This is a genomic window from Nocardioides renjunii (assembly GCF_034661175.1).
In the GTDB taxonomy this organism is placed as follows: domain Bacteria; phylum Actinomycetota; class Actinomycetes; order Propionibacteriales; family Nocardioidaceae; genus Nocardioides; species Nocardioides renjunii.
Map to the genome: position 1 here is coordinate 4111175 of NZ_CP141058.1, position 56821 is coordinate 4167995.

The 56821-nt window shown below is 73.0% G+C and carries 54 protein-coding genes (2 of these 54 cut by a window edge); 24 read left to right on the plus strand and 30 right to left on the minus strand.

The window, feature by feature from the left end:
- The 7 genes from SHK17_RS19710 to SHK17_RS19740 all read left to right on the plus strand — a co-directional run.
- On the plus strand, positions 1–306 hold the final stretch of the coding sequence (locus SHK17_RS19710; RefSeq protein ID WP_322920452.1) for a xanthine dehydrogenase family protein molybdopterin-binding subunit. The gene continues 1728 nt to the left of window position 1, outside the view; the window shows 306 of its 2034 coding nt (coding positions 1729–2034); the start codon falls outside the window, past its left edge; its stop codon occupies positions 304–306.
- Positions 307–320: 14 nt separating this feature from the next.
- A complete protein-coding gene (locus tag SHK17_RS19715; protein WP_172267607.1) occupies positions 321–965 on the plus strand; it encodes a carboxymuconolactone decarboxylase family protein in 645 nt (214 codons plus the stop codon).
- Complete coding sequence (locus SHK17_RS19720) at positions 962–1885, plus strand: alpha/beta hydrolase family protein (RefSeq protein ID WP_322920453.1); 924 nt, start codon at positions 962–964, stop codon at positions 1883–1885. Before SHK17_RS19715 ends, SHK17_RS19720 begins: the two co-directional genes overlap by 4 nt.
- Before the next feature lie 29 nt (positions 1886–1914).
- Positions 1915–2811 (plus strand): NAD(P)-dependent oxidoreductase, encoded by an 897-nt coding sequence (locus SHK17_RS19725; protein ID WP_322920454.1) that lies wholly within the window; start codon positions 1915–1917, stop codon positions 2809–2811.
- Positions 2808–3239 (plus strand): cupin domain-containing protein, encoded by a 432-nt coding sequence (locus tag SHK17_RS19730; protein ID WP_322920455.1) that lies wholly within the window; start codon positions 2808–2810, stop codon positions 3237–3239. The genes SHK17_RS19725 and SHK17_RS19730 overlap by 4 nt, the downstream gene beginning before the upstream one ends.
- The gene (locus SHK17_RS19735) at positions 3236–3961 is read left to right on the plus strand and encodes a fumarylacetoacetate hydrolase family protein (RefSeq protein ID WP_322920456.1); all 726 of its coding nucleotides are present in this window, start codon (positions 3236–3238) and stop codon (positions 3959–3961) included. The genes SHK17_RS19730 and SHK17_RS19735 overlap by 4 nt, the downstream gene beginning before the upstream one ends.
- A 75-nt stretch (positions 3962–4036) precedes the next feature.
- On the plus strand, positions 4037–5470 hold the full coding sequence (locus SHK17_RS19740; protein ID WP_322920457.1) for a hypothetical protein: 1434 nt from the start codon (positions 4037–4039) through the stop codon (positions 5468–5470).
- Here the strand turns inward: SHK17_RS19740 and SHK17_RS19745 are convergent.
- A complete protein-coding gene (locus tag SHK17_RS19745; RefSeq protein ID WP_322920458.1) occupies positions 5467–5985 on the minus strand; it encodes a GNAT family N-acetyltransferase in 519 nt (172 codons plus the stop codon). The genes SHK17_RS19740 and SHK17_RS19745 overlap by 4 nt on opposite strands.
- Positions 5986–6116: 131 nt before the next feature.
- Between SHK17_RS19745 and SHK17_RS19750 the strand changes: the two genes are divergently transcribed.
- Complete coding sequence (locus SHK17_RS19750) at positions 6117–6611, plus strand: hypothetical protein (protein ID WP_322920459.1); 495 nt, start codon at positions 6117–6119, stop codon at positions 6609–6611.
- Positions 6612–6617: 6 nt separating this feature from the next.
- On the opposite strand, the gene SHK17_RS19755 is transcribed toward SHK17_RS19750, so the two are convergent.
- The 8 genes from SHK17_RS19755 to SHK17_RS19790 all read right to left on the minus strand — a co-directional run bounded on the left by SHK17_RS19755 (position 6618) and on the right by SHK17_RS19790 (position 16145).
- Positions 6618–8327, minus strand: coding sequence for a DEAD/DEAH box helicase (locus tag SHK17_RS19755; protein WP_322920460.1), 1710 nt, complete (start codon positions 8325–8327; stop codon positions 6618–6620).
- Positions 8328–8354: 27 nt separating this feature from the next.
- Positions 8355–9815, minus strand: a complete 1461-nt coding sequence (locus SHK17_RS19760) for an NAD-dependent succinate-semialdehyde dehydrogenase (RefSeq protein ID WP_322423467.1) — start codon at positions 9813–9815, stop codon at positions 8355–8357.
- 47 nt (positions 9816–9862) lie between these two features.
- The gene (locus SHK17_RS19765; protein WP_172267631.1) at positions 9863–11110 is read right to left on the minus strand and encodes a M24 family metallopeptidase; all 1248 of its coding nucleotides are present in this window, start codon (positions 11108–11110) and stop codon (positions 9863–9865) included.
- Positions 11111–11112: 2 nt separating this feature from the next.
- Positions 11113–12075, minus strand: coding sequence for an NAD(P)-dependent oxidoreductase (locus SHK17_RS19770; protein ID WP_322920461.1), 963 nt, complete (start codon positions 12073–12075; stop codon positions 11113–11115).
- Between the two features lie 3 nt (positions 12076–12078).
- The gene (locus SHK17_RS19775) at positions 12079–13236 is read right to left on the minus strand and encodes an alpha/beta hydrolase family protein (RefSeq protein WP_322920462.1); all 1158 of its coding nucleotides are present in this window, start codon (positions 13234–13236) and stop codon (positions 12079–12081) included.
- 123 nt (positions 13237–13359) lie between these two features.
- Positions 13360–14430, minus strand: a complete 1071-nt coding sequence (locus tag SHK17_RS19780) for an ABC transporter substrate-binding protein (RefSeq protein WP_322423470.1) — start codon at positions 14428–14430, stop codon at positions 13360–13362.
- Between the two features lie 13 nt (positions 14431–14443).
- Positions 14444–15343, minus strand: a complete 900-nt coding sequence (locus SHK17_RS19785; protein WP_322920463.1) for an ABC transporter permease — start codon at positions 15341–15343, stop codon at positions 14444–14446.
- Positions 15333–16145, minus strand: coding sequence for an ABC transporter ATP-binding protein (locus tag SHK17_RS19790; RefSeq protein ID WP_322920464.1), 813 nt, complete (start codon positions 16143–16145; stop codon positions 15333–15335). Before SHK17_RS19790 ends, SHK17_RS19785 begins: the two co-directional genes overlap by 11 nt.
- A 158-nt stretch (positions 16146–16303) precedes the next feature.
- Here SHK17_RS19790 and SHK17_RS19795 point away from each other — a divergent pair, with 158 nt between their 5' ends.
- From SHK17_RS19795 to SHK17_RS19805, 3 genes are read left to right on the plus strand one after another with little or no spacing between them, the layout of a single operon-like run.
- Positions 16304–17212 (plus strand): ABC transporter substrate-binding protein, encoded by a 909-nt coding sequence (locus SHK17_RS19795; RefSeq protein ID WP_322920465.1) that lies wholly within the window; start codon positions 16304–16306, stop codon positions 17210–17212.
- Positions 17209–18369: an MFS transporter gene (locus tag SHK17_RS19800; protein ID WP_322920466.1), complete on the plus strand. Its 1161-nt coding sequence runs from the start codon at positions 17209–17211 to the stop codon at positions 18367–18369. Before SHK17_RS19795 ends, SHK17_RS19800 begins: the two co-directional genes overlap by 4 nt.
- A gap of 10 nt (positions 18370–18379) precedes the next feature.
- Positions 18380–19405, plus strand: a complete 1026-nt coding sequence (locus tag SHK17_RS19805; protein ID WP_322920467.1) for a LacI family DNA-binding transcriptional regulator — start codon at positions 18380–18382, stop codon at positions 19403–19405.
- On the opposite strand, the gene SHK17_RS19810 is transcribed toward SHK17_RS19805, so the two are convergent.
- Both SHK17_RS19810 and SHK17_RS19815 read right to left on the minus strand, forming a co-directional pair.
- On the minus strand, positions 19406–20638 hold the full coding sequence (locus SHK17_RS19810; RefSeq protein ID WP_322920468.1) for a fatty acid desaturase family protein: 1233 nt from the start codon (positions 20636–20638) through the stop codon (positions 19406–19408).
- A gap of 34 nt (positions 20639–20672) precedes the next feature.
- Entirely contained in the window at positions 20673–21803 is a 1131-nt protein-coding gene (locus tag SHK17_RS19815) for a ferredoxin reductase (protein ID WP_322920469.1), read from the minus strand.
- 104 nt (positions 21804–21907) lie between these two features.
- Between SHK17_RS19815 and SHK17_RS19820 the strand changes: the two genes are divergently transcribed.
- Complete coding sequence (locus tag SHK17_RS19820; protein WP_322423479.1) at positions 21908–23089, plus strand: helix-turn-helix domain-containing protein; 1182 nt, start codon at positions 21908–21910, stop codon at positions 23087–23089.
- Between the two features lie 36 nt (positions 23090–23125).
- Here SHK17_RS19820 and SHK17_RS19825 read toward each other — a convergent pair whose 3' ends face one another.
- Together SHK17_RS19825 and SHK17_RS19830 are read right to left on the minus strand one after the other, a co-directional pair.
- The gene (locus SHK17_RS19825) at positions 23126–24628 is read right to left on the minus strand and encodes an amidohydrolase (RefSeq protein WP_322920470.1); all 1503 of its coding nucleotides are present in this window, start codon (positions 24626–24628) and stop codon (positions 23126–23128) included.
- A gap of 23 nt (positions 24629–24651) precedes the next feature.
- Positions 24652–25881 carry an amidohydrolase family protein gene (locus SHK17_RS19830; RefSeq protein ID WP_322920471.1) on the minus strand — a complete coding sequence of 410 codons (1230 nt, stop codon included), beginning with the start codon at positions 25879–25881 and terminating at the stop codon, positions 24652–24654.
- An 85-nt stretch (positions 25882–25966) separates the two neighbouring features.
- Between SHK17_RS19830 and SHK17_RS19835 the strand changes: the two genes are divergently transcribed.
- On the plus strand, positions 25967–26626 hold the full coding sequence (locus SHK17_RS19835) for a hypothetical protein (RefSeq protein WP_322920472.1): 660 nt from the start codon (positions 25967–25969) through the stop codon (positions 26624–26626).
- A gap of 45 nt (positions 26627–26671) precedes the next feature.
- Complete coding sequence (locus SHK17_RS19840) at positions 26672–27304, plus strand: hypothetical protein (RefSeq protein WP_322920473.1); 633 nt, start codon at positions 26672–26674, stop codon at positions 27302–27304.
- Positions 27305–27313: 9 nt separating this feature from the next.
- On the opposite strand, the gene SHK17_RS19845 is transcribed toward SHK17_RS19840, so the two are convergent.
- Positions 27314–28774, minus strand: a complete 1461-nt coding sequence (locus SHK17_RS19845; RefSeq protein WP_322920474.1) for a serine/threonine-protein kinase — start codon at positions 28772–28774, stop codon at positions 27314–27316.
- A 20-nt stretch (positions 28775–28794) separates the two neighbouring features.
- Between SHK17_RS19845 and SHK17_RS19850 the strand changes: the two genes are divergently transcribed.
- Positions 28795–29373 (plus strand): RNA polymerase sigma factor, encoded by a 579-nt coding sequence (locus SHK17_RS19850; protein ID WP_322423483.1) that lies wholly within the window; start codon positions 28795–28797, stop codon positions 29371–29373.
- A 23-nt stretch (positions 29374–29396) separates the two neighbouring features.
- Positions 29397–30887: a M1 family metallopeptidase gene (locus tag SHK17_RS19855; RefSeq protein ID WP_322920475.1), complete on the plus strand. Its 1491-nt coding sequence runs from the start codon at positions 29397–29399 to the stop codon at positions 30885–30887.
- Between the two features lie 3 nt (positions 30888–30890).
- On the opposite strand, the gene SHK17_RS19860 is transcribed toward SHK17_RS19855, so the two are convergent.
- A complete protein-coding gene (locus SHK17_RS19860) occupies positions 30891–31880 on the minus strand; it encodes a coiled-coil domain-containing protein (protein ID WP_322920476.1) in 990 nt (329 codons plus the stop codon).
- Positions 31873–33336: a coiled-coil domain-containing protein gene (locus SHK17_RS19865; RefSeq protein ID WP_322920477.1), complete on the minus strand. Its 1464-nt coding sequence runs from the start codon at positions 33334–33336 to the stop codon at positions 31873–31875. The genes SHK17_RS19860 and SHK17_RS19865 overlap by 8 nt, the downstream gene beginning before the upstream one ends.
- Before the next feature lie 133 nt (positions 33337–33469).
- Between SHK17_RS19865 and SHK17_RS19870 the strand changes: the two genes are divergently transcribed.
- Positions 33470–34420 carry an NAD-dependent epimerase/dehydratase family protein gene (locus tag SHK17_RS19870; RefSeq protein WP_322920478.1) on the plus strand — a complete coding sequence of 317 codons (951 nt, stop codon included), beginning with the start codon at positions 33470–33472 and terminating at the stop codon, positions 34418–34420.
- A 126-nt stretch (positions 34421–34546) separates the two neighbouring features.
- Here SHK17_RS19870 and SHK17_RS19875 read toward each other — a convergent pair whose 3' ends face one another.
- From SHK17_RS19875 to SHK17_RS19900, 6 genes are all read right to left on the minus strand, one after another.
- The gene (locus tag SHK17_RS19875; protein WP_322920479.1) at positions 34547–36163 is read right to left on the minus strand and encodes a dihydrolipoamide acetyltransferase family protein; all 1617 of its coding nucleotides are present in this window, start codon (positions 36161–36163) and stop codon (positions 34547–34549) included.
- Between the two features lie 166 nt (positions 36164–36329).
- Positions 36330–37322 (minus strand): alpha-ketoacid dehydrogenase subunit beta, encoded by a 993-nt coding sequence (locus SHK17_RS19880; RefSeq protein WP_172267697.1) that lies wholly within the window; start codon positions 37320–37322, stop codon positions 36330–36332.
- Entirely contained in the window at positions 37319–38491 is a 1173-nt protein-coding gene (gene pdhA / locus SHK17_RS19885) for a pyruvate dehydrogenase (acetyl-transferring) E1 component subunit alpha (protein WP_253943027.1), read from the minus strand. Before pdhA ends, SHK17_RS19880 begins: the two co-directional genes overlap by 4 nt.
- 192 nt (positions 38492–38683) lie before the next feature.
- A complete protein-coding gene (locus SHK17_RS19890; RefSeq protein ID WP_322920480.1) occupies positions 38684–39673 on the minus strand; it encodes a glutathione S-transferase family protein in 990 nt (329 codons plus the stop codon).
- A gap of 19 nt (positions 39674–39692) precedes the next feature.
- The gene (locus SHK17_RS19895) at positions 39693–40772 is read right to left on the minus strand and encodes a histidinol-phosphate transaminase (RefSeq protein WP_322920481.1); all 1080 of its coding nucleotides are present in this window, start codon (positions 40770–40772) and stop codon (positions 39693–39695) included.
- A gap of 9 nt (positions 40773–40781) precedes the next feature.
- Positions 40782–41342, minus strand: coding sequence for a VanZ family protein (locus tag SHK17_RS19900; protein ID WP_172267703.1), 561 nt, complete (start codon positions 41340–41342; stop codon positions 40782–40784).
- 41 nt (positions 41343–41383) lie between these two features.
- Between SHK17_RS19900 and SHK17_RS19905 the strand changes: the two genes are divergently transcribed.
- From SHK17_RS19905 to SHK17_RS19915, 3 genes are read left to right on the plus strand one after another with little or no spacing between them, the layout of a single operon-like run.
- Positions 41384–41773 carry a phage holin family protein gene (locus SHK17_RS19905; RefSeq protein WP_322423493.1) on the plus strand — a complete coding sequence of 130 codons (390 nt, stop codon included), beginning with the start codon at positions 41384–41386 and terminating at the stop codon, positions 41771–41773.
- 3 nt (positions 41774–41776) lie between these two features.
- Positions 41777–42289, plus strand: coding sequence for a low molecular weight protein-tyrosine-phosphatase (locus SHK17_RS19910; RefSeq protein ID WP_322920482.1), 513 nt, complete (start codon positions 41777–41779; stop codon positions 42287–42289).
- Positions 42289–43152, plus strand: a complete 864-nt coding sequence (locus SHK17_RS19915) for a fructosamine kinase family protein (RefSeq protein WP_322920483.1) — start codon at positions 42289–42291, stop codon at positions 43150–43152. The genes SHK17_RS19910 and SHK17_RS19915 overlap by 1 nt, the downstream gene beginning before the upstream one ends.
- A 35-nt stretch (positions 43153–43187) precedes the next feature.
- Here the strand turns inward: SHK17_RS19915 and ddaH are convergent, their stop codons facing one another.
- Positions 43188–43964: a dimethylargininase gene (ddaH, locus tag SHK17_RS19920; RefSeq protein WP_322920484.1), complete on the minus strand. Its 777-nt coding sequence runs from the start codon at positions 43962–43964 to the stop codon at positions 43188–43190.
- Positions 43965–44039: 75 nt separating this feature from the next.
- Between ddaH and SHK17_RS19925 the strand changes: the two genes are divergently transcribed.
- Together SHK17_RS19925 and SHK17_RS19930 are read left to right on the plus strand one after the other, a co-directional pair.
- Positions 44040–44735: a response regulator gene (locus SHK17_RS19925; RefSeq protein ID WP_172267715.1), complete on the plus strand. Its 696-nt coding sequence runs from the start codon at positions 44040–44042 to the stop codon at positions 44733–44735.
- Complete coding sequence (locus SHK17_RS19930; protein ID WP_172267718.1) at positions 44732–46162, plus strand: HAMP domain-containing sensor histidine kinase; 1431 nt, start codon at positions 44732–44734, stop codon at positions 46160–46162. The genes SHK17_RS19925 and SHK17_RS19930 overlap by 4 nt, the downstream gene beginning before the upstream one ends.
- A gap of 57 nt (positions 46163–46219) precedes the next feature.
- Here the strand turns inward: SHK17_RS19930 and SHK17_RS19935 are convergent, their stop codons facing one another.
- The 4 genes from SHK17_RS19935 to SHK17_RS19950 form a co-directional block, all read right to left on the minus strand.
- Positions 46220–47509: an anthranilate synthase component I family protein gene (locus SHK17_RS19935; protein WP_322920485.1), complete on the minus strand. Its 1290-nt coding sequence runs from the start codon at positions 47507–47509 to the stop codon at positions 46220–46222.
- Positions 47506–48066, minus strand: a complete 561-nt coding sequence (locus SHK17_RS19940; RefSeq protein ID WP_322920486.1) for an anthranilate synthase component II — start codon at positions 48064–48066, stop codon at positions 47506–47508. The genes SHK17_RS19935 and SHK17_RS19940 overlap by 4 nt, the downstream gene beginning before the upstream one ends.
- 47 nt (positions 48067–48113) lie before the next feature.
- Positions 48114–49817 (minus strand): sulfatase-like hydrolase/transferase, encoded by a 1704-nt coding sequence (locus SHK17_RS19945; protein ID WP_322920487.1) that lies wholly within the window; start codon positions 49815–49817, stop codon positions 48114–48116.
- Positions 49818–49920: 103 nt separating this feature from the next.
- Entirely contained in the window at positions 49921–51834 is a 1914-nt protein-coding gene (locus SHK17_RS19950) for an anthranilate synthase family protein (RefSeq protein WP_322920488.1), read from the minus strand.
- Between the two features lie 103 nt (positions 51835–51937).
- On the opposite strand from SHK17_RS19950, the gene SHK17_RS19955 reads away from it, so the two are divergent.
- Together SHK17_RS19955 and SHK17_RS19960 are read left to right on the plus strand one after the other, a co-directional pair.
- Complete coding sequence (locus SHK17_RS19955) at positions 51938–53062, plus strand: glycosyltransferase (RefSeq protein ID WP_322920489.1); 1125 nt, start codon at positions 51938–51940, stop codon at positions 53060–53062.
- A gap of 87 nt (positions 53063–53149) precedes the next feature.
- Entirely contained in the window at positions 53150–53995 is an 846-nt protein-coding gene (locus tag SHK17_RS19960) for a class I SAM-dependent methyltransferase (RefSeq protein ID WP_322920490.1), read from the plus strand.
- A gap of 43 nt (positions 53996–54038) precedes the next feature.
- Here SHK17_RS19960 and SHK17_RS19965 read toward each other — a convergent pair whose 3' ends face one another.
- The 3 genes in view from SHK17_RS19965 to SHK17_RS19975 are tightly spaced (each overlapping or abutting the next) and all read right to left on the minus strand, a layout consistent with a single transcriptional unit that may run on beyond the window.
- Positions 54039–55259 (minus strand): MATE family efflux transporter, encoded by a 1221-nt coding sequence (locus SHK17_RS19965; RefSeq protein WP_322920491.1) that lies wholly within the window; start codon positions 55257–55259, stop codon positions 54039–54041.
- Entirely contained in the window at positions 55256–56395 is a 1140-nt protein-coding gene (locus tag SHK17_RS19970; RefSeq protein WP_322920492.1) for a glycosyltransferase, read from the minus strand. The genes SHK17_RS19965 and SHK17_RS19970 overlap by 4 nt, the downstream gene beginning before the upstream one ends.
- Positions 56392–56821, minus strand: the end of a protein-coding gene (locus SHK17_RS19975; protein WP_322920493.1) for a glycosyltransferase family 4 protein. The gene runs 842 nt beyond the window's last position; 430 of the gene's 1272 nt are visible here — the last part of the coding sequence; its start codon lies beyond the right edge, outside the window; it ends in the stop codon at positions 56392–56394. Before SHK17_RS19975 ends, SHK17_RS19970 begins: the two co-directional genes overlap by 4 nt.

Consider the following 56821-nt stretch of genomic DNA (forward strand, 5'->3'; position numbering starts at 1 on the left):
AACCAGCTCGAGGGCGGTGCCACCCAGGCGACGTCGTGGACGCTCAAGGAGCGGATGCCCTTCGACCGCCGCCGCCTGCTCGGCACCGACTGGGAGGCGTACCCGGTCCTGCGGTTCTCCGAGGCGCCCGACGTCTCGGTCCACCTCGTCGACAGTGACGCGCCCTCGACGGGCGCCGGCGAGGCGGCCCAGGGACCCACGTCCGCCGCCATCGCGAACGCCGTCCACCGCGCGCTCGGCGTCCGCGTGCGCGACCTCCCCCTCGACGCGGCCGCCATCGTCCGCGCCATCGACCAGTCCGACTGACCCGAGGAGCCACCATGAGCACGCCCCGCATCTCCTACGTCGCCTACGACGACATGGACCCACGCATGCAGGCCGAGATGGACCGCAGCGCCCGCGAGGGGACGCCGCGCCCGGAGACCAACGCCATCCGCGCCCACGTGCCCGCGGCGTTCTGGGCCTTCGCCGAGCCCTGGGAGACGATGTTCCGCAACGGCGTCGTCGACCACGCCGTCAAGGAGCTGTGCCGGGTCTACATCTCGCGCACGGTCACCTGCGAGTTCTGCGGCAACCAGCGCTCGGTCAAGGGCAGCCAGCAGGGCCTGCAGGAGGGGCAGTACGACGACCTGCTCAACTTCGAGTCCTCCGACCGGTTCGACGACCGGCAGAAGGCCGCGCTCGCCTACGCGCAGGCAATCGCCTGGAACGAGGACGACCGGGACGGGCTGTGGGACCGGCTGCACGCCCACTTCAGCGAGGACGAGCTGGTGGAGCTCGGCTGCGTGATCGCGCTGACCTTCGGCCAGCAGAGCTGGATCCGGCTGCTCGACGTCGACCACCACCAGTACATGGCCGGCACGTCGGCCTCGATGGCTCCCGGCTTCGAGGACGCCGAGGCCCTGGCGGCCTCCAAGGCCAAGGAGGACTACTGGGCGGCCGGCGCCCCGGGCGCGACCCGGTGAGCGCCGCCAGCTGGGACCCGCTCGCGCCCGTCCTGGTCGAACCGCTCGCCGGGTCGGACAGCCCGGCGCACTACCTGCTCGCCGAGACGCTCGACGGGCTCTACACGCCGTACGCGCTCCGGCTGCCCGACGGCCCCGGGCCCCACCCGTTCGTGCTGGTGGCCTACGGCAACGGCGGCGGCGGGATGGGGTGGCTCCGCGACCGCGTGCACCGCTTCCGTCACGTGACGGACGTGTTGCTCGAGGCGGGCTACGCCTGCGCGTGGGTCCGCTACCGGACCGAGGTCGAGCTCGGCTACCAGACCGGCGGACCGCTGCGCAGCACCGTGCGGCAGGGGATGGGGCTGCTGAACCGCGCGCCGCTGGAGTACGAGGACGAGGTGGCGATCCTGCGTCACGTCGCCATCCACCCGGCGATCGACGCCGACCGGCTGTTCCACCTCGGCGTGAGCCACGCCGGCGAGATGCTCCTCAAGCTGCTGTCGCAGCACCCCGGACTGCTGCGCGCCGGAGTCGCGGCCGAGCCCGCTTCGCACGAGCTGCTCACCCTGCGCCTCGACGACGTGCCGACGGTGACGAGCGAGGGCGGCCTGCGCGACATCGAGCGCATGGAGATCCGCAGCACCGACCGGGCCCGCGACCGCATCGCCGACCCCGACGAGGTGTCGGCGCGGCTGGACGCGGTGGACATCCCGGTGCTGGTGCTCGGCCGCGACGAGGACGAGCTGCAGGGCGTCTTCCGGCTGACCTACGAGCTGCTCGCCGAGAAGCGCGACGACGTCGAGTGGCGGTCGTGGTCGCACGACGTGCACGGCTACATCTACCCCGAGTCGGATGCCGAAGGGGTGGCACGGGTCGACGACGTGCAGCGCGAGGCGCTCGCCGTGGTCGTCGACTTCCTGGACAGGCACAGCAGGTGACCGGCCGGCCGGCACGAGAGGAGCGAGGCATGTACGACGACATTGGACGCGTGGGGTTCGTGGGGCTCGGCGCCATGGGCTCGGGCATCGCCCGGCGGATCATGGACGCCGGCCACACCGTGGTCGGCTGGAACCGCACGCGGAGCAAGGCGCAGGACCTGCTGGACGCCGGCATGGGCTGGGCCGACACGCCCCGCGAGGTCGCGGCGCAGTGCGACGTCGTGTTCACCATGCTCACCAACACCGCGGCCGTCGAGGGCGCCGCGCACGGCGACGACGGCCTGCTCGCCGGCCTCGCCGCCGGCAAGGTGTGGGCCGACCTCAGCACGATCGCGCCGGAGCGCAGCGTCGCGCTGGCCGAGGAGGTCGCCGCGACCGGCGCCCGCTACCTCGACACCCCGGTCTCGGGCTCGCCGGCCACGCTGGCGGCCGGGCAGATGTCGGTCATGGTCGGCGGCGAGCGGTCGGCGTACGACCACGTCGAGGCGCTGCTCCACGCGATCGGGCCGAAGGTCACCTACATCGGCCCCAACGGCCACGCCATCCTCACCAAGGTCGCGATCAACCTGTCGCTCGTGGTCTCGGTGACGGCCTTCGCGGAGGCGGTGACGCTGGTCGAGAAGGCCGGCGTCGACCGGGCCGCGGTGGTCGACGCCGCGCTCAAGAGCGTGATCGCCTCACCCGTCATCGGCTACCGCGCTCCCCTGCTGGTCGACGACGACACCGTCTACGCCGACGTCGAGCTGCAGCAGAAGGACCTCGTCCTGGCCCAGGAGCTCGGCCGCAAGCTCGGCGTCATGCTGCCGACCTGCTCGGCCACCAGCGAGATGCTCAGCGCGGCGCGCAGCAGCGACCTCGCCGACCGTGACTTCCTCGTCAGCGTCGCTGACGTCTACCGCCGAGCCGCAGGAGTGGAGATCCCGTGACCGACCCGAAGCCCCCGTTCCGCACCACCGTCGACGACGTCCCCCTCGAGCAGGGCCTGCGCGAGGAGGAGGGGTGGGTCGACATGCGGGTGCAGTACCTCATCAACTCCGAGCGCGGCGGCTCCGACGGCCTCACCGTCGGTCGGACGGTGCTGCCGCCCGGCGCCCGCCACGACCGCCACCTGCACACCGACGCCGACGAGTTCCTCGTCGTGATGTCCGGGCGCGGCGAGATCCACACCAACTCCGGTTGCGAGCCGTCGCAGGCCGGCGACGTCATCTTCACCCCGCGCGGCAACTACCACGGGTTCGTCAACACCGGCGACGAGGACGTGCTGCTCATCTGGGGCTGGAGCGGCGCCGGCTCGCTGGCCGCCGCGGGCTACGGGATGCCGGGGCCGGACGACGAGTTCGACGACCCCTCGTGAGCCTCGACCCGCGGATCGCGGCCGGTACGACGCGGATGCTGGCGCGGCGTGCTGCCGCGCTGGCCTCGGGGGCGGAGCCGCTCGGGTGGAAGCTGGGCTTCGGAGCGCCGGCGGCGTTGTCCACGCTCGGTACCGACCGGCCGCTGGTCGGGTGCCTGACGAGCGACCGGCTGCTCGTCTCCGGCTCCTCGGTCCCGGTGTCCGGGTGGACGAAGCCGTTGCTGGAGGCGGAGGTGGCCGCGCACCTCGGCTCCCCCGTGGCGTCGACCGCCTCGGCGTCGGAGGCGCTCGCCGCCGTGTCCGCGTGGTCGGTGGCGATCGAGCTGGCCGACCTGTCCTTCGCGCCCACGGACATCGAGGAGGTGCTGGTCGGCAACATCTACCACCGGCACGTCCTGCTCGGTCCTGTCGTCCCTCTGCTCCCTGAGGACCCGTCCTTCTCCGTCCTGCGAGACGGGGTCGCGGTCGCGTCGACGTCCACTCCCTTCGAGCTCACCGGCTCGCTGGGATCGATCCTGGCGTCCGCCGCCGCGACGCTGGCTGCGTGCGGTGCCGGCCTGGGTGCCGGGGACGTGGTGATCACCGGGTCGGTGGTGCCTCCGATCGACGTCAGCGGTGGCGGCTCGTGGTCGGTCGTCGCGCCCGGGCTCGGGGAGGTCGGGGTGGAGCTGGTCGGCGGTGGCTCGTCGGCGGTTGCCGAGGCACTCTCGCCAGGCCGCTGACCTGCGCAAAGATCGCGAGCCACCCGGCGTCCACAGGCATTCCGGGTGTCGGTGGCGAGCGGTAGAATCGAACACATGATCGACGCGCTGCCCGACCTCGATGCCACGAGCCTGCTCGCCCTGGCGACCGAGGCCGTGCACGCTCGCCGGCAGGCGGAGGTGCGTGACCTCGAGGTGCTCGCCCAGTGGGCCGCCGTCCACTCGAGCGACCCGACCGAGGGACCGGACGGCGCGACGGCCCGTCGGCTGGGCAACGTGCTGGTGCAGGTCGGCGGAGACGGCACCCCCGGGGTGCAGGACTTCTGCCTCGGCGAGATCGCCCTCGCCCGCGGCACCGGCGTGATGGCGTCGCGCCACGCGCTCGCCGACGTGCTCGACCTGCAGCACCGCCTGCCGCTCACCTGGGCGGTGTGCCGTCGCGGGGAGTGCGAGCCATGGGTGGCGCGTCGGATCGCCAAGCTGTCGCGCCACCTGGGCGCCGACCGCGTCGGCCTCGTCGACTCCGCCATGTCGCGGATGATCGCCACGGAGTCCGCGGGGCGCGTGCTCGAGGTCGCGGAGGCCAAGGTCATCGAGGCCGACCCCGACCTGCACGACGAGCGGTCGGAGGCCGAGCGACGCCGCCGCTTCGTCCACCTCGGCCGCACGGACGAGCTCGGCCTGAGGATGCTGATCGCCCGCCTCGACGCCGGCGACGCGGCTGCCGTCGAGGCCACGGTCCGCCGGGTCGCGGAGGTCATCGAGCCGCTCCACCCCGAGGCGCACCCCGATGAGCTCCGCGCCCTCGCCGTCGCGTGGCTGGCCCGTCCGGCCGAGCTGATGACGCTCCTCCTCGAGCACACCGCTGCGCCGGACGGTGAGCTCGACCCGGAGCTCGACCCGGAGCCCGTCCTGCCGCGTGCCCTGGCGTTCCCCGCCGACCTCCTCGACGCACTGCGCGAGATCGACCTGACTCCCCTGGCGCCGAAGGGCGTGCTCCACGTCCACCTCCACGAAGCCGCCCTCCACGGTCGCGACGGGGTGGCTCGAGTCGAGGGACTCGGTCCGGTCACCTTCGGTCGGCTCGCCGAGCTCCTCGCGCGGGTGGACCTGAGGATCCAGCCGGTCAAGGACCTCTCCGACCGGGTCCGCCACACCGCCTACGAGCACCCCGAGTCGCTCCGCGACCAGGTCCACCTCGTCGCGGGCGGCGACTACTGGCCCTACGCCACGTCGACCAGCCGCAACGTCGACCTCGACCATCCCACGCCGTTCGACCACGGCGACGGCCGAGAACCCCCGCCGGACCAGACCGGCTCCCACAACTCCGGCCCGCTCGGCCGACGGCACCACCGCTGGAAGACCCACGCGGGCTACCGGTCGCGCCAGTGCGGCGAGGGACGCTACGTCTGGCTGACCCCGCACGGGCTCGGCTTCCTCGTCGACCACACGGGCACCCACCGGATCCACCCCGAGAAGGCCCGGATGATCCTCGAGGCTCCGGCCGGGGTGGACATGTATCCGGGCTAGGCCCGCTCACGCCACTGGGACCGCGTCACCTCAAAGGTGAGCACGCCCGGGGATGGTTCGTCGACCTGCTCCAGTCCCACAGCCTCCAGCGTTCTCCTCGAGGCGATGTTCGCGGTGACGGTCCCCGCCCACACACGAGTCACGGCCAGGTCGGTGAATGCGTGGGCCAGCAGCATGCGAGCGCCTTCCGCGCCGAATCCCTTGCGCCAGTGCTCACGTCGGAGACGGAACCCGAGCTCAGCCGCACGAGGATCGGACTCGGTGCGGCCCAGTCCCCACCAGCCGATCGCTCGGCCATCGGCCGAACCGACCCAGTAGCCGAGACCGGCGGCGCGATCCGAGCGCTCACCCAACCGTCGTGTCCATTCCTCGACCGTGTCCGACCGGGAAGCAGCGCGACCCGAGACGTGCGCCATCACCTCCGCGTCGCTGTTCAGGTCGGCGAAGAACTCGAGGTCGTCGACCCTGGCAGGGCGCAACGTCAGGCGCGGGCCATCGAGTCGTGGCAACAACACCCGAAGACCTTCGCACGCACCTGTCGGCCGGAGCGGACCACCCGCTCACCACCCTTGACACCCCCCGCCGCCTCGCTAGGTTGGATGAAGCCAGCGAGGGCGAGCCCACTGGCGTCGGGGAGGGCGAACCCATGCGACGTACTGCTGTCCTGGCCGTGCTGCTGCCCCTGCTGGTGCTGGTCCGGGTCGGACCGGCGACGGCCGCGGTGTCGTGCCACCAGATCACCGCGACCGGCGCGGGCCAGGGCGCAGCTCCACAGGCGGGCGATCCCCCCGGCCTGATCCGGACCGTGGCGCAGATCCGCGGCGGGGGCCTGCTGCAGGGCACGACGGAGGCTGCGTTCCAGGTCGTCGGGGCCACACCGACCGGGATCGTCTTCGCCGGTGACATCACCTTCACCACGAACCGAGCGACACTCTCGGTCGACCTCGACGGCACGCTCGACCTGACGACCGGCGAGTTCCGTGCGTCGGGCGACGTCAGCGGGGCCAGCGGCAAGCTCGAGGGAGCCACCGGCACGCTCACCCTCGCCGGCGTGCAGGACCTGCTGGACCCGGCAGGGAGCTTCACGGAGACCGTGTCCGGCGAGATCTGCGTGGACCTCGGCGCGAACGGCAGGACCTAGCCGCCGTCAGGCGCCGTCCTCGGTCAGGGTCGTGACGGGGAGCCAGTCGGCTCCGAGGAGCTCGGCGACGTCCACGAGGCCGCTGTTGTCGCCGCCCACGGTGTCGGAGGCCGCGGCGATCCGCTCCACCATGACCTTGCCGACCTGCTCCTCCACGGTGCCCTCGGCATAGGCGATGTGCCACGGCGAGACCTGGTGGTCGCGGTGCGTACGACCCGTCACCTGCCGTCCGGCGATGCCCGAGAAGCGGGCCTGGTGGAAGACCCCGACCCGCGGCTCGGTGCTGGCGCGGCGGCCGTCGGCGAGCGTCTCGCCGGCGTGCAGGCTGATCGAGGCGACCGTGGTGAAGACGCAGACCTTCGCCTGCCCGGTCTGGAACCGCAGTCGCTCAGCCTCCGGGTCGAACCGGCCGCGGCCGTAGATGGTGGCGACCTGGATCCCCGAGTCGCGCAGCCTGTCGGCGATCGGGTCGGCAGCGGTCGCGACGAACTCGACCGAGCACGCGACCTGCCGCTCGCTCTCGACCTGCTGGGTGATCCAGGCGACCGTCGAGTCGACGCGGATCAGTCCGGCCTTCTGGCGGAACCGCAGGAGGGCGGCCCGCCCCCGGGCGACGTTGCGGCCACGCCGGGCGAGGTCCATCTCCCGGCAGAACTCGCCCCACTCCGCCTCGTACGCCTCCCGCTCGGCCGGCGTCAGCGCGACGGGCATGCCCGAGATCGGCACCGGCCCCCACGGCGCTGCCCGGTGCAGCATCGCCGGGGGCCGCTCGTCCTCGAGCCAGCCGCGCACGAGCTCGAGGTCGGCGGCGCGTCGCGCCGGGTCAGTGGTCCACGAGGCGCCGTGGCGTCCCTGCTCCACGCCGACGCCGTGCCGCTCGAGCGCGTCGGCGAACGCCTGCCCGGGTCGGGTCGTCGAGGTCCAGGCCTTCATCGGCTCGCCCAGCGCCTGTGCGTAGGCCGGGGCCAGGTAGGGCAGCTCGAGCGGCGTGTGCCCGGGCGTCGCAGTGGTGGCGATGACGAACGGGGCCTCGTCGTGCGGCCGGCCGTGTCCGGAGATCCGCGCCCACAGCTTCCACCGCTTGGTCGTCGTACGCCGCAGGGCGTGCGCCTCGTCCGCGATGATCACGTCCCACGTGTGGTCCTTGACCTTCTCCAGCCGGTCCCACGTGATCACCACCCACTCCAGGCCGCCGTCCCCCAGCGCCGCGATCGTGCGGCACCAGTGGCCGATCGTGATCGCGGCGGGCCGGTCGGCCACGACGAGCACGCGTCGCGCGCCGCGGAGGTCGCCGACCGCCACCGCCCCGAGGACCGCGGCGATCGTCTTGCCCACGCCCGGCTCGTCGGCGAGCAGGAACTGCCGTCCGCCCGCCAGGGCGCGTGCCGCGATCGCGTCGGCCGCCTCGAACTGGATCCGCCGGGGCTCGAGCTCCTCGGCCGGCTCGGGGACGGGCGCGGGGTGGTCGGGGTTGAGGTGGTTCTCGATGAACCGCCCGAGGGTGTGCGGCCCCGGGGCGTACGGCGCCAGGTGCTCGGGCAGGGTGCGGCCGACGTGGAGGTGGGTCCTGACGGCCGGGTGCCAGGTGGCGCCGTCGACCTGTGTCCCGAAGGGGACGTCGAGCACCCAGATGCGCTCACCCGGCCCGGCGGTCGGCGGCGGGGCCGGCGCGGAGGCGGTGCGTCGACGGGCACCGGAACGTCGACGACTGGCCACGCCCGGACGCTACCGGGCCCGTCGCCCTCACCAGCTCACGGCGACGTACTTGCTCTCCATGTAGTCGAGCATCCCCTCGTGCCCGCCCTCCCGACCGATCCCGGACTGCTTCGTGCCGCCGAACGGCGCGGCGGGGTCGGAGACGAGGCCGCGGTTGAGCCCAACCATGCCGGCGTCGAGGCGCTCGCTGACGCGGAGGCCGCGGGCCAGGTCGCGGGTGTAGACGTAGGAGACCAGGCCGTACTCCGTGTCGTTGGCCATCGCGATCGCGTCGTCCTCGTCGGTGAAGGTCAGCACCGGGGCGACCGGGCCGAAGATCTCCTCGCCCAGGATGTCCGCGCCGCGGGGGACGTCGAGCAGGACGGTCGGTGAGTAGTAGAAGCCCTCGCGGTCGGGGCGCTCGCCCCCGAGCACGACGCGCGCTCCCGCCGACACGGCGCCCCTGACGAGCTCGTCGACCTTGGCGGCCGACTCCTCGTTGACCAGCGGTCCGACCTGGGTGTCGTCGGCTGTGCCCGGACCGACGGTGAGGGCCCTCATCCGCTCGGCGAGGCGGCTGCTGAACTCCTCGGCGACGTCGGCGTGGACGTAGAACCGGTTGGCCGCGGTGCAGGCCTCGCCGGCGTTGCGCATCTTGGCGATCATCGCTCCGTCGATCGCGGCGTCCAGGTCGGCGTCCTCGAAGACCAGGAACGGCGCGTTGCCGCCGAGCTCCATCGAGCAGTTCACGACCTGGTCGGCCGCCTCCTTGAGCAGCACCCGGCCCACCTCGGTTGAGCCGGTGAAGGACAGCTTGCGCACTCGCGGGTCGTGCACCATCGCCGAGACGACGGCGCCCGAGCGCCGCGCCGGCAGCACCGACACCACGCCCTCCGGCACCCCGGCGTCGGCGAGGACCTTCGCCATCAGCAGGGCCGTGAGGGGCGTGTCCGAGGCGGGCTTGAGGATCACCGTGCACCCGGCGGCCAGTGCCGGCCCGATCTTGCGCGTCGCCATCGCGGCCGGGAAGTTCCACGGGGTCACCAGCACGGCGATGCCGACGGGCTGCTGCAGCACCAGGATCCGGTTGGCGCCCGACGGGGCGGTCATCACGGTGCCCGAGGCGCGCACCGCCTCCTCGGCGTACCAGCGGAAGAACTCGGCGGCGTACGCCGTCTCGCCGCGCGCGTCGGGCAGCGCCTTGCCGTTCTCCAGCGAGATCAGGTGGGCGATCTCGTCGGCGCGCTCGGTCATCAGCTCGAACGCCCTGCGGAGGATCTCGGCTCGCTCGCGCGGCGCGGTCGCGGCCCACGACGCGGCAGCCGCGTCGGCCGCCTCCACGCACGCCATCGCGTCGTCGACCGTGCCGTTGGCCACCGACGCGACGACCTTCCCCGTCGCGGGGTCGAGGACGTCGAAGCGGCCGCCGTCGGAGGCGGCGCGCTCGACGCCGCCCACCCAGAGGTCGAGCGGCAGGTCGGGGACGGAGGAGAGCGAGAAGTCAGCCACGAGGGGGCCTTTCGGAGGATCGGCTGGGCAGGATCGGCTGGAGAGGATCAGTAGGGGTTGGTGACGAAGAGCTCCTGCGCCGGGAACAGCGTGAGGATGCGGGGGCCGTCCTCGGTGATGACGACCTCCTCCTCGATCCGGGCCGCGGAGAAGCCGTCGGAGGCGGGGCAGTAGGTCTCGAGCGCGAAGACCATGCCGACCCGGAGCTCGACCGGCTCCTTCATCGAGTTGAGCCGCGAGATGATCGGGCGCTCGTGGAGGCCGAGCCCGAGGCCGTGGGCGAACTGCAGGCCGAAGGCCTCCATCTCGCTGCCGAAGCCGAACTCCTCCGCCTTCGGCAGCAGCGCGGCGACCTCGTCCGTGCCGACGCCGGCCGCGATGCCGTCGATGCCGCGGTCCATCCACTCCCGCGCGCGGGCGTACGCGTCGCGCTGGGCCGGCGTCGAGCTGCCCACGGCGAAGGTGCGGTAGTAGCAGGTGCGGTAGCCGTTGAAGGAGTGGATGATGTCGAAGAACGCCTGGTCGCCTGGCCGGACCAGCCGGTCGGTGAAGTTGTGGGGGTGCGGGTTGCACCGCTCGCCGGAGATGGCGTTGACCGCCTCGACCTGGTCGGAGCCCATCTCGTAGAGCCGCTTGTTGGCGAGCGCGACGATCTCGTTCTCACGCACGCCGGGCTTCAGCGCCTCGGTGATGTCCTGGTAGACGCCGTCGACCATCGCGGCCGCCTGGTTGAGCAGCATGATCTCGTCGCCGCTCTTGATGCAGCGGGCGTCGAGCATCAGCTGCTGCGCGTCGACGACCGTGAGGCCCTGCCGCTGCATCTCGAAGAGGAACGGCGGCTCGACGATGTCCATGCCGACCGGCATGTCGGCCACGCCGGCCTCGACCAGCAGCGACTTGATCTCGGCGACCGCGTCGACCATCAGCCCGACGGACGGCGCGACGGCCCCCCGGAACCCGAGGAAGCCGGCGCGGTAGTTCTCCTCCGGCACCCACTGCGAGTAGATCTTGTGGTGCTTGACCGCGGACCCGAAGTCCCACAGGACTGGGTCCTTGCCGCGGGCCAGCAGTGCGTAGCGGATCATCTTGTCGCCGAGCGCACCACCGATCCACGTCTGCGTGGTGTAGCGGATGTTGTAGAAGTCGAAGAGCAGGAACGCCCCGCACTCGCTCGTGTCGAGGGCCTCGCGCGCCCGCGCGATGCGATACCTCCGGAGCCGGTCGAAGTCGACGCGCTCCTCGTAGTCGACGCCCATGTGCCCCGGCGCCGACAGCGGGCGCGCCCCCGTGCTCATCCTCAGGCCTCGTCCGCTGCGGAGAGGCCGTCGTCGACGAAGGCGTCCTCGGGCTTCAACGTCAACCCGGAGAGCATCGCCTGCTGGTCGAGCAGGATGGCGAAGTCCTCCTCGACCCTCCCGCTGCTGACGGTGCCCTGCACGGCGGCGGACGCGGCGGCGGCGACCGGCATCGGCACGTCGAGCTCGTGGGCGGCGGCGAAGCAGAGGTCGAAGTCCTTGCGCAGCAGGATCGGCGTGAAGGTCGGCGTGTAGTCGAGGTGGACGAACGCCGGGCTCTTGTAGGTCGTGAAGACCGAGCCCATCACCGACTTGTTGAGGAACTCGAGGAACGCGGACCGCGACATGCCGCCCTTCTCGGCGAGCACGGTGATCTCGGCGAGGTTCTGGGTGACGACGCCGAGCATCACGTTGTGGCAGATCTTCGCCAGCCTGGCCAGCTCGCCCTCGCCGACGTACGTCGCGCCCTTGCCGAGGTGGTCGAGCAGCGGGGCGACGCGCTCGTAGGTCTCCTCGGGGCCGGACACCACCAGGCTCAGGCCGCCGGCGCGCACCACCTTGCCGTTGCCGCTCACCGGCGAGGCGAGGAAGGCGACGCCGCGCTCGTCGCAGGCGGCGCGCATCGCGGCCGACGACTCGGTCGAGACCGTGGAGCAGTCGACGACGCACCCCGGCACCCGGTCCGGGTCGGCCAGCAGGCCGTCCGGGCCGGTGAGCACCTGCTCGAGGTCGGCCGGCGTCGAGACCATGGTGAAGACCACGTCGAGGCCGCGGAGGTCCGCGATCGTGTCGGCGACCGCGCAGCCGTGCTCGGTGAGCGCCTCGGCCTTGGCCCGGGTGCGGTTCCAGACAGTGACGTCCTCGCCGGCCCGCGCCAGGCGGGAGGCCATGGCGGCACCCATGCGGCCCGCGCCGATCCAGCCGACCCGCAGGGATCCGGGCGTGTGGGCGTCGGTGGTGTTCATCAGTCAGCCTGCCTTCGTTGCAGCGGTGAGGTCGGTGGTGAGGTCAGCGGTGGGATCGGTGGTGGCACCAGCGGTGTACGACGCGATGCGGGGCTCGGGTGCGCCGAGCAGGCGGGCGGCCAGCCAGTCGGCGGTCGTGGGTCGGTGCTGCGGCGCGACGTTGGCGCAGCCGTGGTTGCCGTCCTCGAGCAGGAGGAGGGTGACCGGCCCGGCGACGGCGTCGCGCATCCGGACGGCGTCCTCCCAGGGGATCAGCCGGTCCTGCCGGCCGAACACGATCAGCAGCGGCGCGACGAGGTGGGCGGCCGCCTCCGACAGGTCGAGCTCGAGCGCGCGCCGCCGTGCCTCCTCGTCGTCGACGGACCCGGAGCGGACCCGCAACGTGTCGCGGGTGAGCTGGGGCAGGGACGACCAGTGCTCGCCGAAGTTGAAGGGGCCGGCGAGGGAGACGCAGGCGCTGACCCGGTCGCCCAGGGCCGCGGCGACCCGGGGAGCGTAGTAGCCGCCCAGGCTGACGCCCCACACCGCGAGGCGGTCGCGGTCGAGGTCGGGCTGGGTGCCGATCGCCTCCCAGGCCACCTCGGCCACCGGGGCCCAGTCGCCACGCAGGGGCAGCGCGTACTCCGCCTCGCCCTGGCCGGGGCCGTCGAGCGTGACGGTCGCCATCCCGCGGTCGAGGAACGTCTGCTCGGTCGAGCCGAGCTCCTCCTTGGCCGAGTCCAGGCCCGGCAGCATCAGCACGACGGGGTGCGGGCCCTCGCCGCGCGGGACCCGTACGACGGCCACCAGGTGCGAGCCCTCGAACGCGATCTCCAGGCGCCGTCCGGGTGGGTCGAGGTGGGGCAGGGCGTCGGTGAGGCACGAGACCGCCCGGGCGTGCGCGGCCCGCATCTGCTCGGGGTCGGCGACGAAGACGAACTTCGCGAAGTGGTGGTGGACCGCGGCGCGGGCGAGGTGCTCGCCGGCCGAGCGGGACCTTCCCTCGGCCAGCGCCTCGCGCCCGAGGGACTCGTACGTGGCGCCCTCGGCCGACCACACGCGACACCAGTCGTCCCACCGCTCGATGCCCGCGGTGATCCGGGCGAAGTCGGCAGCCGTGACGCCGTTGGTCGTGAAGCGCGGGCCCCAGTGGGCGATGGCGGAGCGCACCAGCTCGTCCATGTCTCTCCGGTCCTCGTGCGACGTCACTGCAATCGACTGCAGCATTGTCGGTCCGCGGCGGTGTGTCAAGCCGCCGACCACGGTGCGCCGGGCCGGTGCAATCGACTGCACGGACCCCGCGACCTACCCGCCGTTCTCCTGCTGCCACTCCTCGACCGCGGCGTCGACCTCGGCGCGGTCGAAGTCGTTGATCTCCTCGATCAACGAGTCGTCGAGGATGTCCGCGATGTCGGCCTTCTCCTCGATGATGCCGACGCTGGCGAGCAGGTCCTGCGCGGTCGTCCAGACCTCCGGGCGGACGTCCCCGATGCGCTCGGGGTCGTCGGGCTGCATGAGCTCGATCGAGCCCTCGAGCGCCGCCTCCGCGACCGCCTCGTTGCGCCACTCGGCCGGGACCTGGTCGCGCACGATCTGCTCGACGACGTCCGGGTGCTCCAGCCCGACGTACTGCCCCATCGCCCAGGCGCGGAAGAAGCCCACGAGCGCGTCGCGCTTGGACTCGAGCGTCTCCGGCATGACGGCGACGGGGTTGCCGTCGATCGCCTGGACGTCCTCCGGGGTGATGTTGCGCAGCGGCGTGCCGGTCGCCTCGATCGCGGTGAAGTCCGACCGCGCTCCGACGTAGGCGTCGATCTCCCCCTCGTCGAAGGTCTGCTTGATGAGGCCACCGCTCGTCCCGACGACGATCGTCTCGATGTCGTCCCCGGACAGTCCGGCCGCCAGCAGCTGCGCCTCGACCTGTGCGGTGTCCTCCTCCGAGGCGAGTCCCACCGTCTGGCCCGCCAGCTCGGAGAAGTCCTGGATCGGGCTGTCCTCGGGCACGACCGTGCCGGCGGTGTTGCTGTGCTGGGGGCTGAAGGGCACCTGCTGCGTGCCGCCCTGGGCGTGCGAGATCACCAGCTCGTCGATGTCAGCCATGGCGATGTCGACGTCGCCGTTCTCGACCAGCGCAGTGCTCGGGATCTCCTCGCCCGCGGTCACGAACTCCGCCTCGACGCCCTCCTGCTCGAAGAAGCCCAGCTCCTCGGCCACGATCGGTGGGTAGAAGAGCAGGCTCTCGGGCGTCGGCAGCGAGTAGGTGATCTTCATGGCGTCGTCGCCGCCCGAGTCGTCGTCGCCGCCGCAGCCCGCGGCGAGGAGGAGGGCACCGGTCACCACGAGGGGCACCCACGCCCGTCTGTTGGAAGTGCGCATGGAGGTTCCTCCTCTATCGGACGAGACCGGCTGTCTCGGCAGGCGTGGCCGTCGGGTCGGACGGGGCGGACGGGGAGGGCCGGCGGTTCTGCGCCCTGGCCTGGAGCCGTCGGGTGCGCGCCACCAGCCGCGCGTCGTGCAGCCAGAAGACCGTCACCCGCTCCAGCCACTCCATGACCGCGAAGAGCAGCAGGCCCATCAGCATCAGGATGAGGATGACGGCGAACGCGTCGTCCACGGCGAGCTGGTAGCTGAACTGCTGGACGAGCACGCCGAGGCCGCGCTGCGCGGAGATGAACTCCCCGACGACGGCGCCGACGAGCGCCAGGCCGGCGGCGGTCTTGAGCCCCGCGAACATGATGGGGAGCGAGCTGGGCACGACGAGGCGGCTGAACGACTGCCAGCGGGTGGCGCCGAGGGACCGGAACATCTCCCGCGACTCCTCGTCGACGGTGAGGATGCCAGTCAGGGCGTTCACGTAGATCGGGAAGAACGCGATGATGGCCGCGATCCAGATCTTGGAGCTGTAGCCGAAGCCGGCCCAGGCGATGATGATCGGCGCGACCGCGATGCGCGGGGTGACCTGGAGACCGATCGCGTAGGGGTGCAGCATCCGGCGCATCGTCGGCCAGAGGCCGGAGGGCACCGCGAGCGACAGCGCGATCAGGGCGCCGAGGAGGAACCCGGCCACGGTCTCCCACAGCGTGGCCAGGGTGTCGTCCCAGATGATGTCGCTGAAGACGAGCTCGAAGAACGACACGACGACGTCCTCCGGGTGCGGGATCACGGTGTCCGACACCCACTCGTTCCACAGCGCCAGCTTCCAGAGCAGGACGAGGAAGACGAGGAAGATGAGCGGGGGCGTGACCTCTTGGCGGATGCGCCGCACGCTGGGCACGAACCTAGACGCCACGAGCGTCCTCCTTGGTGGCGACGTCGCTGCTCCCCGGCCCGTGCAGGCCCGCGTGGGCACGCAGCACGAGCTCCTGGAACTCCGGCTCCATCGCCATCTCGGCGACCCGGGGCCGTGCGAACGGGACGTCGATGACGTCCGAGATCCGACCCGGGCGCGGGCTCATCACGACCACCCGGTCGGCGAGGAGGAGCGCCTCGGTGAGGTTGTGGGTGACCAGCACGGACGTGGCCGCGGTGCGCTCGTGGATCTTGAGCAGCTCCAGGTTGAGTCGTTCGCGCGTGATCTGGTCGACCGCCGCGAACGGCTCGTCGAGCAGGAGCACCTCCGCACCGACCATCAGCAGCCGGGCGAGGGCGACGCGCTGCTGCATGCCTCCCGAGAGGTGGCGCGGGTAGGTGTGCTCGAAGCCGGCGAGCCCGACGAGGTCCAGCAGCTGCATCGCCCGGTCCTCGGCGGCCCGGTCCGCCTTCCCCTGCAGGGCCGCCGGCAGCATCGCGTTCTGCAGCGTCGTGCGCCATGGCAGGAGGGTGGGCTTCTGGAACATCAGGGCGACGTCCTGGCGCGCATCGGTCACCTCGGTGCCGTTGATCTCGATCCGCCCCTCGGTCAGCGGCAGCAGCCCGGCCATCAGGCGGAGCAGCGTGGACTTGCCGCAGCCGCTGGGGCCGATGAGCGAGACGAACTCGCCCGGCCGGACGTCGAGGCTCACGCGGTCGACCGCGAGGACGCCGCCGTCGAAGCGCTTGATCACGTCATGCACCGCGATCGTGCCGCGGCGGGTCACCAGCTCCTGACTCATGGGACCTCCGCGCAGCAATCGATTGCGCGCTTTCTATCCCGCAGTCCACCACTGTGTCAAGCGTCACATGCCGCATGGGCGCCATGCCACGCTGAGGCGGTCTCGTCTCGCGTCCACGACGCGCCGCAAACGACTGCGTCATCGGCTATGGTGCGCCGGTGCCACGCATCGTCATCGGTTCCTTCACCCCGTCGGTCCTGCTCGACGTGGCCGACCGCGCCGGCCGGCTCCGGGAGCGCGGCCTCGAGGTCGAGGAGGTCCCGGTGACATCGTCGCCGGCACAGTTCCGCTCGCTGATCGACGAGGAGCTCGACGTCGCCCTCACCAGCCCGGACAACGTCCTGGCCTACCGGTTCAACCCCCTCAACCCGCTGGGCGAGGTCGCGGACGTCCGGATCGTCGCGGCCGTCGACCGCGGGATGGGGCTCGGTCTCTACGGCCGGCCGGGCACGACGGCGGCGGACCTGGTCGGCGCCCGCGTCGGCGTCGACGTCGCCACCTCCGGGTTCGCGCTCGCCCTCTACGCGCTGGCCGACTCGCTCGGCGTCGCGCGCGACCAGTACGAGCTCGTCCAGCTCGGCTCCACCCCGCGACGCCTGGAGGCGCTGTTGGCCGGCAGCTGCACGGCGACGATGCTCAACGCCGGCAACGAGCTGGTCGCCGAGCAGCACGGGTGCGTGCGGCTGGCCTCCGGTGCGGAGCAGCTCTCGCCCTACCTCGGGACGGTCGTCGCCGTGGCCGGCACGGCTCGCACCGAGGAGGCGCGCCTGCTCGCCGACGCGCTCCTCGAGACGGCTCGCGAGATCGTCTCGGGCGGGCTCGACGACGAGGTGACGGAGTCGGCGGCGCGACGGCTCGACCTCGACGACGACCTCGCCCGGCGCTACCTCGCCCGGCTGCGCGATCCCCGTGACGGCCTGGTCCCCGACGGCGACGTCGACCACGGGAGCCTCGTGACGCTCGTCCGGTTGCGCACGACGTACCTGCCCACCCCCTCGGACGACGGCGGCGACGTGCTGGACGCCGCCCTCGAGGCTGACTCCGGCCTGGTGAGTCGGCACGGGTGAGGGCACAGCTGCGCCTGCTGCAGGCCACCACGCTGGTCAGCACGCTGGACCGGTTCGCGATGCCGCCGATGCTGGTCGCGATCGCAGCGAGCCTCGACGTCCCGCTCACGCAGGTCGTCACCGCCGCGGGGGCGTACTTCCTCGTCTACGGGCTCGGGCAGCCGCTGTGGGGCTTCGCCTCCGACCGCTACGGCCGCGTCCGGGTGCTGCGCACGAGCCTCGTCATTGCCGGCGCGCTGAGCCTCGTCTCCGCGCTGAGCCCGACGGTGCTGGTGCTGGGCATCCTCCGCGGGCTGGCCGGCGGGTTCTTCGGTGCGGCGTACCCGTCCGCGCTGATCTACCTGGGTGACACGGTGGCGCCGGCGCGACGCCAGCAGGCCATCACCGGTCTCATGGTCGGCGTCGCCGTCGGCACGGCAGCGGCCTCCGCCGGCGCCGGGCTCCTCGCGGACGTCGCCACCTGGCGGCTCCCCTTCGTCATCACCGGCAGCGCGGCGCTGGTGCTGGCGGTGCTCCTGGCCCGGCTGCCCGAGCCGGCCGGCGCCGCCGCCCGCACCACCGCGCGAGCCTCCGTGGCCACGATCGCGCGCTCGCGGGTGACGCTGCTGGTGCTGCTCTTCGCCTTCGTCGAGGGCGTCGTGCTGCTCGGCGCGCTGACCCTGCTGCCCACGGCCGTCGAGAGCTCCGGCGCCTCCACCACCGTGGCCGGGGCGGTGACGGGGGTCTACGGGCTCGCCGTCCTCCTCGGCTCGTCGTCGGTGGGGCGGCTCTCGCTGGCGTGGCACCCGGCCCGGCTGATCCTGCTCGGCGCGGCGTGTGCCGCCCTCGCCACCGGCCTCCTCGCGGTCTCCCAGCGACCCGCGGTGGCGGTCGTCGTGGCGGTGCTGCTCGGCATCGCCTGGCCGGCGATGCACTCCTCGCTCCAGACCTGGGCCACCGAGGTGCTGCCGCAGTCGCGCGCGGTGGTGGTGTCGTTCTTCGCCGCAGCGCTCTTCGTCGGCAGCGCCATCGGGGCGATCGTCGTGGCGGGCCTCGCGGACGAGGGCCGCTTCGCGGTCGTCTACGGCGCCTACGCGGCCCTCGCCGTGCCCCTCGGGATCGGCGCCTGGGCGGCCCGCAGGAGATGGCACCGGCCCGTCGAGCAGCAGGAACCCTAGGATGCCTGCTGTGCAGACCCCCACGCTCCGGGACGTGGCCGATGCCGCCGGGGTCCACCCGGCCACCGCCTCCCGCGCACTGAACCCCGCCACGCGTGGGCTGGTCAACGCCGAGACGGCACGGCGGGTGATGAAGGTGGCCGAGGGCCTGGGCTACCGGCCCAACCCCATCGCCCGCGGCCTCAAGACGTCGAAGTCCGGCACCGTCGGGCTGGTCATCCCCGACCTGACCAACCCGCTCTTCCCGCCGATCGTGCGGGGCATCGAGGACGTCCTCGAGCCGGCCGGCTACAGCGGGCTGATCGTCAACACCGACAACGACCCCCAGCGGGAGAGCGCCCAGATCGAGCTGCTGCGCTCGCGCCAGGTCGAGGGCCTCATCGTCGCGACGGCGCTGATCGACCACCCGCTGCTGGCGAGGCTGCGCCGCGAGGGCGTGCCCATGGTGATGGTCAACCGTCGTCCCGACGGGGTCGACCTGCCCTCGATCACCCCCGACGACGCCGCCGGCATCGAGCTGGCCGTCGCCCACCTCGTCGGGCTCGGCCACACCCGGATCGGCCACCTCGCGGGGCCGCTGACCACGTCGACCGGCGTCGCGCGGCGCCGCGCGTTCCGCAACGCGGTGCGCGACCGGGACCTCGACGGCGACCCGGCCCTCGTCGTGACCTGCGAGCACTGGACCGAGGAGTCGGGGGCCGACGCCCTGCGCGAGCTCCTCGACCGCCGACCCGACGTCACCGCCGTCGTCGCCGGCAACGACCTGATCGCCCTCGGCTGCTACGACGTCTTCGCGGAGCGGGGCATCGCCTGCCCGGACCGGATCAGCGTCGTCGGCTTCAACGACATGCCGTTCCTCGACAAGCTGGCGCCGCCGCTGACCACCATCTCGGTCCCGCACCAGCAGATCGGTGCGGAGGCCGCGCGGATGCTGCTCGACGCGATCGCCGAGCCGGACCGCGCGGCCCGCTCCGTGCTGCTGCCGCTGTCCCTGGTGCTGCGGGGCTCGACGGCGCCGCCGCAGCGCGCCGGCTGATCAGGCAGCCGCGCGCGCCTCGCTCTCGAGCTTGCGCCCGAGCAGGCGACGCGTACGACGGTCGCCGGTGGCCATCTTGTAGAGGATGGCGAGCTGCTGCGGGGCGTTCTTCTTGGTGGTCGTCGCGAGCCAGCCGTTGGGCAGCGAGAGCCGGATGACCTTGTGCCAGGCCGAGGCGACCTGCGGGACCATCGGGCGCGCGCAGTAGGTGAGGTCGTACTTCTCGAAGAGGGCCTGCACCTTGGGCGCGATCTCGGCGTAGCGGTTGGACGGCAGGTCGGGGAAGAGGTGGTGCTCGATCTGGTGCGAGAGGTTGCCGGTCATGAGGTGCAGGGCCTTCGAGCCGGAGATGTTGGCGCTGCCGAGCATCTGGCGGACGTACCACTCACCCTTGGTCTCGCCCTCGATGGAGCGCTTCTCGAAGGTCTCGACACCCTCGGGGAAGTGGCCGCAGAGGATGACGGAGTTGGACCAGAGGTTGCGCACGATGTTGGCGGTGACGTTGGCCGCCAGCGTGGGCAGGAACGAGCCGGTCGGGATCGACAGCGCGGGGTGGACGACGTAGTCCTTGGTCGCCTGCTTGCGGATCTTGGTGAGCACCTGCTTGGCGCGACGGCGGAACTCGGGGTCCTTGGTCTGCTTCTTGGCGATGACCGCGCCGAGCTCGAGGTCGTAGGCGGCGATGCCGTACTCGAAGAAGACGGCGTTGATGAAGCAGAAGACCGGCTGCACCAGCGACGCGGGCGTCCACGGCTGGTCCTCGTCGACGCGCATGATGCCGTAGCCGAGGTCGTTGTCCTTGCCGATGACGTTGGTGTAGGTGTGGTGGAGCTCGTTGTGGCTGTGCTTCCACTGCTCGGCGGGCGAGGCCATGTCCCACTCCCAGGTGCTGGAGTGGATCTTGGGGTCGCGCATCCAGTCCCACTGGCCGTGGAGGATGTTGTGGCCGATCTCCATGTTGTCCAGGATCTTGGAGATGCTCAGGCCGAGGGTGCCGAGCACCCAGGCCGGCGGGAAGGCGCTGAACAGGAGCACCGCGCGCGAGCCGAGCTCGATCTTGCGCTGGGTGTCGATGACGCGCCGGATGTAGGCCGCGTCGCTGGCACCGCGCTCGTCGATGACGTCCTGGCGGATCGCGTCGAGCTCGATGCCGATCTGCTCGATGTCGGCCTCGGTGAGGTGCGCGATGGGGTTGGCCTGGCCGAGGACGGCCTTCTTCTGGACGGTGGTCATGTCGATCTCCTGGGGGTGTCGGGGAGGTCTGCGGTCAGTGGTCGATGTGGCAGGGGCCGGCGGCGGCGTTGATGCAGGTCTGCACCTTGAGGTCGCCGGTCTCGCCGGGGACGGCGGTGGTGATGGCGCCGTTGCGGAGGTCGCGGACGCTGCCCTCGCGCAGCGGGATGACGCAGCCCATGCAGATGCCCATCCGGCAGCCGCTCGGCATCAGCACCCCGGCGGCCTCGGCCGCGTCGAGGATGGGCGTCGCGCCGTCGAGGTCGAGGGTGGTGCCGGAGGAGAAGGTCACGGTGCCGCCGTCGCCGGGCTCGACGCGGGCGGTGCGGAACTGCTCGGTGGTGAGGGTGATGCCGGCGGCGTCGTGGTGCGCGGCGAGGGCGTCGAGCAGGCCGGCCGGGCCGCACGCCAGGGTCTGGCGCTCGGCGAGGTCGGGCACGAGGTCGCCGAGGTCGGCGACGTCGAGGACGCCGTGCTCGTCGTCGTAGCGCGCGACGAGGCGGATCGCGCCCGAGGCGTCGAGCGCCTCGAGGTCGCGGATGAAGATCGAGTGGGGGTGGCTGGGCGCCACGTGCACGACCACGATGTCGTGGTCGGCGCTGCGAGCGGGCCGCAGGACGCCGTCGTCGGTGCTCGGGAAGAGGTTGCGCAGCATGCCGATGACCGGCGTGATGCCCGATCCGGCGGTCACCATGAGGAACTTGCCGCCCTCCGGCGGGAGGACGAACTCGCCCGCGGCCTGCTCGAGGTGCACCAGCGTGCCGGGGCGGGCCTCGTGGACGAGGTGGTTGCTGACCAGGCCGTCGGGGACGGCCTTGACGGTGATCGAGATGCGGCCGTCGCGGCGCGGACCGTGGGTGAGCGAGTACGCACGCCACTGGCGTACGCCGTCGACGTCGATGCCGATCCGGAGGTACTGGCCGGGCACGTGGCCGGCCCAGTCGGCGCCGGGACGGATCACGATGGTGGCCGCGTCGGCGGTCTCGGGGTGCACGGACTCGATGCGGCCGCGGAGGTCGGCGCCCGAGCGCAGCGGGGCGAAGAGGTCCATGAAGTCGGCCGGCAGGTAGGGCGTCGTCGCCGCCTCGGCGACCCGCACCAGCTGGTCGCCCAGGCGTCGGCTGCGCGACGTGCCGGGCGCCTGAGGTTCGAGAGTCGTGCTCATGACACCCAATGTGCCCGATGAGCGGCCACGGTTCCTGCCCTGCGCACGTGAATCGAGGCGTACAGTCTTGTTCGTCGCGAACAAGACCGACCCCAGGAGCCTCGATGAGCACCCGCCCTGTGCGCCCGGCCACACAATTACAGACCGTGGTCGGCCTCGACCCCGAGGTCGCCGACGCGCTGCGCGAGCGGCTGGCCGAGGTGGCCGACAGCGCGGTGCTGCGGATCGTCGAGGAGGTGCCCAGCTATGCCGGGGCCTGGAGCGGGCGGATGGGAGCGGTCATCCGCAACGCGGTCCAGCTCGCGCTCGGCGGCTTCCTCACGCTGGCGACCCGGCAGGACGCCGACGCCCCCAAGGCGCCGGCGATCGAGGGTGCCTACCAGCTCGGCCGCGGGGAGGCGCGCAGCGGTCGCACGGTCGAGGCGCTGCTCTCCGCCTACCGGATCGGCGCCCGCGCCTCGTGGCGCGACATGGCCGACGTGGCAGTCGAGGCCGGGGTGGACGCCGGCCAGCTGGCGCGGTTCGCCGAGCTGGTCTTCGCCTACATCGACGAGCTCTCGGCCGCCTCGGTCGCCGGTCACACCGACGAGCTCGAGAGCAGCGGCCGGGTGCGCCAGCGCAACCTCGAGCGCCTGGCCCGGGCCCTCCTCACCGGCGCGCCGGCCGACGCCGTGAACGCCGCGGCGGAGCGGGCCGACTGGGAGCCGCCGGGGGCGCTGACCGCCGTCGTCCTGGCCGAGTCGCAGATGTCCGCCGCGCTCACCGCCCTCGACCCCCGCACGCTCCAGCCGACCGACGACGTGCCGGGCCTGCCGGAGGGACACGCCTCGCTGCTGGTGCCCGGCACCGGGTCGGCCGCCGCGCGGCCGGCGCTGCTGCGGGCGCTGCAGGGCACCGACGCCGTCGTCGGCCCGAGCGTCCCGTGGCTCGAGGCGTCGGCGTCCTACCGCCGGGCGCTGCGGTGCGCCGCCCTCGGCCTCGAGGGGCTGGTCGACTCCGACGAGCACCTCGCCGCGCTCCTGCTGGCCGCCGACCCCGACGCCCGCGCCGACCTGCGCGCCCGGGTGCTCGCGCCACTGGCGGAGCTGCGGCCCTCGACCGCGGAGAAGCTCACCGACACCCTCCGCAGCTGGCTGCTCCACCACGGGCGGCGCGAGGCGGTGGCCGAGGAGCTCTTCGTCCACGCCCAGACCGTGCGCTACCGGGTCGGGCAGCTGCGCGAGGTCTACGGCGACCGGCTGGAGGACCCGGCGTTCGTCCTCGACGCGACGCTCGCGCTGGCCTGAGCCGGCCGTCCCGACCGACCCATGCCCGCCGTGCGGTCAGGACCGGGCGTGGGCCACCTGCCCCGCCACCCAGGTGACGGCGACACGGTCGGCGAAGCCGCGGAGCGCCGTGGCGTGCTCGCGGTCGGAGCCGCCGTCCAACGGGTCGGCGTCGAGCAGCACCAGGTCTGCCGGGTGGCCGGGGGCGACCGTCCCCCAGCCGTCGGTCGAGGCGGCCAGCGCCTCGCGGGCGGTGATCGCCTGCTCCGGGTGCCACGGCTCCCGCTCGTCGCCGGAGCGGTGCACGGCCGCGGCGATCGCCAGCCACGGGTCGAGCGGCGAGACGGGCGCGTCGGAGCCGAGCACCACCTCGACACCGTCGTCGAGCATCCACCGCAGCGGGAAGCAGCGCTCGGCCCGGCCGGGCCACAGCCGCTCGGTGACGTCGCGGTCGTCGAGGAGGTGGGCCGGCTGCACGCTGGCGCGGACGCCGAGCGCGGCCATCCGGCGTACGTCGTCGCGCGTGGTGAGCTGCACGTGCTCGACGCTGCCGCGCGCGCCGGTCTCCTCGAAGGCGGCGAGCGCCTCGGTGACGGCGCGGTCGCCGATGGCGTGCACGGCGACCTCGAGGCCACCGGCCACGGCTCGGGCGAGGAGGGCACGGAGCTCCTCCGGCGTCTGGTTGGGCTGGCCCTCCTCGTGACCGGGGACGGCCTTGTCGGCGTAGGGCTCGCAGCACCAGGCGGTGCGGGTGTTGAGGGAGCCGTCGCTGATGATCTTGAGCGGCCCCATGGTCAGGCGCGGGTCGCCGTCGAGCGGGTCGCCGGACCGGAGGCCGCGGGCGAGCACGTCGTCGAGGCCGTCGGCGTAGCAGGCGTGGCGGATCCGGAGCAGGTCGGCGCCGCCGGCCCAGCGCGCGGCCCAGTCGGCCACGCCGCCGCTGAACTCGAGGTCGACCAGCCCGACGACGCCCTGCGCCGCGGCGGCCTCCATCGAGCGTCGGTAGGCCTCGGGGCCCGTGCCGTCGGTGCCGAGCACGCTGGCCAGCCGGCCGTAGGCCAGGAACCACTCGGTCTCGCTCACCACGGTGTCGCGGCTCGAGAGGGCGAGCATGTGGAGGGCGGTGGTGTTGAGCCACCCGTGGTGGCCGTCCCCGGCGATCAGGACGATCGGCTGGTCGGTCCCGATGGCGTCCAGGTCGGACACGGTGGGGTTGGCGGGCCACGCGGTCGGTCGATGCCCCCAGCCGATGACCGGCAGGTCGGGCCACTGCTCGAGCCGCTCGCGGACGAGGTCGACCGCCTCGGCGCTCGACCGGGCCGGCGCCAGGTCGAGCCGGGCCGAGCTCAGGGTCCACTGGCCGAGGTGCACGTGCTGGTCCCACAGCCCCGGCGCCAGCCACCGCCCGCCCCCGTCGTACGACGCCTCGCCGGGGGCGGCGGCCAGCCCGGGGCCGACCTCCACGACCCGGTCGCCGTCGACGCGGACGTCGAGCAGCCCCGCGACAGGGGCCGGGAGCGGTCCCGAGACCGCCACCAGGTGGACGTTGCTGATCAGCACGGGCCCACCGTATGAGGCGTGGCTCACGTCCCGACGGCGACCCCGCCGAGCCAGACGGCGACCGGCCGGCCGAGGGCCGCCACGTCGGTCGTCACGTCGCCGTCCACGACGAGGAGGTCGGCGAGGCGCCCGGCGGCGAGGCGCCCGGCGTCGACGCCGCAGTCGTCGGCCGCCGCGGAGGTCGCCGTCGCGAGCGCCTCGTCGACGGGCCAGCCGCCCTCGACGAGCGCGGCGACCGAGCGCCACAGGTGTCCGTGCGGCTTGGCGGGCATCGCCCCGGCGTCCAGCCCCGACACCACGCGCACGCCGTGCTCACGCAGCCGGAGCGAGCCGCGCGCGACCTGCGCGAAGTGGGCGTCGCGGTCGGTGATCCCGATGCGGGTGAGCATCTCCAGGACGTGCGGCGGCATCTGGGAGACGGGTGGGAACCGGGCGGCGTCGTGGCCGAGCGTCGGGTCGACCGTCACGCCTGCCGACGCCACCCGGTCGAGGAGCTCGGCCGGGGCGTGCACGCCGCCGGGCGCCAGGCAGGTGAAGTGCTCGAGGCCGTCGACGCCGGCGTCGAGCGCTACCTCGGCGCCCGTGACCGAGTGCGTGTGGGCCACCACCCGCAGTCCCGCGGTGTGGGCGGCGTCCACCAGGTGCCGCAACGGCGCCACCTCGAACTGGGCGCCGAGCTGGTCGCTGCCCGGCGTCAGGAAGCCGCCGCTCGCCATCACCTTGACCAGGTCGACCCCGCGCTCGACGCGGTCCGCGACGGCGCGGTCCAGCGCGGCCGGGTCGTCCGGGTCCACCGCGCCGCCCAGGAAGTGGCAGTGCCCGGCGGGGGTGGTGAGGGGCGGGCCGGCGGCCACCACCCGGGGCAGCCTCTCGGGGTGGCGGCCCCGGTGCGCCAGCACCCGGAAGCCGGCGTCACCCAGGTCGCGCACGGTCGTCACGCCGGCAGCGACGTGGTCCTCCAGCGCGGCGGTGACGACGAGGTCCACCGAGGCGGGGTCCGCGGTCCCCGCCCACTCCAGGCTCCCCTGCGCGCCGGGGAACGCGCCCGCGGCGACCAGGTGGACGTGGCAGTCGACCAGCCCCGGCAGGAGGGTGCCGTCGAGGTCGGTGACGGGCACGTCGCCGGGCGGCGAGAACGCGGCCGGCTCGACGCCCGCGATGCGGTCGCCGTCCACGACGACGGTCGCGCCGTCCCGGCGGAAGCGCTCGCCGTCGTACGCCCTCGCGACCCGGAGCGCCCACCGCTGGCCCATCCTCCCGATGGTCCGCCTGACGGGCGCGGACCGCACCTGTCGAGGCCGGTGGACCAGACCGGCTCCGGCCCGGGATACTGCACCCGTGAACTGGCGGGGGCCTGCAGTGCTGGTCGCGCTCCTGGCGATCGGCGCCGGGAGCGGCTTCGCCGCGTCCGCCCAGACCCGCGACGCCACGCTCGGCGAGGGCGTGCCCTCGCCCGTCCCGGCCTCGCGCCCGGACATGCCGGTCGAGGCACCGAGGCCCTACGAGACGGACCCCGACGATCCCGCGCTCCTGCCGGGCATCGCGATGAAGCCCGCCACACTCGGCTCCGGCAAGTTCGAGATCACCTTCCCCGCCCCCGTCGGCTGGACCACCAACGCCAACGCGAGCAACGAGTGGAAGTGGAAGAAGCCGGGCACGTCCAACAACACCTACGTGATGCGCATCGAGCAGATCAACAGCCAGGACATCACCATCGAGGACGCGATCGACATCCGGATCGAGCGGCTGCGCGACGAGCAGGAGGACGTCGTGATCATCGAGCGCGGGGCCGACACCCTCGAGTACACCTACCGCAGCAACGAGGGCAACGCGCGGCACAGCTTCATGCGGTGGCTCGACCTCGACATGAGCGGCCAGGCCGACGTCGAGATCGTGGTGCACGGTCGCGAGGTCGACGTCCAGGGCGCCGAGGACCTGATCCGCCGGGTCGGCGACGGCATGGGCGGGGCGGGCGCCGCGGAGATCCCGCTGCCCTGAGCGGTGCCCTGAGCGGTGCCCTGAGCGGTGCCCTAGGGTCGCGTCGTGAGGTCGCGGGGGGTCGCTGTGCTCGCGCTGCTGGTGCTGGTCGGCGCCGTCGGCGGGTTCGGCGCGTCCTGGGGGCTCCGCCGGGACCTCGGCGGGGACCGGCCCGCGCAGCCGGTGGCCGCCGCGTCGCCGAGCCTGCCCGTCGACCCGGTGCCCGAGCTGCTGCCGGACCCGACCTACCCGCCCCTCGAGCCGGGCGTCCCGCTCGTGCGCCAGCAGGTCGGCAGCGGCAGCTTCCGGATGACGGTGCCCGTGCCCGAGGGCTGGGACTTCACCGAGAACTCGCTCAACGAGTGGCAGTGGCGCCCGCCGGGTCAACCGTCCTTCGGCTACCTGCTGCGGGTGGAGCAGGTGCTGAGCAACCGGCGCTCGATCGACTGGACCCTCGACCGGCGCATCGACGAGCTCGACGAGGACGAGGAGAACTTCGAGGTGCTGGACCAGGGCACCGCCGGGCTCCACTTCCGCTTCGTCGCGAGCAACCACCTGCGCAGCGGCTACCTCAGGTGGCTCGACCTGACCGGGTCCGACAACGCGCAGGTCGAGGTCGCGGTGACCGGCCGCATCGTCGACTCACCGGGGATGGCCGACCTCGTCGGCCGCGTCGCCGCCGGGATCGAGCTGGGTTGACCGCGGCGGTCAGAGGCCCATCCCCTGGGTGTCCACCGAGGCCAGCACCCGGTTGGCGGTCGGCCGGTCCGTGCTGCGCACCTGCACCCAGAGCAACCGGTTGGACGTCAGCTGCACGACGCGCTCGACGATGACGTCGACGCCCGGGCAGCCGGTGAAGGTGACCTGCATGGAGTCGCGGCCGTCGCGCTGGTCCTCGATGAGCGACCCGGTCTCCTTGCAAGTCGGGTGCTGGGGCACCCGGGACGGCAGCTTGTCGCCCGCGAGGATCCCGATGAAGACGCCGGGCGCCGGGTCCTCGTCGGTGTTCCAGCCGTCCTTGCTGCCGGCGGCGAGCGCCGGGTGCTCGCGCTGACCCTCGAGCGGGACCCACTGCTGGGGGTCGACCTGCGCCGTCCACTCGTCCGGGACGGTGACGAAGATCGTGCCCGTGCTGTCGGTGAGCGTCCGCTCGGAGGTCATCGCCTGCTCGAGACCCCAGCCGGCGCCGGCGCCCAGGGAGAGCGCCACCACCGCGGCGACCAGCCACGGCCAGCGCCGCCGCGACGGGGCCGGGTCGGCCGGCGCGTCCTCGTCGCGGTCGGTCACGTCGGTTCGCGGGGCTGCCTGCGTGAGGTCGGGGTCGGTCGGGACCCAGGCCTGCGGCAGCTCGTCGACGCGTCCCCCCATCGTGGCGGCCAGGGCGGCCGTGAACGCCTCGACGTCCTCGAACCGGTCGCGGCGGTCCTTGGCCAGTCCCCTGCGCACGACGGCCTCGGCGTCGGGGTTGTCGATCTCCATCGGCGGCGGGGGCGGCGGGTCCTCCGCGGCGGCCAGGCTGGTGTGGTGGTAGGGCTGCCGGCCGGCGAGGAGGTAGTAGCTCAGCGCGGCCAGGGAGAACTGGTCGGCCCGCGGGTCCAGGCCCTCCCCCAGCGCCTGCTCGGGGGCGACGTAGGTCGGGGTGCCGCCGACCATGGTGAGCCGCGACGACATGTCCATCGCCTTGCCGAGCCCGAGGTCGCCGAGCATCGCCAGCACGCGCGAGCCGCGGCCGTTGTCGACGGTGCGGAACAGCACGTTGGCCGGCTTGACGTCGCGGTGGAGCACCCCGCGGTCGTGCAGCGCGGTCAGGCCGCGTCCGACCTGCTCGATGACGGTCAGCGCCTGCGAGGGCTCGAGGGCCGAGAGCTCGAGGCGGTCGGCCAGCGTGCCCTGGTCGGCGTACGCCATCACGAGGTAGGGACGGTCGTCGGCCAGCTCCCCCGCGTCGTAGACGGGCACGACGTGGGGCGACTCGACCTTGCGCAGGAAGCGCCCCTCCTCGAGGAACCGCTGGCGGATGTGCAGGTCGCCGCTCCAGTTGTCGGCCAGCACCTTGATCGCCACCGGGCAGTCGAGGTGCTCGTCGTAGGCGAGCCACACGGTCGCGAACGCCCCCGACCCGATGCGGCGCCGCACCGGGTACCGACCGAGACGAGAGGGAGCGGACACCCGGGCATTATCGTGCAGGGGTGAGCTATTCCGGGGACGAGGGCGGCGCGCTGTCGCCGGACGACATCGACGACCTGGCGCGACAGGCGCGCGACGGGGACCGTGATGCGCTCGAGCAGCTGCTCTCGGCGGTCCGTCCACGCGTGCTGAACATCTGCCGCGGGGTGCTGCCCTACTCCGGTGACGCCGAGGACGCGTGCCAGGAGGCGATGCTCAACGTCGCCACCAAGATCGACTCCTGGGGCGGTCGCGGACGCTTCACGACCTGGCTGCACATCGTGGCCGTCAACAGCGCGCGGACGACGTACCGCCGGATGAAGAACCTCGCCACCCCCACCGACTTCGAGGACGGCGCCCACGACCGTCCCGACCCGCGCACCACGAGCGTGATCGCCGGCACCCGGCTCGACCTGCTCGACGCGATGGAGACCATCGAGCGCGACCACCCGCAGTTCGTCGAGCCGCTGCTGCTGCGCGACGTCTACGGCCTGCCCTACGACGAGATCGCCACGCTGGTCGACGCCCCGCTGGGCACGGTCAAGGCGCAGATCCACCACGGCCGCAAGCTGGCCCGGCCCTTGCTCCGGGGCGATCGGTGACACGTCCGGGCGCCCTGTCGACCGTGTTGTCGACCGCCCTGTCGACCGTGCTGCTCGCCGGTTGCTCGTCGGGAACCGAGGTCTCCGACGAGCTCGTGACGCCGAGCCCGTCGCGGGCGGCCGCCGGCGAGGACGGTTCGGTGGCGCCGGCGTCGGCGCCCACGGTCGTCGACCGGGTCGAGCCGGACCTCGACCTCGCGCTCTCCGAGCCGGTCGAGGACAGCGTCTACCCCCAGGCCGGCGACCCCCGCGTCGACGCGCTGCACTACGGCCTCGACCTCACCTGGGACCCCGACGGGTCCCGGCTGACGGGCGAGGCGACGATCACCTTCCGCGCGACGCGAGCAGCCCCGCGCTTCCAGCTCGACCTCGGCGCGCCGCTCGAGGTCGGCGAGGTGACCCTCGACGGTGAGGTGGTGCGCACGGCGCACCGCGGCAAGGACCTCGTCGTCCGCGCGCCGCTCGAGGCCGACGGCCGCCACGAGCTCGTCGTGTCCTACGCCGGCACGCCGCGGCCGGCACCCGCCCCGACGACGCGCAGCGACTTCTCGACCACCGGGTTCACCGTCACCGACACCGGCGAGGTGTGGACGATGCAGGAGCCGTTCGGCGCCTACACCTGGTATCCCGTCAACGACCAGCCGGCCGACAAGGCGCTCTACGACATCACCGTCCACGCGCCGTCCCCGTGGACCGGCGTCGCCAACGGCCGGCTCACCGAGCACACGGTCGAGGAGGACCGCACGACGACGTCGTGGCAGCTCGTCGAGCCGGCCTCGTCCTACCTCGTCACCCTCGCGATCGGCGACTACGCCCACAGCAGCAACTCCACCGACGACGGCATGGAGGTCGCCTACTGGACGCCGCGCGGGATGGTGCAGCGCGTCGACCAGGTGCAGACGGCGGCTGCCACCGTCGACTGGGTCGAGTCCCGGCTGGGCGACTACCCCTTCGACTCGCTCGGCCTGGTGGTGACCGCGTCGCAGAGCGCGATGGAGACCCAGACGATGGTCACGCTCGGCAACAACGAGTACGTCCTGTCGCCCGAGGTCGTCGCCCACGAGATCGTGCACCAGTGGTACGGCGACCAGGTCTCGCCGTCGGACTGGCGCGACGTGTGGCTCAACGAGGGCATGACGATGCTGATGCAGTGGATCTACCAGGACGAGCACGAGGGCCAGCCGCTCGACGCCAGCCTGCGCAGCGCCCGCGCGTCCGACCAGCAGCTGCGCGACGCGTACGGACCGCCCGGCGACTACGACCCGCGGCAGTTCGGCAGCTCCAACATCTACTACACGCCCGCCCTGATGTGGAACGAGCTGCGCCGGGCGCTCGGCGACGACGAGTTCTACCGGGTCGCCCGATCGTGGCTGAGCGAGAACGACAACACCTCCGCGTCCCGCGAGCAGATCTACGCCCACTGGGAGGACGAGACCGGCCTCGAGCTGTCGGCCTTCTTCGACCGCTGGATCACCGGCCGCACGACGCCGCGGCCGGGCGTGCCGGGCGCCTAGCGCTCAGTGCCGCTCGGGCTGCTCCTCGGGCTGCTCCTCCGCCTGCTCCTCCGCCGCCTCGACGGCTTCCGGCTCCGAGACCGCCGGCTCCGCGGCCGGCTCGGGCAGCGCCACGCCGGGGACTGTGCCGGTGAGCGTGGCGAGCATCTGGCGGACGTTGGACAGCTGGGCGTTGATGCTGTCGCGCCGCTGGGCGGCCGCGGCGAGCTCGCGCTCGGACTCCGAGCGCACCCGGTCGGCGGTGGCGCGGGCCTCGGCGACCATCGTCGTCGAGCGCTCCTCGGCGTCGGAGAGCATCCGGGCGATGCGGGCCTCGGCCTCGGCGCGGCTGCGCTCCATCGCGGCCTCGGTGTCGCGGTTGCGCGCGGCCATCGCGTCGAGCTCGGCCTGGGTGGCGGCCTGCTGGGCCTGGAACTCCGAGGTGGCCTTCTGCCGGCGCTCGGCCAGCGTGGTCTCGAAGTCGGCGGCGGACTGGGCAGCCTTGGCGCGGGCGTCCTCGTGGAGCGCCTCCGCCTCCGCGCGGCGGGCGGACGCGTCGCGCTCGGCGGCGTCGCGCTCGGACTCGGCTGCCGTACGCGCGTCCGAGAGCACGCGGGCGGCCTCGGCGTCGGCGTCGCGACGGGTCTCGTCGGCGTAGCGGTCGGCGTCCGCGCGCACGGCGCCGGCCTCGGCCTCGGCCTCCTTGCGGAGCGCCTCGACCTCGCCCACCACGCGGTCACGGATGTCGGCGGCCTCCGCCTCCGCGAGCGACAGGATCTGCCCGACCCGCTCGCCGAGGTGCTCGAACCCCGGCGCCTCCGGCTCCTGCTGCTGCTGGGCGACCAGGGCGTCCCGGGAGGTGACGGCCTCCTGGCGGGCGGCCTCCGCGGCCGCCTCGGCGGCCTCGAGCCGGCGGCGCAGGTCGGCGACCTCGCCCTGCGCCTGGGTCACGGCGCGTTCGACCTCGGCCGGGTCGTAGCCGCGGCGCACCGTCGTGAACATCTCTTCAGGCATCGGGGGTCTCCTGGTGGGTGGGGGCGTGGGGGTCCGGGGACGGGTCGGGCGAGACGGCCACGGGGCCGTCGGGCGGCTGCTGGCGCTCGGGGACGGACAGCGCCTCGATCACGCCGGAGAGCTGGCCGAGCTCGGCCGCGATGCGGTCGCGCCGGCCCTGCAGCTCGGTGATCTCGGCGCGGGCGCGCTCGACGGCGCGACGGGCACCGTCGCGCAGCCGGTCGGCCTCGGCCCGGCCCTCGGCGACGAGGGCGACCGACTCCTCGCGCGCGCTCCGCCGCTGCTCGGCGGCCTCGGCCCGGGTCCGGGTGACCTCCTGGGCCACGAGGGCACGCAGGCTGGCGGCACCGGACTCGGCCTCGGCCCGGCGGCGCTCGAGGCGCTCGACCGCGCGCTCGGACTCGTCGGTCGCGTCGGCGATGATCCGCGCGGCCTCCGCCTCGGCCCGCTGGAGGGTGGCGCGGGCGTCGCTCTCGAGCTCGCCCGCGGCGAGGGCGGCCACCTGCGTGACGTCGTCGGCGCGCTGCTGGACCTCCGCGATCTCGAGAGCCATCCGGCCGGCGACGGCGGAGATCACGCCCTGCAGGCGACGGCGTACGAGCCGGGCGTGGGCGCCGACCTCGGCGTGCCCGGCGCGACGGATGGCGTCGGCCTCGGTGGCCGCGCCGGCCAGCACCGACTCGACCGTGCGCGTCGCCCACTCGGTCTGCTCGGCGGCCTGGCGCAGCTTCTCCTCGCTCTCGGCCCGGGCCGCGGCGAGGGTCTGCTCGGCGACCTGGCGCATCCGGTCGACCTCGGCGCCGGTCGTGCGCCGCAGCTCCTCGACGTGCAACGCCGCCTCGTCGCGCATCCGGGCGGACTCCGTGGACGCGCTGGCACGCAGCGACTCGGCCTCGGCGGTCGCGGAGGTGAGGTGCTGCTGGCCGGCGGACCGTGCCTCCTCCACCAGGCGGACGGCGGTCCGCTGGGCGGCGTCGACGGTGTCGTGGGCCTCGGCGCGGGCGGCCTCGAGGAGCGTGGCCTTCTCGGTGGCCGCGGTGTCGCGCAGCTCCTGCGACTCGGCGCGGAGCGCGACGGCGTCGTCGCGGGCCTGGGCGCGCAGCTTGTCGCCCTCGATGCGGGCCGCCTCCACCTGCTGGTCGCGGGCGTCGGAGGCGGAGCTCATCAGCAGGGCTGCCTGCTCGTTGGCGTCGACGACGATCGTCGCCGCCTCCTCCGAGGCGCCGGCCAGCACCTCCTCGGCCTGCCGGCGCGCCCGGCCCGCCTCGGCGCGGTCGCGCTCGGCCTCCGCACGGAGCTTGCGGGCCTCCTCGCGCAGCCGGGCGAGGTCGGCGGTCAGCCGCTCCGCCTCCTGCCTGGCCTCGCTCTGCAGCTGGTCGGCGACCTGCTGCGCCCGCGCGAGCAGGGCTGCGGTGGTGGGCTCGCCGGAGGACGCCGTCGCGGCATCGAGGGACATGCCCGCTCCTCTCACACACGATCCGAGGCGGTCATTGTCGCAGCGCGACCACCTCGCTGACAAAGCGCTCGTCCGTTCCGCTCACAGCGAAAGCCCCTTGCCGCCCGACCCGCGGCCCGCTGGAGTGTGGGCCATGAAGCTCCTCGTCCTCGGCGGCACCCGGTTCCTGTCCCGCGAGGTGGCCGTCCAGGCCGTGACGAGGGAGTGGGACGTCACCTGCGCGTGCCGCGGCGAGTCCGGGCCGGTGCCCGACGGCGCCACGCACCTGCCGTGGGACCGTGCGGACGAGCCGCCCGCCGCCCTGGCCGACGGCGGGTGGGACGCCGTCGTCGACGTCGCCCGGCTGCCGTCCCAGGTGCGCAGCGCCGTCGCGGCCACGCGCGACGCGCACTGGGTCTTCGTCTCGACGATCAGCGTCTACGCCGACAACTCCTCCGCTGCCATGGAGCCGCTGCTCGAGCCGATCACCGACGACGTCGACCTGGCCGTCGACCCGGAGGCCTACGGCGGCATGAAGGTGGCCTGTGAGCAGCTCGTGCAGTCACGGGCCGCCTCGTCGGTCGTCGTACGCCCGGGGCTCATCGTCGGCCCCGGAGACCCGACCGGACGCTTCGCCTACTGGCCCCAGCGCCTGGCCCGCGGCGGCGAGGTGCTCGCCCCCGGCGCGCCCGCCGACGTGGTGCAGGTCATCGACGTGCGCGACCTCGCGGCGTGGGTGCTCGACCTCGCCGAGGCCCGCACCACCGGCACCTACGACGCCGTCGGGACGCCGATGCCCCTGGAGCGGATGCTCACCGAGGCGGCGTCGGGCGTGGGTGACGCCTCCCCCGGGCTGACGTGGGTCGACACCGCGTTCCTCGAGGCGCAGGGGGTCGCGCCCTGGGCGGGCGAGGGGTCGCTGCCGCTGTGGCTGCCGCGTCCGGAGTACGACGGGATGCTGGCGCACGACCCCGCCCCGGCCGTCGCCGCCGGGCTGCGGCTGCGACCGGTCGCCGAGACCGCCCCCGGCTGCCTCGACTCGCCCGTCACGGCCCTGTCGGCCGAGCGGGAGGCGGAGGTCTTGGCGGCCTGGCACGCCCGCTGACCCACGACCGGGCACTTCGTGCCCGTCCTCGGCGCCGACCGGGCACTTCGTGCCCGTGGTGCGGCAGGAAGTGCCCGGTCGAGGGGCCGGACGGGCACGAAGTGCCCGGTCACGTGTAGTGGTCGGTCAGAAGAGCAGCGCCGTGCCGGGGTCGCGGAGGATCCCGGCGACGTCGGCGAGGAAGCGCGAGCCCTTCTCGCCGTCGATGTGGCGGTGGTCGAAGGACAGCGCCAGCGTGGTGACGTCGCGGACCACGATCTCGCCGGTCTCCTCGTCCACCCACGGCCGCTTGTTGATCGCGCCGAAGCACAGGATCGCGGACTCGCCGGGGTTGATGATCGGGGTCCCGGCGTCGACGCCGAAGACGCCGACGTTGGTGATGGTGAACGTGCCGCCCGCCATCTCCGCCGGCTGCGTCCGGCCCTCGCGCGCGGTGGCGGTGAGCTCGCCGAGCGCGGCCGCCAGCTCGGTCATCGACAGGGAGTCGGCGTCCTTGACGTTGGGCACCACCAGGCCGCGCGGCGTGGCGGCCGCGATGCCGAGGTTGACGTAGTGCTTGTAGACGACCTCCTGCGCCGCCTCGTCCCAGACCGAGTTGATCTCCGGCGTGCGCTGCATCGCCAGGATGACCGCCCGGGCCAGGACCAGCAGCGGGCTGACCCGGACGTCGCGGAGCTCCGGGCGCTTCTTGAGCCGGGCCACCAGCTGCATCGCCGCCGTCACGTCGACGGTGATCCACTCGGTGACGTGCGGGCTGGTGAAGGCCGACTGGCTCATCGCCGCCGCCATCATCTTGCGCACGCCCTTGATGGGCTCGCGGGTCTCCCGCTCGCCCGACGCCGCGCGGGACAGCCCACGCTGGGTCGAGCCGCCGTAGGACGCACCGGGGGCGTCCGCGCCGCTGAACGCGGCCGCCGCGGACTCAGCACCCCCACTCGCACCGCCGGCCGAGCCGCCGCGCGAGGCCGCGCCCTGGACGTCGTCGCGGGTGATCGAGCCCGACGGGCCGGAGCCGGTCAGGGTGGTGAGGTCGACACCGAGGTCCTTGGCTAGCTTGCGGACCGGCGGCTTCGCCAGCGCGCGTACGACGCCGGGCTCGACCTGCGCGGCCGCCGGGACCAGCGCCTCGGCGGGCGCCGGCGGGGCCGCACGTCGCTGGTCCACGGCGGGCACCGGGGACTCGTCGGCGGGCATGACCTCGTCGGACTGGGCGCCGCCGGGCGCGAAGGCGCCCTGCACCTGCATCTGCGTCTGCGCGCCGGCGTCGGTGCTGGGCGACGCGGAGCCGCGGCGGGCCCGGCGCATCGGGCCGCGGTCGGCCTTGATCCGGCCGACCAGCGAGGCGCCCTCCATCGAGCCGGACGCCGCCGGGTTGGACAGGTCGATGTCGGCCGCGTCGACCTGGGCCGGGGCAGCCGTGGCCGCACCGTCCGCCGCGCCGGCCTTCTGGGCCATGCCGAGATAGGGGTCGGACTCGGTCTGCGGGGCCGCGGGCGCCGGCTCCTCGCCGGGAGCACCGATCGAGATGATCGGCGTGCCGACGGGCACGGTCTCGCCCTCGGGGACGAGCAGCGCCAGGACGGTGCCCTCGAACGGCGAGGGCAGCTCGACGAGCGACTTGGCGGTCTCGATCTCGACGACCACGTCGTTGATCTCGATGGTGTCGCCGACCTTGACCTTCCAGGCGACGATCTCGGCCTCGGTGAGGCCCTCACCGACGTCGGGGAGGAGGAACTCAGACATCACATGACCTTTCGGGCAGGAACACGGCCCAGTGAGCCGTCCGCGTCGCGACGGCGCCTGCAGGAGGAGGGCTGCGCCCGGAGGAGCGCAGCGGGGGAGGTCGCCGCAACGACGACGACGGCGCCGTCTCCCAGCGACGCGGACACGGCGAAGCGGAGCGAGCCCATCAGTACGAGAAGCTGCGGTCGACGGCGTCGAGCACCCGGTCGAGGTCGGGGAGGTACTCCTCCTCGATCCGCGACGGCGGGTAGGGCGTGTCGAACGCGCCGACGCGGAGCACCGGCGCCTCGAGGGAGTAGAAGCACTGCTCGGTGACCCGGGCCGCGAGCTCGGCGCCCATGCCGAGGTTGACGTGGGCCTCGTGGGTGACCACGCAGCGACCGGTGCGGCGTACGGACTCGTAGACCGGCGCCATGTCGAGCGGCGAGAGGGTGCGCAGGTCGATGACCTCGAGGCTGCGGCCCTCGGACTCGGCGGCCTCGGCGCACTTGAGCGCCGTCTTCACCGTCGGGCCGTAGGCGAGCACCGTGGCATCGGTGCCGGGCCGGACGACGCGCGAGGTGAACAGCGGCTCGGGGGTGGCCGACTCGTCGAGCTCGGCCTTGTCGGCGTGGTACTGCCGCTTGGGCTCGAGGAAGATCACCGGGTCGTCGTGGGCGATGGCCTGCTGGATCATCCAGTAGCCGTCGACCGGGTTGGAGCAGGCGACGACCTTGAGGCCGGGGGTGTGCGCGAACTGCGCCTCGGGGCTCTCGGAGTGGTGCTCGACCGCGCCGATGCCGCCGCCGAAGGGGATGCGGATGACGATCGGCATCTTCACCTTGCCCTGCGAGCGGTAGGTGTACTTCGCGACCTGGCACACGATCTGGTCGTAGGCGGGGTAGACGAAGCCGTCGAACTGGATCTCCACGACGGGGCGGTAGCCGCGCAGCGCCATGCCGACCGCGGTGCCGACGATGCCGGACTCCGCGAGGGGGCTGTCGATGACGCGGTCCTCGCCGAAGTCCTTCTGCAGGCCGTCGGTGATGCGGAAGACGCCGCCGAGCTTGCCGACGTCCTCGCCCATCAGCAGGACCTTGTCGTCGTCCTCCATCGCCTTGCGCAGGCCCATGTTGAGGCCCTTGGCGAGGGTGATCTTCTGCGTGGTGGCGGTGCTCATGCGTGGGACTCCTCAAACGACTCGAGGTAGGCCGCGAAGCCGTCGCGCTGGGCGGCGATCTCCTCGGTCATCTCGCTGAAGACGTAGCCGAACTGGTCCAGCGGCTTGGGGTCGGGCAGCGCCTTGCAGCCCTCGCGGAGGTGGTGGCCCAGCTCCTTGGCCTCGGCGTCGAGGCTGTCGAAGAACTCCTGGTCGACCAGGCCGTTGCGGCGCAGGTAGACCTTGAGCCGCTCGATCGGGTCCTTGAGCTTCCAGTGCTCGAGCTCGTCGTTGAGGCGGTAGCGCGTCGGGTCGTCCGTCGTGGTGTGCGCGCCCATCCGGTAGGTGTAGGCCTCGACGAACGACGGACCGTTGCCCTCGCGCGCCCGCTGCAGCGCGGCCTTGGTGACGGCGTACGTCGCCAGCACGTCGTTGCCGTCGACGCGGATGCCCGGGAAGCCGAAGCCCAGCGCTCGCTGGTAGAGCGGGATCCGGGTCTGGCGCTCGATCGGCTCCGAGATGGCCCACTGGTTGTTCTGGCAGAAGAACACGACGGGGGCGTTGTAGGACGCGGCGAAGATGAACGCCTCGTTGACGTCGCCCTGCGAGGACGCGCCGTCGCCGAAGTGGGCGATCACGGCAGCGTCGCGCTCCGGGTCGCCGGTGCCGACGACGCCGTCGCGCTGCATGCCCATGGCGTAGCCGGTGGCGTGGAGCGTCTGGGCGCCGATGACGATCGTGTAGAGGCCGAAGTTGTTCTCGTTGGGGTCCCAACCGCCCTGGTCGACCCCGCGGAAGAGGCCGAGCAGCCGCAGCGGGTCGACGCCCTTGCAGTAGGCGACGCCGTGCTCGCGGTAGGTCGGGAAGACGTAGTCCTGCGGGCGCAGCGCGCGGCCGGCGCCGATCTGGGCGGCTTCCTGGCCGAGCAGCTGGGCCCAGATGCCGAGCTCGCCGTGGCGCTGGAGCGCGGTGGCCTCGACGTCGATGCGCCGGGTCAGGACCATGTCGCGGTAGAGCCCGCGCAGCTCCTCGGCGGAGAAGTCGTGGTCGAACTCGGGGTGGTGGACGCGCTCGCCCTCGGGCGTCAGCAGCTGGACGAGGTCGGGGCCACCGTCGGACTGGGAGGGTCCGAAGACCTCCGCAAGGTCGGGGCCGAAGGTGTCACTCCGGGGGGAGGCAGGGTCGGACAACGCACTCTCCTTCAACAGCTAGCGGCAGTCGCGGGATCGCCGGACGCCGACGGCTTGCAGCGTGGTCGTCGGCGTGTGTGACCCCGACCACATGATGGGGCTCAACGTATCGGCCGCAGCCTGCCAGCACCAATCTGGGTGGGGCTGCGGCGACCCCCTGCAGGCCTCGCTCAGGCCTCGCTCAGGCCTCGGTCAGCCGCGTCCGTGCGGGGTGCGCCAGACCTCCGGGTCGGGTCCCGCGGGGACGATCTGCGTCGGGTTGATGTCGGTGTGCACGACGTAGTAGTGCTGCTTGATCTGGTCGAAGTCGACCTCGTCGCCGAAGCCGGGCGTCTGGAACAGGTCGCGGGCGTAGCCCCACAGGTTCGGCATCTCGGTGAGCTTGTTGCGGTTGCACTTGAAGTGGCCGTGGTAGACCGCGTCGAAGCGGGCCAGCGTCGTGAACAGCCGCACATCGGCCTCGGTGATCGCGTCACCCATCAGGTAGCGGCGGTCGGCGAGCCGCTCCTCGAGCCAGTCCATCGCCGTCCACAGCCGCGCGTACGCATCCTCGTACGCCTCCTGCGAGCCGGCGAAGCCGCAGCGGTAGACGCCGTTGTTGACCTCGGTGAAGACCCGCTTCATGACCCCCTCCATCTCCTCGCGGAACTCGGCGGGCCACAGGTCCGGGGCGTCGGGGCGGTGGTGCTCGCGCCACTCGAAGAACAGGTCGTGGGTGATCTGCGGGAAGTCGTTGGTGACGACCGCGCCCGACTCGACGTCGACGACGGCCGGGACGGTGATGCCGCGCGGGTAGTCGGGGTGGCGGGCGAAGTAGGCCTCCTGCAGCCGCTCGATCCCGAGCACCGGGTCGCGGCCGTCGGGGTCGAGGTCGAAGGTCCAGCTGCGCTCGTCGTGCGTCGGACCGGGCGCGCCCCACGAGATGACGTCCTCCAGGCCGAGGAGCTGGCGGACGATGATCGAGCGGTGCGCCCAGGGGCAGGCGCGCGCGGCGACGAGGCGGTAGCGCCCGGGCGCGACGTCCCACACCTGCACGTCGCGCGGGCTGTCCTTGGAGCCGCTCGGGAAGCGGTCGTCGAGCGGGTCCGCGGACCGCTCCCCGGCTAGGACCCGGTCGGGGATGTAGGACATGTCGCGCTCGAAGGGCTGGCCCTTGGTCGTGTAGCTCGCCTTGTCGTTCACTCTTCAACCGTACTCGCGTCTACGCCGGCGCGAAGCGGGCGGCCAGCTCGACGACCCGGTCGAACGCCTCGGTCTCGCCGATGCTGACGCGGACGCCGTCGCCGGCGAAGGGCCGCACGGAGATCCCGACCTCGCCGCACGCGGCCGCGAAGTCGAGGGACCGGTCGCCGAGCGGGAACCACACGAAGTTGCCCTGGGCGTCGGGCAGGTCCCAGCCGACGTCCCGGAGCCGGGTGACCAGGTCGGCGCGACGCGCCACGAGGTCCTCGACCCGCTCGAACAGCTCGTCGCGGGCCTCGAGGGAGGCGATCGCCGCGGCCTGCGCGACGTGGCTGACCCCGAACGGCAGCGAGACCGCGCGGAGAGCGGCGGCCAGCGGCGCCGGCCCGACGGCATAGCCGACGCGGAAGCCGGCGAGGCCGTAGGCCTTGGAGAACGTGCGGGTCAGGACCACGTTGTCGTGGCGCTGGTAGGTCGCGATCCCGTCGATGGCGTCGTCCATCCGCACGAACTCGAGGTAGGCCTCGTCCACGACGACCAGCACGTGGGAGGGGATGCGTGCGATGAACGCGTCGAGCTCGGACTGCGTCACCGCCGGTCCGGTCGGGTTGTTGGGGGTGCAGACGATGACGACCTTCGTGCGGTCGGTGACCGCGGCCGCCATCGCGTCGAGGTCGTGGCGGCCGTCGGCGGTGACGGGCACCCGTACGCTCGTCGCGCCGCCGACCGTGACGGCGATGGGGTAGGCCTCGAAGGAGCGCCAGGCGTAGACGACCTCGTCGCCGGGCTCGCAGAAGGCGTTGACCACCTGGTAGATCAGCCCGACGGACCCCGTGGCCGCGGCGAGGTGCTCGACCGGGACGCCCATCGCCTCGCCGAGGGCGGCGTAGAGTGCGGTGCTGCCCATGTCGGGATAGCGGTTCATCTCCGCCGCGGCCGCCGTGGCGGCCTCGAGCACACCGGGCAGCGGCGGGTAGGGGTTCTCGTTCGAGGACAGCTTGAATGACGTCAGCCCGGGTCGGGCGACAGGCGGCTTGCCGGCGACGTACGCAGGGATGGCGAGCACGTTGGGCCGGGGCTGGGGCGCGTCGGTGGACATGCCCGCACCCTAGTGATCGGCCCGGCGGCCCCGCCACGGCGTGAGGACCGGCAGCAGCACGAGCCCGACGACGAACCCGATGCCCGCGCCGAGGACGTTGTCGACCAGGTCGGTGACGTCGCAGGCGCGGTCGATCCGGGCGAGCTGGAGCTGGGTGAGCTCGATGGCGAGGCTGTAGGCCGCGAGCAGCCCGAGGCCGACCGGCGCGAGCACCAGCCCCGACCACCAGCGACCGAGGGCCAGCACGAGGAATGCGCCGGCGGGGACGAACAGCAGCACGTTGAGGGTGCGTTGGTCGAAACCGAGGACCTCGAAGGCCGCCCCGGTCGGGCCGCCGTAGTCCCACGAGCAGGACTCGCTGCGGCTCTCCGCGGGGACGATGCCGACGTCGGGACGGGTCGGCACGAGCGTCACGAGCGCGATGGCGACCAGCGACCAGAGGAGCCCGGACACGGACACCGCGGTCACCGTGCCGAGCCGCGCACGCAGCGCGAGCGCGAGCAGCACCGCGGCGGTCCCGGCCACGAGGGCGCCGAGCACCATCACGCCCACGCCGCCGATCGAGACCATCGGGCGAGGTTAGCCGCGAGCGCCCCCGCTACTGTCGTGGCATGCGTTTCGTGACCTGGCTGCTGACGTACGCCGCCGGCCTGGCCGTGGCCGCGCAGCTGCTCGACGGCATCCGGTTCGACGGGCCCGCCACCGGGCAGGCCGAGCTGCAGGAGAAGATCCTGCCGCTGCTGCTGGTCGCGCTGATCCTCGGCCTGGTGTCGACCTTCATCGAGCCGGTGATCAAGCTGCTGTCGCTGCCGTTCATCATCCTGACGCTCGGCTTCCTGCTGCTCGTCATCAACGCGCTCATGCTGCTGCTGACCGCGCGGCTCGCCGACGCCTTCGACCTCGGCTTCCACGTCGACGGCTTCTGGAGCGCGCTCGTCGGCGCCCTGATCATCACGGTCGTCGGCTGGGGCGTCCGGACGGCGCTGCCGGCGCGGGACTGACCCGTGGCCCAGCACCCACCGCAGCTCCCTCCCCCGCGCACGCCGGGGCGCTACTGCATCGCCCTGGTCTGCCTGGGCAACATCTGCCGCTCGCCCACGGCCCACGTCGTGCTCGAGCGCCGGCTGGTCGAGGCTGGGCTCGCCGACCGCGTCGAGGTCGCCTCGTCCGGCACCGGCGGCTGGCACGTCGGCAACCCGATGGACGACCGCGCCGCCGCGACCCTCACCGCCGCGGGCTACGACCCCAGCCGGCACCGCGCCCGGCAGTACGACGCCAGCTGGCCCGAGGCGTACGACCTCGTCCTGGTGATGGACGAGGCCAACCTGGCCGACGTGCGGGGACGCACCGACCGGGTGGGCCTGTTCCGTGACTTCGATCCGATCGATCCCGGGGCCGAGGTACCCGACCCGTACTACGGTGGGGCCGACGGCTTCGAGGAGGTGCTGGCGATGGTCGAGCGCACGAACGACGCGATCGTGACGGCACTGCACGACGCGGTGGCGGACCCCGGCTGATGGCCCGTCAGCCACTGGCCGCCCGGCGTGCGGAGGAGCTCCTCGGCACGCCCGTGGTCGCGACGGCTCCCGTGGCCGGCGGCGACATCGCCACCGCGACCCGGCTGCGGCTCTCGAGCGGCCAGACGGCGCTGATGAAGACGCTGCCGCACGCGCCGGAGGGGTTCTTCGAGGCCGAGGCCGCCGGCCTGCGGTGGCTCTCCGAGGTCGAGGGTGGCGTCCCGCTGCCCGAGGTGCTCGCGGCGGCCAGCGACTGCGTGGTCCTGGCCTGGGTCGAGCAGAGCTCCAAGACGCCGCCCGAGGCGGCCGTCGCGTTCGGCCAGCAGCTCGCCACCACCCACGCCGCCGGCGCGGAGGAGTGGGGGCTCGCGCACGACGGCTTCATCGGCCGCCTCCCGATGCCCAACCGGACGGCCGGGTCGTGGCCGGAGTTCTACGCCGTGCGCCGCGTGCTGCCCTACCTCAAGCTGGCGCGCGACCGCGGTGCGATCACCGACCCCGACGCGGCCGCCGTCGAGGCGGTGGTGGGCCGGCTGACCGACCTGATCCCCGAGGAGACGCCTGCCCGGCTGCACGGCGACCTCTGGAACGGCAACTGCCTGTGGGGCCAGGACCTCGCCATCCACGTCATCGACCCGGCGGCCTACGGCGGCCACCGCGAGGTCGACCTGGCGATGCTCCACCTCTTCGGGCTCACGCACCTGCCGCGGGTGATGGCGGCCTACGACGAGGCGCACCCGCTCGCCGACGGCTGGGAGGACCGGCTGGGCCTCCACCAGCTCTTCCCGCTCCTCGTGCACGCGTGCATGTTCGGCGGCGGCTACGGCGCCCGGGCCGGGGCGATCGCAGCGCGGTACGCCTGATGGCCGGCGCCGACGCCTGACCTCGGACCCGAGCCCTAGGCGGGTGCGCCGCGCAGGCGCACGGAGAGGCACGTGACGCACCACTCGAGCTTCTCGAACTCGGTGATGTCGACCGTCACCACGTCCAGGCCGCGCGCCGCGAGCAGGGCGGCGGACTCGGGCGCCGCGGCCGACATGAGCACGCGGTCGTCGCCGAGGAGCACGACGTGGGCACCCTGCTCCTCCGGCACGGCGAGGAAGCGTGGCCAGACGCCCGGGTCGTCCACCAGCGGCTCGTGGCCGATGACGGTGCCGTCGGGCAGGGCCGTGACCGCGGACTTGAGGTGCAGCACCTTGGTGACGGGGACGCCGGTGACGGTGGCGCCGAGCTCGCTGAGCAGCGCGGCCAGCTGGTCGACGCCCGCCTGGTTGGTGCGACCGCCGAGGCCCACCCACACCTGGTCGCCGTGGGTCAGCAGGTCGCCGCCGTCGATGGTCCCCGGCGCCTCGATCGCGGCGATCCGGTAGCCGCGGGCGGCGAGCAGGTCCGCCAGCCCCTCCGTCTCGCCGCGCCGCTCCTCGGCGCCGGGGCGCATCAGCACGGCGAGGTCCCCGTGCACGAACACCGGGTCCTCGATGAAGACGCCGTCGGGGTGCGCGTCGGAGGCCGGCGCCTCGACGACGTGCCAGCCGTGCTCGGTGAATGCGTCGACGTACGCCTGCCACTGGCGCAGCGCCAGGTCGAGATCGACCGGGGTCCGCTCGATGTGGGTGACCAGCCCGTCTGCCAGGGACGGCGACGGACGACGGACGAGCGCGAGTCGGCGATCCATGCCGCCGAGCGTAGTCAGCCGGCCGGCCGCCGCGACGCTCAGCGTGCGCTCAGGCGCGGCTGGCATCCTTGCGCTGTGAACGAGTCCCGGTCCCGCGTGCTGGTCGTCGACGACGACCGCGCCGTCCGCGACTCGCTGCGCCGCTCGCTGGAGTTCAACGGCTACGACGTCGTGCTCGCCGCGGACGGCGCCGAGGGCCTCGTCGCCATCGGTGCGCACCAGCCCGACGTGGTGGTGATCGACGTGATGATGCCGCGCCTCGACGGGATCGAGACCACGCGGGCGCTGCGCGCGGCGGGCAACGACGTACCGGTGCTGGTCCTCACCGCCCGCGACGCCGTGGGCGACCGGGTGGAGGGCCTCGACGCCGGCGCCGACGACTACCTCACCAAGCCGTTCGCGCTCGAGGAGCTGCTGGCCCGGCTGCGGGCGCTGCTGCGCCGCGTCGTGCCGGACCCCGACGCCGACGGCGAGGTGCTGACCTTCGCCGACCTCACCATGGACGTGTCCAGCCGCGACGTGTCGCGCGGCGGCCGGCCGATCGAGCTGACCCGCACGGAGTTCACGCTGCTGGAGATGTTCCTGCGGCGCCCGCGCCGGGTGCTCGACCGCTCGTTCATCCTGGAGGAGGTCTGGGGCTACGACTTCCCGACCAGCGCCAACTCCCTCGAGGTCTACGTCGGCTACCTGCGCCGCAAGACCGAGGCGGACGGCGAGCCGCGGCTCATCCAGACCGTGCGCGGCGTCGGCTACGTGCTGAAGGAATCATGAGCTCCTCGGGCACCTGGCCCCCGACCCGCTGGCACTACCGCAGGTCGCTCGCCTCGCGCGTCGCGGTGCTGACCACCGTCACGCTGGGCATCACGATCGCCATCCTCGCGCTCACGGCGTACCTCGTGATGCGCCAGCAGCTGATGAGCTCGCTCGACCAGTCGCTGCTCAACCGCGCCCACAAGGCCGCCGCGTTCAGCGACCTCCGCGACGCCACCGCCCAGGGGACGCCGGCATGGGTGCTGGGTGCGGCCGACGTGCGCATCATCTTCCTCAACGCCGAGGGTCGCGGCATGGCCGGCGACCACATCCCCAACTTCACGGTCGGTCGCCCGGAGCTCGAGGTGGCGGCCGGGGACCGGGACTGGTCGGTGCGCACCCTCGTGACCGCCGAGGGGGAGCGCTTCCGGGTCGCGACCGTGCCGTCACCTGGCGGCCCCGCGCTGATGCTCGCGCAGCCGCTCGCCCCCAACGACCGCACGCTGGAGAAGCTCGGCGGCGTCCTGTTCACCTTCGGCGCCCTCGGGGTGCTGACCGCCCTCATGGTCGGGTGGCTGGTGGCACGCAACGGGCTCAGGCCCGTCCGACGCCTCACCTCCGCCGTCGAGCACATCGCGGTCACCGAGGACCTGACGCCGCTGCGCGTCGAGGGCGACGACGAGGTCGCCCGCCTCGCCACGGCGTTCAACCAGATGCTCCTGGCGCTCGCCGCCTCCCGCGACCGGCAGCGCCGCCTCGTGGCCGACGCCAGCCACGAGCTGCGGACGCCGCTGACCTCCCTGCGCACCAACCTCGACCTGCTGCGCCAGGCCGAGGGCAACTCCGCCCTGCCGCCGGAGACGCGGCTCGAGCTGCTCGACGACGTGCGCGGCCAGATCGAGGAGCTCAGCGCGCTCGTCGGCGACCTGGTCGAGCTGGCGCGCGACGAGCCCACGACCCGCGTGGTCGCCGAGGTGGACCTCGCCGACGTCGTCGAGCGGGCGGTGACGCGCGTACGCCGTCGCGCCCACGGCGTGTCGTTCGACGTCGACCTGGCGGCGTGGCGGGTCGTCGGCGACTCCAACGGCCTCGAGCGCGCCTTGACCAACCTCCTCGACAACGCCGCGAAGTGGAGCCCTCCGGACGGCACGGTCACCGTTCGCCTGGCCGACGGGGTGCTGACCGTGGATGACGAGGGCTCGGGCGTCGCCGAGACCGACCGGCCGCACGTCTTCGAGCGGTTCTACCGCGCGGAGGAGTCGCGGGCCATGCCCGGCTCGGGCCTCGGCCTCGCCATCGTGCGGCAGGTCATCGACCGCCACGGCGGGCAGGTCGAGGTGTCGGACGCGCCGGGCGGCGGCGCCCGGTTCGTGGTGTCGCTCCCGGGGGTCGCGGGGGTGGAGTCGGTGGGGGCTGCGGGCTCTCTGGAGTCCCCGGATATCCGGTGACCACCGTGCTTACAGGTAGAGATCTCCACCAATAAGCACGGAACTCGGGTGCACAGCTCACTCGAACACGCGCAGCAGCCGCTCGGCCTTCCACTCCGACTCGGCCCACTCCTCGGCCACGTCGGACTTCACCGTGATGCCCCCGCCGGTGCCGAGCGTCCACGTCCCGCCGCCGTCGGTGGTGAGCGACCGGATGACGACCCCGAGGTCCGCCGGGCCGTCGCCGCTGATCCAGCCGAACGCGCCGGCGTACACCCCGCGCGGTGACGACTCGACCTCCTCGATGACCTGCATCGTGCGCAGCTTGGGTGCGCCGGTCATCGACCCGGCCGGGAACAGCGCCCGCAGCGCGCCCACCGTCGTCACGCCCTCGCGCAGGTGCCCGCGCACGGTGGAGACCAGCTGGTGCACCGACTCGTAGGACTCGACCTCCATCAGCGCCGGCACCTCGACCGACCCGACGTCGCACACGAGCGAGAGGTCGTTGCGCAGGAGGTCGACGATCATCAGGTTCTCCGCGCGTGTCTTGGGGTCGGCGGCCAGGCGAGTGCGGTGCGCCTCGTCCTCCTCGGCCGTGGTGCCGCGCGGGGTGGTCCCCTTGATCGGCTTGGTCTCCAGGTGCCGGTCGGGCGTCACGAGGGCGTACCTCTCCGGCGAGCTCGAGAGCAGCCATCCGCGCGCGCCCGCGACGTCGTGCTGGAGGAACCCGGAGTACGGCGCGGGGTTGAGCTCGCGCAGCCGGAGGTACGCCGTCACCGGGTCGAGGTCGGCGACGCGGGTCAGGCGGTGGGTCAGGTTGACCTCGTAGGAGTTGCCCGCGCGCAGGTGCTCCTGGACGCGCGCGAAGGCGGCGGCGTACGAGTCGGGCGGGGGCGTCGGGCCCCGACTGCCCGAGGCACTTTCGAGCTTCTGGGGGTGTGCACGCCTCGAGATGTTCGGGTTTCCCCGCATATGCGGGGAAACCACAGACACAGAAGGCCCGACCCCGTGCTCGAAGACCCGCACCTCCCGCGGCCGCATCCACATCGCGTCGGGGAGGAGGGGGTCGGGCTCGGCGGGGAGGTCGGGGCGCGAGGCGTAGCCGAAGTAGCCGAACCACTGCTCCCCGGGCCGCATCCGCTCCTCGAGGACCGCGAAGACGTCGTCGCCGACGACCCTCGACGTCCCGCCGGAGTGCTCGCGGACCTCCCGCCGGGCGGCCGACCAGGTCAGCGACACGTCGTCGTCCTCGAGCCAGCCGATGATCGAGCGCCGACCCGACCACTCGCGGGCGCCGCCGCCGTCGAGCCAGAAGCACCGGGCGTGCCGGGTCGCGACGTCGCGGAAGAAGGGGACCGGGTCGCTCACGAGACGAAGTTCCGCACGATCGCCTCGCCGTGCTCCGAGAGCACCGACTCGGGGTGGAACTGCACGCCCTCGAGCGGCAGGTCGACGTGCCGCACGCCCATCACCACGCCGTCCTCGCTCCACGCCGTCGCGACCAGCCCCGGCGGCAGCGCGACCGCGCCGAGCGAGTGGTAGCGCACGGCCGCGAAGTCCTGCGGCACGCCGTCGAAGACGCCGGCGCCGTCGTGCCGGATGGTGGCGACCTCGCCGTGTGCCGGCTCCAGCCGCGTGACGGTGCCGCCGTACGCCGTCACCAGGCCCTGCATCCCGAGGCAGACCCCCAGCACCGGGCGGCTCCCAGCGCGCACCGCCGCGGCGCCGACGGAGAAGTCGGCGGGGTCCGCGGGGTGGCCGGGCCCGGGCGAGAGCACCACGTGGGAGTGCGCGAGCACGTCCTCGACCGTCACCTCGTCGTGCTGCACGACGCGGGGCAGCACGCCGGTGACCCGGGCGACGAGGTGCACCAGGTTCCACGTGTAGGAGTCGTGGTGGTCCACCACGATCACGTCCGGCGTCACCCGCCGAGGCTAGGGCATCCCGCGGGGGGCCGGCGGGAGGACGGCGCCTACTGCCGAAGCGTGCGGCACTCGGCCGGCACCGGCTGGTCACCGGCCACGCCGCACGCGTCGAAGGCGGCCAGCTTGGCCATCAGCACGGCGACCTCGTCACGGTGCTTCCTCCTCGTCACCTCGTTGGCGACCTCGTACTCCTTGCCGGTGTAGCGGTAGAACTCGTAGCCCCAGGTCGTCCGCTTCGCCCGCGGGTCGAGGTCGAAGCGCGCCAGCAGCGCGGTCCGGCTGCGCACCGCGGTGAAGGACGGGATCCGGTCGAGCTCGGAGCCGGTGAAGGCGGCGTCGGGATCTCCTCCGGTGAGCGTCTGCTGGGTGTGCTCGAGGAACGCGTAGCCCTGTCGCACCAGCTTCGGCTGCGCGAACGTCGGCACCAGCGACTGGCCGCTGCGGAACGGCGCGGGCACCAGGCCGGCGAGCTCCTCGAAGGTCGAGGCGAGGTCGATGTTGCTCGTGACCTCGCGCCGCTTGCCCGGCACGACGCCCGGGCCGGTGACCAGCAGCGGCACCCGGACGTCGGTGTCGTACGGCGTGCCCTTGCCGCGACCCATGCCGTTCTGGCCGAGGTGGAACCCGTTGTCGGAGGTGAGCACGACGTAGGTGTCGGGGCCGACGGAGTCGAGGATCCGCGTGATGAGCCGGTCGGCGGACCGGGCCATCCGCGCGCGGTCGCGCAGGTCCCGCACGGCGACGGCGGCGGACAGCGTGCCGGCGGTGTTCCACGCCCGGCCGACCTTGCCGTTGGCCAACCGCGGCCGGTTGTCGCTGCGGTCGTCGTCGTGCCCGGGCAGGTCGTCGACCGTCAGCTTGCGGCACGCGACCCGCCCGCAGCTCCGCTCGCCGGTGCGGTCGCGGAACATCGGCGGGAAGAGCGGGTCGCCGGGGTAGTGGCCCTTCGGGTTGGTGCGGTTGTGCGGGGCGTACAGCGCCACCTCGAGGAAGTACGGCGCGTCCGCGGCCTCGCCGCGGGTGAGGAAGTCCATGGCCAGGTCGCCGATGACGGTGCCGGCGTAGGCGCGGTCCTTGTCGGCGTTGCTGGCGCTTGCCGGCGGGGCGAGGTGCTGGGTCAGCTGGAGGCGCTGGTCGACGAGCGAGGTGCTGGCGAAGTCCCAGCCGTCGTAGGCGGAGCCGAAGACGGTGTTGAAGGTGCTCCAGCCCGGCACCACCGGCGGCAGCGCCCGACCCGGCGACCACTCGTACTCGTTGAGGAACTTGCCGACGAAGCCGGTGTTGTAGCCGGCCTCCTGCAGCCGCACGTTGAAGGCGCGCTCGGGGTTGCCGTGCACGTCGTAGGCCGGCCAGCCGCCGAGCGTCGAGGTGCCCTGGTGCGAGGTGTTGGTCAGGACGCCGGTCTGGTGGGGGTACTGCCCGGTGAAGAAGCTCGACCGGGACACGCAGCACAGCGAGTCGGTGACGAAGGACCAGGGATAGCTGGCGCCGGTCCTGCGCATCCGCTGCATGGAGCGCATCGTCTGGACGAGGTCCATCGAGAAGTCGTCGAGGACGACCACGACCATGTTGGGGCGCCCGGCCCTGCTCGACGCCGGCGCCACCTCGGCGACGGACGAGACGTTGCTCGTCGTGGCCGGCGGGCGGACGCCGTCGGGCGGGACGGACCCGTCACCCGACCCGCACGCCGCGGTGCCGGTGATGAGTGCGAGCAGGCACAGGCCCGCCCAGGCTCGTTTCAAGTGCTGCACGTCTCCCCCGTCGTGTCCCGAGCTGGCTGTACAGAGTGACGCGTCACGACCGCGATCGGTTGCCTGCCACGCCGAGCATCATTGTCTAGTCGATCGGTGCACTTTAGCGGACGGCGCCGGCCAGGAGGTCGCGCACCGCCGTGTGCAGCAGGTCGTAGCCGTTCTCGGTGAGGATCGACTCGGCGTGGAACTGGATGCCGCGGTAGTGCGGACCGACGACGGCGTGGATGTCGCCCGTGGCCTCGTCGGCCTCCACGCGTACGCCCTCGGGCAACGCGCCGCCGGCCGGGACGCGGCCGACGAAAGTGTTGTAGAACCCCACCCGCTCGGTGCGGCCGTCGAGGCGCACCGGCGACTGCGTGCCCTGGAACACCACGTCCTTGTAGCCGAGGTCGAGGCCGAGCCGCTCGCACAGCGTCTGGTGGCCGAGGCAGACCGCGAGGAACGGCTGCTCCGAGGCCAGCAGGTCGTCGACGGCCCGGCGGAACGACGCGATCTTGGGGTGCTCGCCCTCGCGCGGGTCGCCCGGGCCGGGGCCGACGATCACCAGGTCGGCCCCGTCGAAGGCACCGGCCACGTAGTCCTCGTGCCGCACGACGCGCGCGGTCATCCCGAAGACCCCGAGCACGTGGACCAGCATGTTCACGAAGTCGTCCTCGCCGTGCAGGATCACCACGCTGCGACCGGCCAGCCCCGGGTCGGCCGGCTCGCCGGCCTGGTCGGTCAGCCAGAAGCGCGAGAGCCGCTGGTTGCGCGAGCCCAGGGCCAGTACGACGTCCTCGTCCCGCGCGAGCTCGGCGATGTCCGCGCCGTCGGAGGTCGCCGCTCGCGCCAGGCCGAAGGCGCTGAGGATGCCACCGGCCTTGGCCCGCGTCTCTGCGACCTCGTAGGCGGCGTCGGAGTCGCGCACCAGCGTCGCGCCGGCGGTGACCTTGAGCTCGCCCTCCGGCGAGACGTCGGCGGTGCGGATGAGGATCGGGCTGTCCATCGTCGGCGTGCCGTCGGGCGAGCGGCCGAAAAGGGCCAGCGCGGCGCCGTAGTAGCCCCGACCCTCGGGCTCGTAGTCAGCGATCAGCCGGCAGGCGTTCTCGACCGGCGCGCCCGTCACCGTGGCGGCGTACATCGTGTCGCGCAGGATCTCGCGGTGGTCGCGGTCGGACCGGCCGGCGAGGAGGTACTCGGTGTGGATGAGGTGCGTCATCGGCTTGAGGAACGGCCCGAGCACCTGGCCGCCCTCCTGGCAGATGTCGCACATCATCTTCAGCTCCTCGTCGACGACCATGAAGAGCTCGAAGACCTCCTTCTCGTCGGCGAGGAACTCCAGCAGCCGCTCCTTGACGTCGCGGGTCTCGTCGTCGGCGGCGCGCACCCGGAAGGTCCCCGAGATCGGGTTCATCCGGACGTCGCCGGACCGCACGGACACGTGCCGCTCGGGGCTGGCGCCGATGAGGAAGCGATCGCCGGTGAAGAAGCAGAACGTCCAGTAGGCGCCGCGCTCGCGCTGCATCAGCCGGCGCAGCACGGTGAGCGCCCGGGTGGCGTCCCAGTCGGCGACCACGGCGCGGTAGTGCCGCCCGATCACCAGGTTGGCGCCCTCGCCCTGGCCGATCTCGTCGCGGATGATCGCCTCGACGACCGTGCCGTAGTCCTCGTCGGAGGTCGTGAAGCCACCGCGGTCGGCGAACTCGACGGGCACGTCCGGCAGCGCGGCAAGCAGGTCGTCGACCGACACCTCGTGCTCGGCCTCGATGTCCACGACCGTCAGCGGCGTGCCGTCGTCGATGGCCGCGAAGCCGCGCTCGCGCACCTGGCGGAACGGCACCGCGACCAGCCGGTCGGCGCTGCGCCCGGGCTCCGGCGCCCCGCTCTCCAGCGGGATGTCGAGCAGGCTCGCCACCTCGTGCGGGGTGCCGCCGACCAGGCCCACGGTGGGGGCGGCCTTGCGGCGGATGACCGCCCACGCGCCGTACCCCTGCACCTGCTCGAGGAGGTCGGCGACGGACGGCGTCTCGGTCATGGCGGAAACCCTACGGCGGGTGCTGCGGCGGGTCGGCGGGCGTCTCAGGGGCCACGGACGGAGGTGCGGCGGCACCGCAGCGCCCACGACCTACGATGACGCGGTGACCTTGCCCCGCCGTGTCGTGCACTACTACCCGCGCTTCCTCGACCACCGCTCCGGGGTCACCGAGAGCATCGCCGCGTGGGCCGAGATCTCCTCCTCGGCGACTCCCACCGAGGTGTGGGTCGCGGCACAGGCGGACGAGCGTTCCCACCGGGACGCGGAGCGGCTGCATGAGCTCGGGGTCCCCATCCGGCACGTCCCTCACGTCGGCAGGAGCAGCCGGACCTACCTGCTGAAGTGGTGGAAGGCGAACCTGGGACCGGGCGACCTGCTCTACGTCCACGAGGGATGGGTGCTCTCCAACGCCCTTGCGGTCGGCTACGCCCGACACCTGGGCGCGTCGGTGGTCGCGATGCCCCACGGCGTCTACGCGCCGCAGGTCGTGGAGGCAGGGCGTGACGTCCTCGGGATGCGCGCCCGCCTGGAGCGCCACACCCTGCGCCGGGTCGACGCCGTGCACCTCTTCTTCCCGTCGGAGTCCGCTGAGGTCGAGGCGGTCGCCGGAGCACCGGTTCCCGCCGGCATCTTCTCGAACCCGGCGCCCCACATCGAGGAGTCCGGGCAGTGGGTCGGCGACGACGACTACGTCGCGTGGATCGGGAGGTTCGTCGTGGGCCACAAGGGCCTCGACCTGCTGCTCCGTGGATGGGTTGAGCTGCCCGAGCCGCGACCCCGGCTCGTGCTGGCCGGTCCGGACTACCTGGGCGGCAAGGCTGACGTCGCCGCCCTGGTCGAGGAGCTCGGGCTGGGAGACTGCGTGACGATCCGCGACTCCGTCACCGGTGACGAGAAGGAGCAGCTCATGGTCCACGCCAAGGGCTACGTCCACAGCAGCCGGTGGGACGCATGCAGCATGGTGCTCCTGGAGTTCATGACGCGGGGCACGCCCTGTCTGGTGAACTCCACGGTCCACGCAGGGCCGACCTACGCGCAGGCGGGGGCGGCTCTGACTTTCACCGAGCCGAGCGAGTTCCCGCGGCTCGTTCCCGCGCTCACGTCCGACCGAGAGCTGGGGGAGCGCGCAGCCGCGTACATGCGCGCCGAGGTCTCACCCGAAGCCCTGCGCGAGCCGTACCTCGCATGGCTGGGCGGCATTGCCGGAACCACCACGGCCACTCCCTGATCAACCCGCCGCCGGCTCGCCCCCGCACCGGTCGTCGACTTGGTACTGTCCGGTGGCCCCGCCCGCCAGCCGTCTTGGGAGAACAGCGTGAAGCAGCAGGTCAGGCACGTCGTCCGAGCAATCCCCTTCGCGCGGACGGCCAACAACTGGCGCGTGCGCCGGGACCTCAAGATCCTCGAGGCGCTTCCCGCGTACGCCCCCAACTCCGCAGGGCATGCCGAGGCCCGCTCCGCCCTGGCGCTCCAGGCTGCCACGCAGAGCGTCGAGTTCCTCGGCCAGCTGGTCAGGCAGCTCGGGGCCCGTGAGCTCACCCTCACCGACCCAGCGGGCTTCTCCTCCGCGGCCGCCGACGCCGGTCCCGCTTCACGCCTGGACGAGCTCTTCCGCACCTACGGCAGCGACAAGTCCACCGATCACGACTACCACCTCGTCTACGCCCACATCCTGGAGACGCTGCCGCAGGGCGCGAGCGTGCTCGAGGTCGGCCTGGGCACGAACAACGAGAGCATCGTCTCGACGATGGGCCATCACGGCCGCCCTGGTGCTTCGCTCCGCGCGTTCCGCGACTACCTGCCCGGCTCCACCGTCCACGGCGCCGACATCGACCGGGACATCCTCTTCGAGGAGGATCGCGTCCGGACGTCCTGGGTCGACCAGACCAGCGCGGCGAGCGTGCGCGCCCTCGAGGCCCAACTGCCCGACGACCTCCACCTGATCATCGACGACGGGCTCCACAGCCCCAACGCCAACCTGCAGATCCTCATGCTGGCGTTGCGCATCATGCCTGTGGACGGGTGGCTGGTGATCGAGGACATCATTCCGGCCGCCGAGGACTTCTGGCGCGTCGTGGCCGCGGTGCTGCCCGACCGCTTCGAGACCACGCTGGTCCGCGCCAAGGGCGGGGACATGTTCGTCGTGCGCCGCACCGCCTAGGGCTCGCACCCCCCACCGCCGGGCCCACCGGGCGCCGATCTCGTCAGTCGGTGCTGCGCGAGCCGGTCGTGGCGGCCGCGGACGTCGCTCCACGGGTCAGGCGCCGGGACGCAAGGAGAAGGGCGACGCCGTTGGCAGTGGCTGCGGCGACCATGCCCGCCATCACCCAGACCAGGTTGCCGCTGCCGACCGTCAGGGTGAGCGCGCACGCGACGGCCACCAGGTAGCCGGTCCGGATCGCGAGGAGCATCCGCCACCGACGGTAGCTGCTGAGCAGCGAGATCGGCCCCGACGCGAGTGCCCACACCACCTGCTCGAGGACCACCCACGGCAGGATCGCCCGGCTGACCATCCATGTCTCACCCAGCACCTGCTCGCCGATCGACTGGGGCACCAGCGCGAGGCAGACCGCCCATGCCAGGACGAGCACGCTCATCACCGCCGCCTGCGCGGCCGCGAGCCGCGCGCGGTCGTCACCCAGGACGCGCACCAGCTCCGGGACCATGACCGCCGGCAGCGCAGAGAACAGCACCGCGGCAGGCCCCAACAGGGTGCCGGCGCCCCGGACCGCTGCCACGTCGCCCAGAGTCATGTAGCTCGTCATCACCGCGGCGAGCACGAGCGGAGCCAAGCATGCCAGGAGCGCGTCGGGGCCCAGGACGCGAAGCTCGCCCGCGTGGTCCCGGAGCCACCTCGATCCGCTCGAGCGCTCCCCCGAGCGCCGCGACGCGAGCATCACCACCAGCGCTGCACCGCCGCCCCCGAGGACCCACGTCAGCGTCATCGTCGTGACGTCGACCTCCAGCCCCGCCACCGTCGCGACCAGGAGGCCCAACGTCACGGCGAACCACGCGCCGTCGCTCACCACGGCCCGGTCGGCACGCCGCTCCGCGATCGCGCCGTAGCGCAGGAGGTCCTGCGGATAGACGACGAGGCACGCCCCCACCAGCACGTAGTAGGCGAGGGACCCGCCGTCGCCGATGGTGACGCCGAGCACCACCCCGAGCGCCGCCACGGCGGCTGCCCAGCCCACGCTGAGCACCACCGGCGGGGGACGGCCCCCGCCCGCCGCAAGCGAGACCAGCAACCCCAACGAGGAGCGCTGCACGGCCATGCCGAAGGCGAAGAGGGCGTAGGCGAACGACACCGTGCCGAACTCGTCGACGCCGGCAACCCGCGCCGCAGCCACCAGGAAGAGGACGTTGGAGAGGCTGGAGAGCCCTTGGTCGATGACCCCGAGACCGAGCCTGCGAAAGCGTGTCATCCCGGCCGCGTCGCTCCGGACGCGAGCGTCTCGTCGACGAGGTCGAGGTACGCCGCCGCACGGTCGCGACCGGTGGGCCAGCCGTCCGCCACCCGGAGGCCGTCGGCGACCCGAGTCGCCCGCAGGGCGTCGTCCGCAGTCACGTCGAGGAGGGCTCGGGCCAGCGAGGCGGGCTCGATGGGGTCGAAGTACCACGCCGCGTCGCCAGCCACCTCGCGCACGAACGGCCTGTCCGACGCGACCAGCGGTCGGCCGGCTCTCAACGCCTCCAGCGGAGTCACGGAGAAGCACTCGTTCAGGCTGGGGAAGACCACCCCGTCGCACGCGGCGTAGAGGCTCGGCACCTGCGAGACTCGCAGCGGACCCGCGTTGCGGCTCGCCGCACGGGTGTCGGGGTCGAGCGCCTGCCACTCGTCGTCGGTGAGAGTGAGGAGGAACTCGACGTCCCGGCCGTGCTCCTCGCGCAGGATCCGTGCCGCGGCTCCGAGCAGGGCGAGGTTCTTGTGCGGGTAGGCGCGAGTCGGGAAGGCGAACGCCGGACGATGGTGCACCTGAACGGACAGCGGCTCGCGCAGCGACTCGTCGGTGAAGACGCGGTTGAGCACGTTGGGGACCACCCGCAGGCGCCGCCGCGGGATGCCCCACCTCTCCTCGAGCGCCGCGGTCACGTGGGCCGACTCGGCGACCACGAGGTCGGCTGCACGGAACGCTCGGCACGACACCCGCGAGCGCACCGCGTGTCGGAGCCGCGCCCGCCGGCCATGGATCGCAGCGTGCTCGGGGAAGAGGCTGGTCACGTCGGCGAACCCCACCATGCGCGTGCGGGCGCGCCGCGACCCGTAGTCGGGACCGAACACGGTGAAGGAGACGTCGAACTCGTCACCGCGGGGTCGCCGACGCAGGCGCGCAGCGGGACGGCCGTCGACGACGGTGACCCTCAGGCTCCCCCGGGGAGCGGTTGCGTTGGCGACGACCGCTTCGGACGCCTCGACGGCGACGTCCCGGAGCCAGGGCCAGCGACGCAGCGCCTGAGGGTCCCCGACAAGGCGTGCGAGCTCGTCGAGGAACGACGCTCCGACCTGGACTCCCCCGCCGACGACGAGGTTGGACATGTCGATCAGCACCGCGGGACTCATCGACGCCGCCCCTCGGCTGCGCGGGCCAGCAGCTGTCGGAGCGACTCGGACCCGACGCGACGCGACATGTGGGCGTCGTACCACTCGCGGCCCCGTCGGCCCATCGTCCGGCGCTCGTCCCGGTCGGTCGCCGCAAGCCGGCGCACGGCGTCGCGAAGACCCGGCCGGTCGCCCGGTGCCACCGCCAGGCCCGCCCTCGCCGAGGTGACCACCTCGGCGCTGTCGCCGCGTGCGGAGACGACCAGCGGGAGGCCCGCCGCCAGGATCGACTGCACCTTGCTCGGCATGGTGACGGCGAAGAGCGCCTCGTCGGCCAAGGACACGAGCTGGGCATCGGAGGCCTGCACGAGCGCCGCGACCTCGGCCTGCGGCACAGGGTCGACGAACCGGATCCGACGGTGGGCGCCGTAGCGCTCGACCAGTCCG

Coding starts and splice junctions, on each gene's coding strand:
- SHK17_RS19715 (WP_172267607.1), top strand. CDS start 321: ATGAGCACGCCCCGCATCTCCTACGTCGCCTACGACGACATGGACCCA.
- SHK17_RS19725 (WP_322920454.1), top strand. CDS start 1,915: ATGTACGACGACATTGGACGCGTGGGGTTCGTGGGGCTCGGCGCCATG.
- SHK17_RS19740 (WP_322920457.1), top strand. CDS start 4,037: ATGATCGACGCGCTGCCCGACCTCGATGCCACGAGCCTGCTCGCCCTG.
- SHK17_RS19750 (WP_322920459.1), top strand. CDS start 6,117: ATGCGACGTACTGCTGTCCTGGCCGTGCTGCTGCCCCTGCTGGTGCTG.
- SHK17_RS19765 (WP_172267631.1), bottom strand. CDS start 11,110: ATGAGCACGGGGGCGCGCCCGCTGTCGGCGCCGGGGCACATGGGCGTC.
- SHK17_RS19770 (WP_322920461.1), bottom strand. CDS start 12,075: ATGAACACCACCGACGCCCACACGCCCGGATCCCTGCGGGTCGGCTGG.
- SHK17_RS19775 (WP_322920462.1), bottom strand. CDS start 13,236: ATGGACGAGCTGGTGCGCTCCGCCATCGCCCACTGGGGCCCGCGCTTC.
- SHK17_RS19780 (WP_322423470.1), bottom strand. CDS start 14,430: ATGCGCACTTCCAACAGACGGGCGTGGGTGCCCCTCGTGGTGACCGGT.
- SHK17_RS19790 (WP_322920464.1), bottom strand. CDS start 16,145: ATGAGTCAGGAGCTGGTGACCCGCCGCGGCACGATCGCGGTGCATGAC.
- SHK17_RS19810 (WP_322920468.1), bottom strand. CDS start 20,638: ATGACCACCGTCCAGAAGAAGGCCGTCCTCGGCCAGGCCAACCCCATC.
- SHK17_RS19815 (WP_322920469.1), bottom strand. CDS start 21,803: ATGAGCACGACTCTCGAACCTCAGGCGCCCGGCACGTCGCGCAGCCGA.
- SHK17_RS19820 (WP_322423479.1), top strand. CDS start 21,908: ATGAGCACCCGCCCTGTGCGCCCGGCCACACAATTACAGACCGTGGTC.
- SHK17_RS19830 (WP_322920471.1), bottom strand. CDS start 25,881: ATGGGCCAGCGGTGGGCGCTCCGGGTCGCGAGGGCGTACGACGGCGAG.
- SHK17_RS19860 (WP_322920476.1), bottom strand. CDS start 31,880: ATGCCTGAAGAGATGTTCACGACGGTGCGCCGCGGCTACGACCCGGCC.
- SHK17_RS19865 (WP_322920477.1), bottom strand. CDS start 33,336: ATGTCCCTCGATGCCGCGACGGCGTCCTCCGGCGAGCCCACCACCGCA.
- SHK17_RS19870 (WP_322920478.1), top strand. CDS start 33,470: ATGAAGCTCCTCGTCCTCGGCGGCACCCGGTTCCTGTCCCGCGAGGTG.
- SHK17_RS19875 (WP_322920479.1), bottom strand. CDS start 36,163: ATGTCTGAGTTCCTCCTCCCCGACGTCGGTGAGGGCCTCACCGAGGCC.
- SHK17_RS19880 (WP_172267697.1), bottom strand. CDS start 37,322: ATGAGCACCGCCACCACGCAGAAGATCACCCTCGCCAAGGGCCTCAAC.
- SHK17_RS19895 (WP_322920481.1), bottom strand. CDS start 40,772: ATGTCCACCGACGCGCCCCAGCCCCGGCCCAACGTGCTCGCCATCCCT.
- SHK17_RS19900 (WP_172267703.1), bottom strand. CDS start 41,342: ATGGTCTCGATCGGCGGCGTGGGCGTGATGGTGCTCGGCGCCCTCGTG.
- SHK17_RS19905 (WP_322423493.1), top strand. CDS start 41,384: ATGCGTTTCGTGACCTGGCTGCTGACGTACGCCGCCGGCCTGGCCGTG.
- SHK17_RS19915 (WP_322920483.1), top strand. CDS start 42,289: ATGGCCCGTCAGCCACTGGCCGCCCGGCGTGCGGAGGAGCTCCTCGGC.
- ddaH (WP_322920484.1), bottom strand. CDS start 43,964: ATGGATCGCCGACTCGCGCTCGTCCGTCGTCCGTCGCCGTCCCTGGCA.
- SHK17_RS19930 (WP_172267718.1), top strand. CDS start 44,732: ATGAGCTCCTCGGGCACCTGGCCCCCGACCCGCTGGCACTACCGCAGG.
- SHK17_RS19950 (WP_322920488.1), bottom strand. CDS start 51,834: ATGACCGAGACGCCGTCCGTCGCCGACCTCCTCGAGCAGGTGCAGGGG.
- SHK17_RS19965 (WP_322920491.1), bottom strand. CDS start 55,259: ATGACACGCTTTCGCAGGCTCGGTCTCGGGGTCATCGACCAAGGGCTC.
- SHK17_RS19970 (WP_322920492.1), bottom strand. CDS start 56,395: ATGAGTCCCGCGGTGCTGATCGACATGTCCAACCTCGTCGTCGGCGGG.